56 protein-coding genes and 2 riboswitches (2 of these 58 only partly in view) are annotated in these 55,479 nt (G+C 62.7%); of the genes, 24 read left to right on the top strand and 32 right to left on the bottom strand.

The window, feature by feature from the left end; translation table 11 throughout:
• The 4 genes in view from ACNAOT_RS20465 to mnhG are tightly spaced (each overlapping or abutting the next) and all read left to right on the top strand, a layout consistent with a single transcriptional unit that may run on beyond the window.
• Nucleotides 1-698, top strand: the final stretch of a protein-coding gene (locus ACNAOT_RS20465) for a Na+/H+ antiporter subunit D (RefSeq protein WP_420179183.1). It extends 916 nt beyond the left edge of the window; the window shows 698 of its 1,614 coding nt (coding positions 917-1,614); the start codon falls outside the window, past its left edge; its stop codon occupies nt 696-698.
• Nucleotides 695-1,261 carry a Na+/H+ antiporter subunit E gene (locus ACNAOT_RS20460; protein WP_420179182.1) on the top strand — a complete coding sequence of 189 codons (567 nt, stop codon included), beginning with the start codon at nt 695-697 and terminating at the stop codon, nt 1,259-1,261. Before ACNAOT_RS20465 ends, ACNAOT_RS20460 begins: the two co-directional genes overlap by 4 nt.
• On the top strand, nt 1,258-1,536 hold the full coding sequence (locus ACNAOT_RS20455) for a monovalent cation/H+ antiporter complex subunit F (protein WP_017199493.1): 279 nt from the start codon (nt 1,258-1,260) through the stop codon (nt 1,534-1,536). The genes ACNAOT_RS20460 and ACNAOT_RS20455 overlap by 4 nt, the downstream gene beginning before the upstream one ends.
• Nucleotides 1,526-1,918 carry a monovalent cation/H(+) antiporter subunit G gene (gene mnhG, locus ACNAOT_RS20450; RefSeq protein ID WP_091469839.1) on the top strand — a complete coding sequence of 131 codons (393 nt, stop codon included), beginning with the start codon at nt 1,526-1,528 and terminating at the stop codon, nt 1,916-1,918. The genes ACNAOT_RS20455 and mnhG overlap by 11 nt, the downstream gene beginning before the upstream one ends.
• Before the next feature lie 71 nt (nt 1,919-1,989).
• Here mnhG and ACNAOT_RS20445 read toward each other — a convergent pair whose 3' ends face one another.
• Both ACNAOT_RS20445 and ACNAOT_RS20440 read right to left on the bottom strand, forming a co-directional pair.
• On the bottom strand, nt 1,990-2,250 hold the full coding sequence (locus ACNAOT_RS20445) for a DUF4235 domain-containing protein (RefSeq protein ID WP_017199491.1): 261 nt from the start codon (nt 2,248-2,250) through the stop codon (nt 1,990-1,992).
• A gap of 36 nt (nt 2,251-2,286) precedes the next feature.
• Nucleotides 2,287-2,976, bottom strand: coding sequence for an NUDIX hydrolase (locus tag ACNAOT_RS20440; RefSeq protein ID WP_420179181.1), 690 nt, complete (start codon nt 2,974-2,976; stop codon nt 2,287-2,289).
• 327 nt (nt 2,977-3,303) lie between these two features.
• Nucleotides 3,304-3,440: riboswitch (TPP riboswitch) on the top strand.
• Nucleotides 3,441-3,515: 75 nt separating this feature from the next.
• On the opposite strand from ACNAOT_RS20440, the gene ACNAOT_RS20435 reads away from it, so the two are divergent.
• The 3 genes from ACNAOT_RS20435 to ACNAOT_RS20425 are packed head-to-tail and all read left to right on the top strand — an operon-like array spanning nt 3,516 to nt 6,519.
• Nucleotides 3,516-4,136 carry an ECF transporter S component gene (locus tag ACNAOT_RS20435; RefSeq protein WP_017199489.1) on the top strand — a complete coding sequence of 207 codons (621 nt, stop codon included), beginning with the start codon at nt 3,516-3,518 and terminating at the stop codon, nt 4,134-4,136.
• On the top strand, nt 4,136-5,728 hold the full coding sequence (locus ACNAOT_RS20430) for an ABC transporter ATP-binding protein (protein ID WP_420179180.1): 1,593 nt from the start codon (nt 4,136-4,138) through the stop codon (nt 5,726-5,728). The genes ACNAOT_RS20435 and ACNAOT_RS20430 overlap by 1 nt, the downstream gene beginning before the upstream one ends.
• Nucleotides 5,725-6,519: an energy-coupling factor transporter transmembrane component T family protein gene (locus tag ACNAOT_RS20425; protein ID WP_420179179.1), complete on the top strand. Its 795-nt coding sequence runs from the start codon at nt 5,725-5,727 to the stop codon at nt 6,517-6,519. The genes ACNAOT_RS20430 and ACNAOT_RS20425 overlap by 4 nt, the downstream gene beginning before the upstream one ends.
• Here the strand turns inward: ACNAOT_RS20425 and ACNAOT_RS20420 are convergent.
• On the bottom strand, nt 6,516-7,115 hold the full coding sequence (locus ACNAOT_RS20420) for a GNAT family N-acetyltransferase (protein ID WP_420179178.1): 600 nt from the start codon (nt 7,113-7,115) through the stop codon (nt 6,516-6,518). The two genes, ACNAOT_RS20425 and ACNAOT_RS20420, sit on opposite strands and share 4 nt — an antisense overlap.
• 59 nt (nt 7,116-7,174) lie before the next feature.
• Nucleotides 7,175-9,295 (bottom strand): penicillin acylase family protein, encoded by a 2,121-nt coding sequence (locus ACNAOT_RS20415; protein ID WP_420179177.1) that lies wholly within the window; start codon nt 9,293-9,295, stop codon nt 7,175-7,177.
• Between the two features lie 101 nt (nt 9,296-9,396).
• Between ACNAOT_RS20415 and ACNAOT_RS20410 the strand changes: the two genes are divergently transcribed.
• Nucleotides 9,397-10,131, top strand: a complete 735-nt coding sequence (locus ACNAOT_RS20410; protein ID WP_420179176.1) for a siderophore-interacting protein — start codon at nt 9,397-9,399, stop codon at nt 10,129-10,131.
• Nucleotides 10,132-10,145: 14 nt separating this feature from the next.
• Here ACNAOT_RS20410 and ACNAOT_RS20405 read toward each other — a convergent pair whose 3' ends face one another.
• Nucleotides 10,146-10,625, bottom strand: coding sequence for a hypothetical protein (locus ACNAOT_RS20405; protein ID WP_420179175.1), 480 nt, complete (start codon nt 10,623-10,625; stop codon nt 10,146-10,148).
• Nucleotides 10,622-11,578, bottom strand: a complete 957-nt coding sequence (locus ACNAOT_RS20400; RefSeq protein WP_420179174.1) for a WXG100 family type VII secretion target — start codon at nt 11,576-11,578, stop codon at nt 10,622-10,624. Before ACNAOT_RS20400 ends, ACNAOT_RS20405 begins: the two co-directional genes overlap by 4 nt.
• Nucleotides 11,579-11,790: 212 nt before the next feature.
• Between ACNAOT_RS20400 and ACNAOT_RS20395 the strand changes: the two genes are divergently transcribed.
• Both ACNAOT_RS20395 and ACNAOT_RS20390 read left to right on the top strand, forming a co-directional pair.
• On the top strand, nt 11,791-13,314 hold the full coding sequence (locus ACNAOT_RS20395; RefSeq protein WP_091469865.1) for a UDP-N-acetylglucosamine 1-carboxyvinyltransferase: 1,524 nt from the start codon (nt 11,791-11,793) through the stop codon (nt 13,312-13,314).
• Between the two features lie 156 nt (nt 13,315-13,470).
• A complete protein-coding gene (locus tag ACNAOT_RS20390) occupies nt 13,471-14,667 on the top strand; it encodes a glutamate--cysteine ligase (protein ID WP_420179173.1) in 1,197 nt (398 codons plus the stop codon).
• On the opposite strand, the gene ACNAOT_RS20385 is transcribed toward ACNAOT_RS20390, so the two are convergent.
• From ACNAOT_RS20385 to ACNAOT_RS20365, 5 genes are all read right to left on the bottom strand, one after another.
• Nucleotides 14,654-15,274, bottom strand: coding sequence for a hypothetical protein (locus ACNAOT_RS20385; RefSeq protein WP_420179172.1), 621 nt, complete (start codon nt 15,272-15,274; stop codon nt 14,654-14,656). The genes ACNAOT_RS20390 and ACNAOT_RS20385 overlap by 14 nt on opposite strands.
• A 10-nt stretch (nt 15,275-15,284) precedes the next feature.
• Entirely contained in the window at nt 15,285-16,493 is a 1,209-nt protein-coding gene (locus tag ACNAOT_RS20380; protein ID WP_178995818.1) for an O-succinylhomoserine sulfhydrylase, read from the bottom strand.
• Nucleotides 16,494-16,904, bottom strand: a complete 411-nt coding sequence (locus tag ACNAOT_RS20375) for a rhodanese-like domain-containing protein (RefSeq protein ID WP_091469876.1) — start codon at nt 16,902-16,904, stop codon at nt 16,494-16,496.
• Entirely contained in the window at nt 16,901-17,167 is a 267-nt protein-coding gene (locus tag ACNAOT_RS20370) for a DUF1737 domain-containing protein (RefSeq protein ID WP_054808796.1), read from the bottom strand. Before ACNAOT_RS20370 ends, ACNAOT_RS20375 begins: the two co-directional genes overlap by 4 nt.
• Before the next feature lie 13 nt (nt 17,168-17,180).
• A riboswitch (SAM riboswitch) is annotated at nt 17,181-17,292 on the bottom strand.
• 83 nt (nt 17,293-17,375) lie between these two features.
• Nucleotides 17,376-19,079 carry a SulP family inorganic anion transporter gene (locus tag ACNAOT_RS20365; protein WP_420179171.1) on the bottom strand — a complete coding sequence of 568 codons (1,704 nt, stop codon included), beginning with the start codon at nt 19,077-19,079 and terminating at the stop codon, nt 17,376-17,378.
• Nucleotides 19,080-19,233: 154 nt separating this feature from the next.
• On the opposite strand from ACNAOT_RS20365, the gene ACNAOT_RS20360 reads away from it, so the two are divergent.
• From ACNAOT_RS20360 to ACNAOT_RS20350, 3 genes are read left to right on the top strand one after another with little or no spacing between them, the layout of a single operon-like run.
• Nucleotides 19,234-20,562 (top strand): NtaA/DmoA family FMN-dependent monooxygenase, encoded by a 1,329-nt coding sequence (locus ACNAOT_RS20360; protein WP_420179170.1) that lies wholly within the window; start codon nt 19,234-19,236, stop codon nt 20,560-20,562.
• A complete protein-coding gene (locus ACNAOT_RS20355; RefSeq protein WP_420179169.1) occupies nt 20,562-22,127 on the top strand; it encodes an aromatic amino acid ammonia-lyase in 1,566 nt (521 codons plus the stop codon). Before ACNAOT_RS20360 ends, ACNAOT_RS20355 begins: the two co-directional genes overlap by 1 nt.
• Nucleotides 22,121-23,194 (top strand): PLP-dependent cysteine synthase family protein, encoded by a 1,074-nt coding sequence (locus ACNAOT_RS20350; protein WP_420179168.1) that lies wholly within the window; start codon nt 22,121-22,123, stop codon nt 23,192-23,194. Before ACNAOT_RS20355 ends, ACNAOT_RS20350 begins: the two co-directional genes overlap by 7 nt.
• 177 nt (nt 23,195-23,371) lie before the next feature.
• On the opposite strand, the gene ACNAOT_RS20345 is transcribed toward ACNAOT_RS20350, so the two are convergent.
• Nucleotides 23,372-24,591, bottom strand: a protein-coding gene (locus ACNAOT_RS20345; RefSeq protein ID WP_420181171.1) for an IS3 family transposase whose coding sequence is annotated in 2 segments (ribosomal slippage) — nt 23,372-24,324 and nt 24,324-24,591 — 1,221 coding nt in all. Because the reading frame shifts where the segments join, the coding sequence is not laid out codon by codon here.
• Nucleotides 24,592-24,698: 107 nt separating this feature from the next.
• On the opposite strand from ACNAOT_RS20345, the gene ACNAOT_RS20340 reads away from it, so the two are divergent.
• Both ACNAOT_RS20340 and ACNAOT_RS20335 read left to right on the top strand, forming a co-directional pair.
• On the top strand, nt 24,699-24,842 hold the full coding sequence (locus tag ACNAOT_RS20340; protein ID WP_166660322.1) for a hypothetical protein: 144 nt from the start codon (nt 24,699-24,701) through the stop codon (nt 24,840-24,842).
• 9 nt (nt 24,843-24,851) lie between these two features.
• The gene (locus ACNAOT_RS20335; protein WP_178995830.1) at nt 24,852-25,334 is read left to right on the top strand and encodes a carboxymuconolactone decarboxylase family protein; all 483 of its coding nucleotides are present in this window, start codon (nt 24,852-24,854) and stop codon (nt 25,332-25,334) included.
• A gap of 503 nt (nt 25,335-25,837) precedes the next feature.
• Here ACNAOT_RS20335 and ACNAOT_RS20330 read toward each other — a convergent pair.
• Nucleotides 25,838-27,292, bottom strand: a complete 1,455-nt coding sequence (locus tag ACNAOT_RS20330; RefSeq protein ID WP_420179167.1) for an amino acid permease — start codon at nt 27,290-27,292, stop codon at nt 25,838-25,840.
• A 257-nt stretch (nt 27,293-27,549) separates the two neighbouring features.
• The gene (locus tag ACNAOT_RS20325; RefSeq protein WP_420179166.1) at nt 27,550-28,491 is read right to left on the bottom strand and encodes an aminodeoxychorismate lyase; all 942 of its coding nucleotides are present in this window, start codon (nt 28,489-28,491) and stop codon (nt 27,550-27,552) included.
• Nucleotides 28,492-28,649: 158 nt separating this feature from the next.
• Between ACNAOT_RS20325 and cls the strand changes: the two genes are divergently transcribed.
• Nucleotides 28,650-30,050, top strand: coding sequence for a cardiolipin synthase (gene cls, locus ACNAOT_RS20320; protein ID WP_243836856.1), 1,401 nt, complete (start codon nt 28,650-28,652; stop codon nt 30,048-30,050).
• A 22-nt stretch (nt 30,051-30,072) separates the two neighbouring features.
• Here cls and pabB read toward each other — a convergent pair whose 3' ends face one another.
• The 3 genes from pabB to ACNAOT_RS20305 all read right to left on the bottom strand — a co-directional run bounded on the left by pabB (nt 30,073) and on the right by ACNAOT_RS20305 (nt 33,376).
• Nucleotides 30,073-32,106, bottom strand: a complete 2,034-nt coding sequence (gene pabB / locus ACNAOT_RS20315; protein WP_420179165.1) for an aminodeoxychorismate synthase component I — start codon at nt 32,104-32,106, stop codon at nt 30,073-30,075.
• Entirely contained in the window at nt 32,103-32,663 is a 561-nt protein-coding gene (locus ACNAOT_RS20310) for a low molecular weight protein-tyrosine-phosphatase (protein ID WP_178995839.1), read from the bottom strand. The genes pabB and ACNAOT_RS20310 overlap by 4 nt, the downstream gene beginning before the upstream one ends.
• 107 nt (nt 32,664-32,770) lie before the next feature.
• Nucleotides 32,771-33,376 (bottom strand): TetR/AcrR family transcriptional regulator, encoded by a 606-nt coding sequence (locus tag ACNAOT_RS20305; protein ID WP_091469900.1) that lies wholly within the window; start codon nt 33,374-33,376, stop codon nt 32,771-32,773.
• Between the two features lie 99 nt (nt 33,377-33,475).
• On the opposite strand from ACNAOT_RS20305, the gene ACNAOT_RS20300 reads away from it, so the two are divergent.
• Nucleotides 33,476-33,796 carry a hypothetical protein gene (locus ACNAOT_RS20300; RefSeq protein ID WP_420179164.1) on the top strand — a complete coding sequence of 107 codons (321 nt, stop codon included), beginning with the start codon at nt 33,476-33,478 and terminating at the stop codon, nt 33,794-33,796.
• 70 nt (nt 33,797-33,866) lie between these two features.
• Here ACNAOT_RS20300 and ACNAOT_RS20295 read toward each other — a convergent pair whose 3' ends face one another.
• From ACNAOT_RS20295 to ACNAOT_RS20285, 3 genes are read right to left on the bottom strand one after another with little or no spacing between them, the layout of a single operon-like run.
• Complete coding sequence (locus tag ACNAOT_RS20295) at nt 33,867-34,823, bottom strand: ribokinase (RefSeq protein ID WP_420179163.1); 957 nt, start codon at nt 34,821-34,823, stop codon at nt 33,867-33,869.
• On the bottom strand, nt 34,820-36,265 hold the full coding sequence (locus tag ACNAOT_RS20290) for an MFS transporter (RefSeq protein WP_420179162.1): 1,446 nt from the start codon (nt 36,263-36,265) through the stop codon (nt 34,820-34,822). The genes ACNAOT_RS20295 and ACNAOT_RS20290 overlap by 4 nt, the downstream gene beginning before the upstream one ends.
• Nucleotides 36,265-37,305 (bottom strand): nucleoside hydrolase, encoded by a 1,041-nt coding sequence (locus ACNAOT_RS20285; protein ID WP_420179161.1) that lies wholly within the window; start codon nt 37,303-37,305, stop codon nt 36,265-36,267. Before ACNAOT_RS20285 ends, ACNAOT_RS20290 begins: the two co-directional genes overlap by 1 nt.
• A 185-nt stretch (nt 37,306-37,490) precedes the next feature.
• Here ACNAOT_RS20285 and ACNAOT_RS20280 point away from each other — a divergent pair, with 185 nt between their 5' ends.
• On the top strand, nt 37,491-38,534 hold the full coding sequence (locus ACNAOT_RS20280) for a LacI family DNA-binding transcriptional regulator (RefSeq protein ID WP_420179160.1): 1,044 nt from the start codon (nt 37,491-37,493) through the stop codon (nt 38,532-38,534).
• Between the two features lie 12 nt (nt 38,535-38,546).
• Here ACNAOT_RS20280 and ACNAOT_RS20275 read toward each other — a convergent pair whose 3' ends face one another.
• The gene (locus tag ACNAOT_RS20275; protein ID WP_420181205.1) at nt 38,547-38,903 is read right to left on the bottom strand and encodes a hypothetical protein; all 357 of its coding nucleotides are present in this window, start codon (nt 38,901-38,903) and stop codon (nt 38,547-38,549) included.
• Between the two features lie 73 nt (nt 38,904-38,976).
• Entirely contained in the window at nt 38,977-39,600 is a 624-nt protein-coding gene (locus ACNAOT_RS20270; RefSeq protein WP_420179159.1) for a LysE family transporter, read from the bottom strand.
• A gap of 171 nt (nt 39,601-39,771) precedes the next feature.
• Between ACNAOT_RS20270 and ACNAOT_RS20265 the strand changes: the two genes are divergently transcribed.
• The gene (locus ACNAOT_RS20265) at nt 39,772-40,845 is read left to right on the top strand and encodes a DNA polymerase IV (RefSeq protein WP_420179158.1); all 1,074 of its coding nucleotides are present in this window, start codon (nt 39,772-39,774) and stop codon (nt 40,843-40,845) included.
• A 28-nt stretch (nt 40,846-40,873) separates the two neighbouring features.
• Here ACNAOT_RS20265 and ACNAOT_RS20260 read toward each other — a convergent pair whose 3' ends face one another.
• The 5 genes from ACNAOT_RS20260 to ACNAOT_RS20240 all read right to left on the bottom strand — a co-directional run bounded on the left by ACNAOT_RS20260 (nt 40,874) and on the right by ACNAOT_RS20240 (nt 44,998).
• A complete protein-coding gene (locus ACNAOT_RS20260; RefSeq protein WP_420179157.1) occupies nt 40,874-41,857 on the bottom strand; it encodes an aldo/keto reductase in 984 nt (327 codons plus the stop codon).
• Between the two features lie 17 nt (nt 41,858-41,874).
• Nucleotides 41,875-43,053 (bottom strand): RNA polymerase sigma factor, encoded by a 1,179-nt coding sequence (locus tag ACNAOT_RS20255; protein WP_420179156.1) that lies wholly within the window; start codon nt 43,051-43,053, stop codon nt 41,875-41,877.
• A 45-nt stretch (nt 43,054-43,098) separates the two neighbouring features.
• Complete coding sequence (locus ACNAOT_RS20250) at nt 43,099-43,473, bottom strand: YciI family protein (RefSeq protein WP_420179155.1); 375 nt, start codon at nt 43,471-43,473, stop codon at nt 43,099-43,101.
• 100 nt (nt 43,474-43,573) lie between these two features.
• Nucleotides 43,574-44,389, bottom strand: a complete 816-nt coding sequence (locus tag ACNAOT_RS20245) for a methyltransferase domain-containing protein (RefSeq protein ID WP_091469920.1) — start codon at nt 44,387-44,389, stop codon at nt 43,574-43,576.
• 69 nt (nt 44,390-44,458) lie between these two features.
• Entirely contained in the window at nt 44,459-44,998 is a 540-nt protein-coding gene (locus ACNAOT_RS20240) for a MarR family winged helix-turn-helix transcriptional regulator (protein ID WP_364308988.1), read from the bottom strand.
• Nucleotides 44,999-45,164: 166 nt separating this feature from the next.
• Between ACNAOT_RS20240 and ACNAOT_RS20235 the strand changes: the two genes are divergently transcribed.
• Together ACNAOT_RS20235 and ACNAOT_RS20230 are read left to right on the top strand one after the other, a co-directional pair.
• Nucleotides 45,165-47,339: an MMPL family transporter gene (locus ACNAOT_RS20235; RefSeq protein ID WP_420179154.1), complete on the top strand. Its 2,175-nt coding sequence runs from the start codon at nt 45,165-45,167 to the stop codon at nt 47,337-47,339.
• 126 nt (nt 47,340-47,465) lie between these two features.
• On the top strand, nt 47,466-48,038 hold the full coding sequence (locus ACNAOT_RS20230; RefSeq protein WP_420179153.1) for a pyridoxamine 5'-phosphate oxidase family protein: 573 nt from the start codon (nt 47,466-47,468) through the stop codon (nt 48,036-48,038).
• 197 nt (nt 48,039-48,235) lie between these two features.
• Here ACNAOT_RS20230 and ACNAOT_RS20225 read toward each other — a convergent pair whose 3' ends face one another.
• The 3 genes from ACNAOT_RS20225 to ACNAOT_RS20215 form a co-directional block, all read right to left on the bottom strand.
• Nucleotides 48,236-48,880 (bottom strand): hypothetical protein, encoded by a 645-nt coding sequence (locus tag ACNAOT_RS20225; protein ID WP_420179152.1) that lies wholly within the window; start codon nt 48,878-48,880, stop codon nt 48,236-48,238.
• 30 nt (nt 48,881-48,910) lie between these two features.
• Nucleotides 48,911-49,696, bottom strand: coding sequence for a hypothetical protein (locus ACNAOT_RS20220; protein WP_420179151.1), 786 nt, complete (start codon nt 49,694-49,696; stop codon nt 48,911-48,913).
• An 85-nt stretch (nt 49,697-49,781) separates the two neighbouring features.
• Nucleotides 49,782-50,639, bottom strand: a complete 858-nt coding sequence (locus ACNAOT_RS20215) for a prephenate dehydratase (RefSeq protein ID WP_420181204.1) — start codon at nt 50,637-50,639, stop codon at nt 49,782-49,784.
• Between the two features lie 58 nt (nt 50,640-50,697).
• On the opposite strand from ACNAOT_RS20215, the gene ACNAOT_RS20210 reads away from it, so the two are divergent.
• Nucleotides 50,698-50,850, top strand: coding sequence for a hypothetical protein (locus ACNAOT_RS20210; RefSeq protein WP_420179150.1), 153 nt, complete (start codon nt 50,698-50,700; stop codon nt 50,848-50,850).
• A gap of 58 nt (nt 50,851-50,908) precedes the next feature.
• Here ACNAOT_RS20210 and ACNAOT_RS20205 read toward each other — a convergent pair whose 3' ends face one another.
• Complete coding sequence (locus ACNAOT_RS20205) at nt 50,909-52,321, bottom strand: aldehyde dehydrogenase family protein (RefSeq protein WP_420181203.1); 1,413 nt, start codon at nt 52,319-52,321, stop codon at nt 50,909-50,911.
• Between the two features lie 162 nt (nt 52,322-52,483).
• Between ACNAOT_RS20205 and ACNAOT_RS20200 the strand changes: the two genes are divergently transcribed.
• Entirely contained in the window at nt 52,484-53,137 is a 654-nt protein-coding gene (locus tag ACNAOT_RS20200; protein WP_420179149.1) for a LysE family translocator, read from the top strand.
• Between the two features lie 3 nt (nt 53,138-53,140).
• Here the strand turns inward: ACNAOT_RS20200 and ACNAOT_RS20195 are convergent, their stop codons facing one another.
• Nucleotides 53,141-53,731, bottom strand: a complete 591-nt coding sequence (locus ACNAOT_RS20195) for a TetR/AcrR family transcriptional regulator (protein WP_179017736.1) — start codon at nt 53,729-53,731, stop codon at nt 53,141-53,143.
• 122 nt (nt 53,732-53,853) lie between these two features.
• Here ACNAOT_RS20195 and ACNAOT_RS20190 point away from each other — a divergent pair, with 122 nt between their 5' ends.
• A protein-coding gene (locus ACNAOT_RS20190) for a primary-amine oxidase (RefSeq protein ID WP_420179148.1) crosses the window boundary here: on the top strand, nt 53,854-55,479 show its 5' portion. The gene runs 360 nt beyond the window's last position; 1,626 of the gene's 1,986 nt are visible here — the first part of the coding sequence; its start codon is at nt 53,854-53,856; the stop codon falls past the right edge of the window.

The following is a 55,479-nucleotide window of genomic DNA, read 5'->3' as shown; positions in this document are numbered from 1 at the left end:
CGCTTGTTAGTCACATCGGCTATATGGTGTTTGGCCTCGCCATGAGTTCCGTGGCCGGATTGGGTGCTGCGGTTTTCTACGTTGCGCACCACATCACCGTGCAGACCAGCCTGTTCCTGGTCACAGGTCTCATAGAGCGGCGTGGCGGCAGCTCGTCCATTGACCGTTTGGGTGGCCTTGCGAAGCTTTCGCCATTGCTTGCGTTGCTGTTCTTTGTTCCGGCCATGAACCTTGCGGGCATTCCGCCGTTCTCCGGCTTCCTCGGAAAGCTGGGGCTGCTGCAGGCCGGCGTGGAGTTGGGGACACCCTTGGCAATCGTGCTGGTGGTGGGTGGCGTTGTCACCAGCCTCCTGACGTTGCTGGCCATCGCCCGTGTCTGGAACAGGGCGTTTTGGCGCAAACCCGAGGACGCAGAGTACCCGGACCCTGTGCTGATGACCTCCGGCAATGTGGGCGTCCTGCCCCGCACCATGGTTGGCTCCACGGCGGGTCTGGTGGTGTTCGGAGTGGCGCTCACTGTATTCGCGGGGCCGCTCTTCAAAGTTGCTGACGGTTCCGCCGGGATCATGCTGGACCGCTCAGCTTACATCCACTCGGTCCTGGGCGATTCCGTTGAGGTGCCGCCGTTGGCACAAACAGACGAACCGCGTACGGGCGAAGCACCGTCAGCTGAGACACAGTCGGGTGATGCCAAGTGAGCCGCAAACCCATTTCCTTCCGCACGGAGTTGCCGCTCCTCGTCTGGTTGGTCATCGTGTGGGGCGCGCTGTGGCGGGACTTCAGCCCGGGCAACCTGTTGTTCGGTGCCCTGATCGCCGTGCTGGTGGCCAAACTGTTCTACCTCCCGCCCGTGGAGCTCAGTGGCAGGTTCAACATTCTGCGCGCTATTCCCTTCGCCCTGATGTTCCTCGGCAAAGTGGTGGCAGCGAGCTTCCTGGTTCTGTACCTGGCTGTAGCCAAAGGACCCACGGTGCGTAGCGCCGTCGTCGCCGTTCCGTTGCGGAGCCACTCAGACCTGATGGTGACAGCCACCGGGCACGTGATCTCGTTGATCCCGGGTTCACTGGTGGTGGAAGTGGACCGCTCAACGTCCACGCTGTACTTGCACGCGCTCAACATTTATGAGGAAGCGGACATCGACAAGATCCGCGAGGAAACCCAAGTCATTGAGGCGAGATTGATCCGCATCATGGGCACGCGCGAAGAAGTCGCATCCCTCAATGCAGAACAGCGCCCGGGAATGGAAGGGGCAACGCTATGAAGGAATTCGTTCTCGTGGCAACGGCTGTGATCCTTAGCCTCGCCGCGGCAGGGGCAATTGTCCGGATCGCTATCGGTCCGTCCTTGCTGGATAGGGTTCTGGCATCGGATGTCTTGCTGGCGATCCTGGGTGCCGCCCTGGCAATCGACATGGCAATGAACAAGCACCTGAACAACTTGATGCTGCTGGTGGCCCTCGCGGTGATCGGGTTCATTGGCTCGGTGACCGTGGCCCGGTTCGTAGCCGAACGGAGGGAGCAGAGCAATGAATCCTGATGCCACCGGCTTGGATTTTGTGATCGACGCCGTCACTGCACTGTTCCTGGTGGTGGGCGCACTGATGTCCCTCGGCGCTGCTATTGGCTTGTTGAGATTTCCGGACCTCATGAGCCGCATGCACGCGGCCACCAAGCCGCAGGTTTTGGGTCTATTCCTCATGCTGGCTGCGATCGGCCTCCAGATGCGGACCTGGTGGGTATGGCCAGTCCTTCTGGTGGCGTGGATTTTCCAGCTCCTGACGGCCCCGGTTTCCGCTCACATGGTGGGCCGCTCCGCCTACCGCACCAAGCACGGGCATCGCGAAATGCTCACCAAGGATGAACTTGAAGCGGTTGTGCAGCGGGCGGCCGCGGGGCAAGAGCCCGGGAGCCAGCGCTAGCAGCAGCGGAAACAACGAACGCCGGGACTACCCTCATGGGTGATCCCGGCGTTGTGTTGTGGTGAGGTTGCCTAGACGATGTCGTGGGTCTTGGCGAAGCGTGCAATGGCGCGCTGCGTGCCCCTGCTCGCCAGGACCTGGATGAGTGTGCTGACGAAGGCTGAAATCAGCGCGAAAGTCAGGGCGGAGCGAAGACTCGATTCCATGTCGTCGTTGCCCAAGGGTGGCTTGTTGCCCGTGGCCTTTTCCCACCCTTTGTTGACAAGTTTGGTACCTACGAAGCCTGCTCCGAGACTTACTCCGGCGCCGATCAGCTTGAAAAAGAGGTTCATGCTCCCAGCCTAACCGGCTCCAGCTCGTTCCAAGCGCTAGCGGCGGTTTTCCCGCTCCTTGAGGAACGCAGCCATGGAGCCGACAGGGGCCAGAACCGGGACAACATCGTGTTCGGCCGACCAAAGAGCATCCACGGTAGCGAACCCGGCGATTTCTTTGAGCAGGTAGTACGTGGGCGGCATCAGCTTCAGGGTGCCCGCGGCCTCCGCCGCAAGAATGTCCGCTACCGGCATCCACAGTGATTGCCAGGCTTCCGTGGTCTGGTGCCGCGGTTCGGCCCCCGGGGAGGGCTTGGCAACATAAAAGTAAGTGTCGAATCGCTTGGGCATGTCTGTCGGTGTGATCCAGTTGGCCCACGGGCGGAGGTCAGAGGCGTCGATGCTGAGCCCGGCTTCCTCCTTGACTTCACGGATTGCGGCGGAAAGCACCGTTCCGGCGTTCTTCGTGGCTTCGCCCGCGCCACTGCAGATGGAGCTCTGCTGCCAGTCCGCCGCGTGGCGTTGAAGCAGGTCCGAGGGGTAGTCCCAGCCGGACTCGTCCGCGGCATCCACCCGTCCACCGGGGAAGACCACCATGCCGGCGGCGAAGTCCATGGTGCTCACCCTGTGCTGGACAAAGGCTTCGAGTCCGCCCGGGGAGTCACGGAGGAGGATGATGCTCGCGGCCAGGCGCGGCTGGGGCACTTCTGGGGGAAGGGGGAAGTCTTGCTGGGGAAGGTCGGTCATGAAGGTGCCCCTTTGCCGCGGTGGATTCTGCTGGTTCATTCTCTCAGGTCTCGTTGTGGGGCCTGGTGCGCAGGGAATGGTGTGGGGTTAGCGTGCAGAGCAGGCCTCGCAACGCACCCCCGTCTTGTTGTGGGGCCTGGTGTGCAGGGAATGGTGTGGGGGAAGGGTGCAGAGTGGGCCTCGCAACGCACCCCCGGAAGCCCTCGCAACGCACCCCCGGGGAGCCCTGCAACGCACCACCACTGCCGATTGTGACCGCCTGCCGGCAACAGACCAACACCCGCCACAGACTCAGGTGTAAACTGAACCAGCCCATCAGGGCAGATTTAATAACGACAGGGGAGCGCCGCCGTCGGACTCTGCAGAGATGCAGGAGACGCGAGGGCGCTGAGAGTGCGGACAGCCGCAGACCCTCGAACCTGATCCGGTTAGTACCGGCGCAAGGGAGTCGAGCTTCTCAGAGTGTCCGGATCCGGGCGGCGCAGGCCAGCCGGATTCCGGGGAGCACTTTCCCCTCCTGTAACCTCAGGAGGCAGAAAATGACCACGGTAAACGTGAAGAAGACCAGTTATAACTGGCGTGTTGTAGACATCGTTGTGGCGGCCTTGATCGCCATCGCGGGCGGCGTGATCTTCTGGGCATGGTCCCAAGGCGCCGCACTAGTATCCATCCCCATGAACGCGACGTATCCGCCTCTCACCGGCCTGATTGCCGGCGGCTGGATGATCCCCGCGGTTCTGGGCATGCTCATTATCCGCAAGCCGGGTGCAGCCCTGTTCTGCGAAACTGTTGCCGCCACCGGTGAACTCATCATGGGTTCGCAGTACGGCACCACCGTGCTCATCTCCGGCGTTCTGCAGGGCCTGGGCGCGGAACTCATCTTTGCCGCCTTCCGGTACAAGAAGTTCAACCTGCCCACTGCCCTCCTCGCCGGTGCGGGCGCGGGCCTCTTCTGCGGCCTGAACGACTCCTTCCTCCCGTGGGGTTGGAACATCGCCTATGAAGCCGTCGACAAGCTGGCCTACATCACCTTCACCACAATTTCCGGCGCAATCATCGCGGGCGCACTCTCCTGGGTGGCGACACGCGGCCTGGCCAAGACCGGCGTGCTGAGTTCCTTCGCCTCGCGCAAGGCCGCTTCGGAGCCCGTCTTCAGCTGATGTCGGCCACGCAAAGCGGCACGGTGAGGCCTGCCGCCATCTCAGCCGAGGGCTGGGGTTGGCGGCATGCCGGCCGTGCCCAAGCTGCCATTCAGGGCCTCGACCTTCGGATCGAACCCGGGGAGCGCGTACTGCTGCTCGGACCTTCGGGTGCCGGCAAATCCACGCTCCTTCATGCCCTCGCCGGGGTGCTGGGGGATGAGGAAGATGACTCGGATGAGACCGGCTCCCTGCTGATCGACGGCGTGGCGCCCCGCGAGCAGCGTGGACGCGCGGGACTGATGCAGCAGGACCCCGAGACGCAGGTGGTTTTGTCGAGGGTTGGCGACGACGTTGCCTTCGGTGCAGAGAACCTTGCCGTGCCGCGGGACGAGATTTGGTCCCGTGTCCATGAAGCGCTCGACGACGTCGGGTTGCGTACCGCTGCCGGCGGAGGTCTGGCGTTGGATCACCCGACGGCGGCGCTCTCAGGCGGTCAGAAGCAGCGCCTTGCGCTTGCGGGCATTTTGGCGATGCGGCCCGGGCTGATCCTGTTGGACGAACCAACGGCCAACCTGGATCCTGCAGGGGTGCTGGAGGTTCGTGATGCTGTTGGGCGATGCCTGGACAAGACCGGCGCCACGCTGGTTGTGGTGGAACACCGCGTGTCCGTGTGGAAAGACCTGGTGGACAGGATTGTGGTCTTGCAGCCAGGGTCGGTCGCAGGGTCCAGCACGGCCGCAGGGACCGGGAATGCTGCCGGCGGCGTCCTCTTGGACGGCCCTCCCGACCAGGTCCTTTCCGAGGCCCGCACCCTGCTGATGTCGGCTGGCGTCTGGGTGCCGGGGTACGTTCCGGAAACCCGCACCCGCCATAAAGAACCAGACGCCGCGCAGCTTCTCCTCGCAGCCCAGGACCTTGCTGTTTCCCGACTAAAGCCACGGCGCAAAGGTTTCAAAACCATCCCGCCTGTTCCGGTGCAAACGGACATCAGTGCGCAGGTCCGGGCAGGCCAAGCCCTGACAATTACGGGTCCCAATGGTGCCGGAAAGTCCACGTTCGCGCTCACGTTGGCAGGCCTTTTGGCGCCCGTGGACGGCAAAGTGAGTGCCGCCGTCGAACTTTCCGAGGGTGCGGGCATTGATCCGTTCAAGTGGAAAGCAGACCAGCTGATTTCCCGCATCGGGACGGTGTTCCAGGAGCCGGAACATCAGTTCGTCACGGGCAAGGTCCTGGATGAGTTGATGTTTGGTCCGAAGCATCTGGGCCACGGCGAGGAGCGCGTGGACGAGTTGCTGGAACGGTTGCGGCTCACCCATCTCGTCGACGCCAATCCGTATACGTTATCCGGCGGGGAAAAGCGCCGGCTCTCGGTGGCCACGGTGCTGGCCGCGCACCCCAAAGTCCTTGTTCTGGACGAGCCAACGTTTGGCCAGGACGCGAATACCTGGGCCGAGCTGGCGTCGTTCCTTTCCGAGTTGCTGGACGCCGGAACCGCGGTGGTCTCCGTAACCCACGATCAGGAATTCAGTGCTGTACTCGGCGGAACCGAACTACGGCTCGGTCCGATACCGCAAGGCAGAGCAACGCATCAGGAAGCGGGTGCAGCGTGAGGGATGCGCTGAACATCCGCGGCAACCACGCCCTGCTGACTCGCGCCAACCCTTTGGCGAAGTTCGTGTCGGTCTTCCTGATTTCCCTGGTGCTGGCCTTGTCCATCGACTGGGTCTCTGCGTCGACGGCGCTCCTTGCGGAACTGGCTCTCTTCCCGCTTGCCGGCCTCACCATCAGGCTTTTGTGGCTGCGGGCCTGGCCCCTGATCATTGCGGCAGCGATCGGCGGCTGGAGCACTGCAATAGTGGCGGCGGACAGCGGCGCTGTACTGCTCGACGTCGGACTCTGGTCCATCAGCGAAGGTTCCTTGGAGCTGGGGCTCGGTTTCATGCTGCGCGGTTTGGCGATCGCGTTGCCGGCGATCCTGCTGATGACCTGCACCGACCCCACCGACCTGGCCGATGCGCTGGCGCAGAAGGCCAAGCTGCCGCACCGCTTTGTCCTCGGATCGTTAGCTGCGATGAGGCTTGTAGGGCTCATGGCGGAGGAATGGCAAACCATAGGAATGGCCCGCCGTGCCCGCGGAGTCGGTTCCCAAGGCAGCCCCTTACAGCGGTTGAAGGCCACGCTCGGCCAGAGTTTCGGTCTGTTGGTTCAGGCGGTTCGGCGGGCATCCCGACTGGCAGTGACCATGGAAGCGCGCGGCTTCGGCGGCGGGCCACGGACGTGGGCACGCGAATCCACGTACTCACTGCTGGACGCGTGGGTGGTCCTTGGCGGGTTGGTCATCGCAGCCGGTGCAGTGCTGGCGGCTGTGGGTGCGGGAACCTGGAGTTTCGTCTGGCGCTAGCGGGCCCGCTGCTCCTGGATCTCATCAAAGCCCGCCCGTGTCAGGAACCCTAGCTGGGCCTCCTTCTCCGCCAACTGAATGATGGGTCCCAGCTCGAAGCACGTCGCTTCCAGACGACGAAGGGCCTTGGCATTGCGGGAGTCCGGCTCCACCACAATCCGGTCCTTGCCCGGCAGGGAGAACATGTACTTGATCAACGACGTGCCCAGCCGCGGGGTGAAATGCGGAATGGGCCGAGTAGCCGGGGCCAGCAGCAGGTGCATGCCGATGTCTTCCTCGCGGGCGGGGTAGGCCTCGCCGACGGGATCGTGCAGCGGCTCGTACGTCTGGAAGAGGGCCAAAGGCTCCCCGTCCAGGATGGCCAGGAACGCGTGGTGGGTTTCCAGGGAGTCAAGGAACTCGTAGATCCCCAGGACTTCTTCGCGGGAGTTCTCCGTCATTCCCCAGAACTTTGCCCGGGGCTGGGTCACCCATTCGAAGATGAGGTCGATGTCCTCGATGGGAACCAACGGAACAATGCGGAGCACACCCCAGCCTTCCAGGTCTTCGGAGTAGACGGTGGTGCGGACGGAAAAGTCCTGGGTGGTGGTGGTCATGGTTTCCTTCTGGCTGTGGGGCGGGCTGTGGGTGGGACTGATGCGGGAACAGGAATGAGTCAGGGCGTGTCGTTGGTCAGAAGCGACCAATCAGTGACCACCGGGGCGAGTTCCCCGGCTGTCCAGAGCGGGAGCTGGTCGGCGAAGTGCATGTGACCGGGCACGCCGGAGGCGCCGAATGGCACGATCCAGCGGCTGTTCTGCCGATCGGCCAGGTCCCACACGTAGCGGGCCACGGGCCCGCGGAAGCTACGGTCATCGACGCCGGGGAGGCTCTCGGTGCACAGTACACACCCGGTATCCCCACTGAGGTCGGCAGTGGGTGCCGACGTTGCGAGCGGGCCAGGGAGGACATGCACCGGCAGGAGCTTGTGCCGGTCGCCCCAGGCAGCACCATTCAGCATGGATTCCTCCAACGCGGCGTCTTCGAGCGCCGCGGCAGCTTCCACTCCGACGCTGATGCCAAGCTCGGAGCCACGGACCAGCAGGGTCTCAAGGGCAAAACCGACGCGCGACGCCACTGACAACCACGGCCCGAACAATGGTGAGTAGCCTGTGGGCTCATTCAAGGGCGCAAGCGCGGAATGCCGCGCCAGGCGCTGGACCAGCGCACCACGCCACGCAGCGAAAACGGCGGCGCGATGGCTGCCGGCTTCCATGAGGCCATCCCAGTCCAACAGGAGGACCCGCAAATCCTTCGCCTCCTTGGAGAGATCCTGGACGTCCAGGCCGGAGAGCATCGAACGGAACAACGGCCACGGACCCAGTAGCGTGTCCGTGTGGATGGCCTGCATATTGTCTACGGACAAAGGCCCGGGAGCCAGTTCCAGCAATTCCCGGATGCGCCGGGCACGATGTGCAGGTGCAAACTCCATGGCCACTTGGTCACCGCCTCCTGCCGCGCGGTCATTCGCGCTCACGGCAAACTGCTGGACCTCGGTGCGAGGCAGGATCACGTACTGGCCCTCCCACTCATGACGGGCGGAGAAGGCCGGAGCGGGCAGGCGCCGGTTGGCCGGATTGCGCTGCGGGACCAGCCCGGCAACGAAGTGCCTCACAGACCCGTGAACGTCGGCGGCCACCACACTGTTAACGGGCTCAACCCAGGCATCGAAGGCAGCCTCCACCTCGGAGACGCTTTGGCTCCGTAGCAACGGCAGGAGGGCCTCGAACCCCAGCCGCCCCTGAACCCTGGCCGGGAAGCGCAAACTGAGGGCGCCGCCGTCGGGCGTTTCCGAGATGACCGGACCCCGATCGGTCTCGATAATCTCAACGGACACAGCCTCACCGTCGCGGACGCGGATGGTTTCGGAACTCACGACGGCGGGTTCCCAGCCTTCCGCTCCGCGCGCCTCGATGCGCTCACCCGTGAAGTCGCTGACCCGGCGCAACTCCTCGATGAAAAGGTCCTGGTAGTCGGCCATGGCGTTGGTGATGGCCCAAGCGGTGCTGCCCGTATGGGCAAAATGGGGGAGGCCGGGAACACCCGGGAACGCGAATCCGATCGCATCGAACTCCGGGCAGGCGAGCCGTATTTGCTGGTAGACGCCGGGCAGCTCCACGAGGCGGTGGGGGTCGCCGGCAATCAAGGGAAGCGCAGTGGCCGTCGTCGATCCATGCGCTGCCCAAGCGTTGCTGCCTGACCAAACCGGTGCTTCGATGCTGAACAAGCTCACGGCGTCGTCGCCGAGTGTCCGCGCGACGTGGGCCCGGAACAGCTTGTTGGGGAAGGTGGAAAACAGGATGTGGTGCACCAGGAACACGCCGAGCGGGGTCCACGGATTCCACGGCTCGGGGATGCTGCCGGATTCTTCGAACTCGGGCCCTCCGCGTCGGCCGTCTGACAGGGCCTGGTTGATGCCCGCCACGTATTGTCCGCACCAGCGCTGAGTGGCGGCGTCGAGGTTCTCAAAGCAGCGACGCGCGGTGTCATCCAGCCGGGCTTGCCGGGCGAACCGGTCCCAGACCACCACGTCTGCACCCAATACCTCAGCTGCGCGGCCCTCCGAGCGCCACCGTTCCAGCTCGATCTGCCACGAGCGGTCCGTGGCCGCATTCATACCCTGGAGAAAGGCGAGTTCATCGGTGGAATCCGCCCACAAGTGCGGGATTCCCCACTCATCGCGGTACGTTCCGGGGCCGCCTGCCGGGGCGGGTTGGTGCGTGGGGGCAGGCGTCATAATCTCTGGCCACTTTCGAGCTTAGGTTAGGCTTACTTTAGCTCAAGATAAATGGCTTTGGCCCCGTTCACAAATCGTGGACATTCGTGAAGGAGTGTTGCTTGAAGCGCAATTGGGAAGGCGTCGTCCTCAAAGTCATGGGCGCCAAGGACTTCACCCTGGAGGTCACGGGCCGGGACGAGATCACCCCGGACTTCCTCCGCGTGCACGTGCGTGACGGCGGACTACTGGAGCGCAGCGGCCTGCATCCCACCATGTGGATCCGGCTCTGGTTCAACGATTCCGGCAAGGCTCACCAGCGCGCCTACACGTTGGTCAACGCCTCCCCCGCGGATGGTACGTTCAGCATGGACTTCGCGATGCACGACGGCGTCGCAGCGGATTGGGCCCGTTCCGTGCAGCCCGGCGACACCATCGACGCCACTGTCCAAGGCAGTTCCTTCACCTTCCCGCATCCCGCTCCGCGCCGGATCTGGGTGGTGGGGGACCCTGCTTCCATCCCGGCAGTCAACTCGCTGATCGACGAGCGCCAGCGCGTTGCTGCGGGCGCGGCTCCAGTGACCGCTTGGCTGGAATACCAGCACGACGCCGACACCTCGCTTGAGGTGCGTACCTCCGATTCCGACGTCGTCACCTGGATTCCGCGCAAACGCGACGGCGCCGCTTTGGTGGAGGAAGTCTGCGGTGCACTAACAGCGGACACTGTTTCCGTTAGCGAAGACTTCTTCTGGATCGCATGCGAAGCCTCAAGCACGCGGGCAATCGTCAAGCACCTGCGGAAAGAACTCGGAGTGGACAAGCACCGGATTGATGCGCTCGGGTACTGGCGGGTCTAGTTCTTCTTCGCGGGTTACTCGCGCCAGTTGAGGAAGCCCTTCTTCCCCTCCGGCGGAGTGAGCACAACGTCGCGGCCGTACTTCTTCCTGGCGTCAGCCCCGGAGAATGCGTCCGGGACAATGCGGACCGCTTTAGTCACCTTGCCGTCTTTCAGGAAGACAAAGAGTGCCGGTGAAGCGGTATAGCGGCTCTCCTTGGTGAGGGGTTCGCCAAAAGCCTCCTCAATGTCCTTGGCCGGGGTTCCCGACGTGACAAAACCTGCTTGGTCCCAGTCGAAGTCCGTGGCGTCGGCCAGCTTGAGTGATGTGCCGTTCTTGGCGGACTCCAGGACTTGATCGTTGAGGTGATCGTTCGTTTCGGGCATGACGGATCCTCCGAGGGAACAGGATGCCAAGGCACAGGCCAGGACAAAGGTGAGCAAGGTGGTAACGGTGACGCGGAGCGCTGCAGTCTTGGGGCGGCGTCGTAAGTTGTTGGTGCATGGAAGAGTCACGATGTCGTCCTGGACTCGTCGTTGAACTCCGGATCCTCGCCAGGGGCGGGCTCGGCATTGCCTGCATCACCCGTCTGGTCAGCGGGGACCTCGTTTGAAGGGTGCGGCAATAGGTCAGGTCCCACCACCACGGTGTCTCCGTTGTTGACGGCGTCCTCGATCAAGTCTGCAAGCTCCTCAGCACTGGCGTCCGGATTGGCGATGGCCACGTTGCGCCCAACTTCATTGTTGTACAGATCCATGGCCTCGCGGGGAGCCGGATTCCCGGGGAGCTGTTCGTGAGCCGTGGCGTAATCCTCTGCCCAGTCCGCGCCGTACTCCTTCACCATGAGGGCATTCCAATAAGCGTGGCGGAAGGCATCGTTCTGGTCGTCGTTGCGATCTTCACTGGGGAAGCGCTCGTCGGCAACACTGAAGGCGTCGTCGTGGATGCCCTTGAAAGCGTTCAGCTCAAAGGGGCCCAGGCCATTCAGGAGTTCCGCTTCCTTCTCGGTCACCACCTTCTGGTCCACCACGAACCGCAGCGGATCCCAGTCGCCGGGCCAGTTGGTGGTTTCGGCGTCGCTGACTTGGTACTGGTCCAGGATTTCTTCTGGCGTGGGCTGGGTGGGGTCCGTGGCAGCCGCTGTCTTCGTTGTTGCGTCGTTACGCGGGTTGCTGGAGCTGCCTGAGCTGCCGCCGGCGCCCTCGGTGGACGCGCCTGCCTGCTCGTCGGCATTGGTGAGCACGGACTTGGACGCTTCTTCTATCCCGCGCGAGGTCCTTTCAAGCAGGGGGCGTAGGTGGCCCTGCCAGTCGGAAGCGAAACGCTTGGCATCCTGCCCCTGCCAGTAACCGCCCTGGGCGATCAAGGAGTCGAGCTCCCGGGCGCGGCTGGTAAGCAGCGATGCTCCGCTGGCGAGCGCTTTGGATAGTGCTTTGAGTTGATCGACGTCGGCGCCGTAGAAAGGCATATTTCCCCCTGAGCTTTCCCGTACATCCTTCGCTAACCCTCGTTAGGGCACAATGGGTAGCTCTGCCCTTGATGAAACTGAGGGATAGCGTTCACGAACAGCAAGCCGCCGGCGTCGTGCTTTATATCGCACAGAACGGGTACGGTGTGATGTATGCCGCTGATTCGTTGGTTTGCTCTTCACTTCTAGCTCATTTGTGATATTTTTTGGGTATGACGCAACCTACCGCCGAGAATGTAGGCCTCCTGCTCCGCGACGCCCGTGGTGAAAAAGGCTGGACGCAGGGGCAACTGGCTACTGAGCTGGGAACCAGCCAGAGCGCAATCGCCCGGATGGAACAGGGCAAACAGAATCTCAGCCTCCGGATGATCGAACGCCTTGAAGCCATTTTTGGGCGCTCCATCGTCAAAGTGGGCAAGCCGCAGATGACCCACCTCCGCGTGGAGGGTGGCAGGACCCTATCCGGCGAAGTGGACGTCAACAGCAGTAAGAATGCCGGTGTCGCCCTCTTGTGTGCCAGCCTGATCAACCGCGGAACCACCACTCTGCGCCGGCTGGCACGGATTGAGGAAGTCAACAGGATCGTCGAGGTATTGACGTCCATCGGTGTGGAATGCACGTGGCTCAACGGAAGCGACCTCCGTCTCCGCCGCCCCGAGGTCCTGGATCTTGAATCCATGGACGTTGACGCAGCCCGACGCACACGCAGCGTCATCATGCTGCTCGGTCCGCTTCTGGACGAAACCAGCGAATACCTGCTGCCCTACGCCGGTGGCTGCGATTTGGGTACGCGCACTGTGGAACCGCACATGCAGGCGCTTCGCCAGTTCGGCCTCGAGGTGGAAGCGAAGTCCGGTTTCTACTCCGTGACCGCACCTCCCGGTGACGAACTCCACCGTTCCTTCGTTCTGACCGAACGCGGCGACACCGTGACGGAGAATGCCATCATGGCGGCCGCCCACCGTGAGGGCACCACCATCATTCGGAACGCCAGCCCCAACTACATGGTGCAGGACCTCTGCTTCTATTTGCAGGGCCTGGGCGTGGACATCGACGGCGTCGGAACCACCACACTGAAGATCACCGGACGCTCAGCCATTGATGTAGACATTGAGTACTTCCCGTCTGAAGACCCCATCGAGGCAATGAGCCTCATCACCGCAGGCATCGTGACCAACTCCGAGGTCACCATCCGAAGGGTTCCCATCGAGTTCATGGAAATCGAGCTGGCCACCCTGGAGCAGATGGGCCAGAACCTCGAAATCTCCGGCGAGTACATGGCTCGCAACGGGCGTACCCGGCTGGTGGACGTGACTACCAAGCCCTCGGAGCTCCGCGCGCCGCAGGACAAGATCCACCCGATGCCGTTCCCGGGCCTGAACATCGACAACCTGCCGTTCTTTGCGGTGATTGCAGGCAATGCCGAGGGCCAGACCATGATCCACGACTGGGTCTACGAGAACCGTGCAATCTACTTGACGGAGCTCAACAAGCTGGGCGCCCAAGTGCAGCTTTTGGATCCGCACCGGATCTACGTCAATGGGCCTACCAAGTGGCGTGCCGCTGAAATCGGCTGCCCGCCGGCCCTGCGACCTGCGGCCTGCCTCCTTCTGGCAATGTTGGCGGCCCGGGGAACCTCCGAGCTTCGCAACATTTACGTGATCGAGCGCGGCTATGAGGACCTCGCCGAGCGCCTGAACACGATCGGTGCGAAGATCGAGTACTTCCAGGACTAGGGCCTGCTGGCCGGCCGCGCACCCTTTCTTCCTTTTCGGCGCGCCCGTTCCCGCCATATGCTCCAAGTAACTCTGGTGCGAATGGCGGGAACGGGTGCGAAAAGTCCCGGAAGCACAAGTCCTGTCCTCACCAGCCCTCCTGACGCAGAATGGAGCATGCGCACTTTCGGGGTTGAGGAAGAGCTGCTCATCGTCGATCCTGTGACGGGCGAGCCCCTGGCCCTCGCGGACGCGCTCCTTGCGGGCCACGCTGAACCCCGCACTGCCACGGGCCTCAGCCACGAGCTCAAACTGGAGCAGATCGAGACACAGACCCGCCCATGCCATAGTTACGGCGAGCTCCTGCAACAGATCCGCCGTGGCCGGGCCATGGCCAACGAAGCCGCACGGCAGCATGGAGCGCGGGTTGCCGCAATCGCCACGTCTCCCTTGGCCTCGAATACTCACACCACTCCGGACCCCCGGTATGCCGCGATGCTGGATCGCTTCGGCATCATTGCCACGGAGCAGCTGACGTGCGGATTCCACGTGCACACATCAGTGGAGTCGCCCGAGGAAGGCGTGGTGGTTTTGGACCACATCCGGGACAAACTCGCCGTCCTGACAGCCCTAACCGCCAACTCGCCTTACTGGCGGGGGCTTCCCACTGGTTTCGACAGCTACCGCACCCAGGCTTGGAACCGCTGGCCGACGTCCGGCCCTTCCTCCGTCTTTGGCTCCCTTACTGCTTATCGACGCATCGTGAAGCGCCTCCTGGAAACGGGCGTGATCATGGATGAAGGCATGATCTACTTTGACGCCCGCATCTCCAGGAACCACCCCACTGTTGAGGTCCGCGTGGCCGACGTCTGCCTCCGCGCTGAGGACGCGGCCCTCATGGCGGTGCTGGTGCGGGCTTTGGTGGAGACGGCCTCCTTGGAAATGCTCGACGGCGTGGAACCCACCGCGGTGCCCACGGCACTCCTGCGGATGGCGAGTTGGCAGGCCAGCAATTCGGGTCTACGCGGAGATCTCCTGGACTTCGGTGACTTCCTACCTCAGCCAGCGGCGGACGTCGTGTGGGCATTGGTTGATTACCTGAGCCCGGTCCTGGACGACCAAAACGAGTTGGAACTCGTCAAAGCCGGGATTTCGGACTTACTGGCGCGGGGCAATGGTGCCCACGAACAACTGGAAGCCGCAGAACGCTACAACAAAAGGCAGCGCGACGGGCAAACCCAGACGGGAAGTCCGCCCACCAACGAAGCCCTGGCCGCCGTCGTCGCACATGCTGCGAAGGTGACGGTGCGCGGCACTGCCGCCGATGCCCATAAGGAACCCTCGCCCATGCTGACCCGGGTCAGGCGGCCCTAGGCTTGTCGGCTGCCGGCTCTTCCCAGGCCATCAGGTAGGCTCCGACGGTCCCCTCCACGAGGTAGAAAAAGAGCGGTGGGATGTCCTTCTTGGCCAGAAGGACGGCTCCGTAGATGGGTGCGGCGGCCGCAGCCGTGACCCCGATCCACCGTTTGGCAGGTAAAGAAAGAAGGCTCCCGCCGAGCGCAGCCAACGCCACAACATGCAGCCCGGAATACAACAGGAACGGAGCGCTGGAACCGCGGCGGTAGGCGAACCCTTCAATGTCGGAAGCCCGCCGGGCAACGCTGGAGACGAAGAACGGTGCACCGGCCAGCAGCGCGGCCGCAGCGGCGTAGGCCCACTTCTTCGCCCTCGTGCGCGGAGCTCCCATAGCTGGAATGGCACGGGCGAACGCCGCGAATCCTATGGGCACTGCGACGGTCCCGGCCGCAGTAATGTGCTGACCTGTGATCCAGCCGCGCTGGCCGGCTTGCAGCATGCGGAGGCGTTCGGCGTCATCGGGGGTGATGTAGACACGTGAGACCGGCGAAATCCCGACGAACCACACCGCCGTGCCGGCAACGATCACGGATCCGGCACGGCGATAGGGATGGTTCCCGCTCATGGCAGCAAGGTTAGACCTGTTTGAGTGCCTTCTCCAGATCCAGGATGAGGTCGTCCACGTCTTCAAGCCCGACAGACAGGCGAACCACACCATCGGAGAGCCCGATGGCCGCACGGCCCTCAGGCCCCATGGCCCGGTGGGTGGTGGTTGCCGGGTGCGTGATGAGGGACTTGGAATCGCCAAGGTTGTTGGAGATATCGATGACACGGAGGCCATCGAGCAAGGCAAACGCAGCGTCTTTGGCTGTACGCCCGGCCGAAGGAAGCAGCTCGAACGTCAGCACAGTACCGCCGGCCTTCATCTGCTTCGCAGCGAGCTCGTACTGAGGGTGGGACTTCAACAGCGGGTACTTGACCCAGCTGATGGCGGGTTGCTGCTCGAGCCACTCTGCGATCTTCAGAGCAGAAGCCGAGCTGTGATTCACTCGCAGTCCCATAGTCTCCAAGCCCTTGGTCAGCACCCAGGCATTGAACGCCGACAATGACGGGCCGGTGTGTCGCATGAGCTGCTTGACCGGACCATCGATGAATTCCTTGGTGCCTAGGATCGCGCCGCCAAGGACTCGTCCCTGGCCATCAATGTGCTTGGTCCCGGAGTACACGATCACGTCTGCACCCAGCTCACCACAGCGTTGCAGCAGGGGAGTGGCAAAGACATTGTCGACGACGACAGTCGCCCCGGCGGCATGGGCCAGTTCGCTGACGGCAGCGATATCGACGATCTCCTGCATGGGGTTGGACGGTGACTCGAAGAACACCGCAGTGGTGGGCTCGGACAGGGCTTCGCGCCACTGCTCAAGGTCGGGTCCGTCAACAAAGACCGTCTCCACGCCCCACCGGGGAAGGATCTCGTTGAGGATCACGAAGCAGGAGCCGAACAGCGAGCGGGCAGCAACCACACGGTCACCGGCAGCCAGCAAGGCACCCAGGGCGGTGAAGACTGCAGACATGCCGGACGCCGTCGCGAAGCACGCCTCGGTTCCTTCGAGCAGCCGCAGCCGCTCCTGGAACGTGGCCACGGACGGGTTGCCGTAACGGGAGTAGACGAATCGTTCGTCCTCGCCGGTGAAGGCACGTTCGGCGGCGGCAGCGGATTCGTAGACGAAACCGGAGTTCAGGAAAACGGGTTCGGACGTTTCCTGGAAATTGGTGCGGTCAAGGCCACCGCGGACGGCCTGGGTGTCAGGGCTCCAGCCGGCGGCGTCGGGATTAAAAGTCACTTACTCGGTCCCCAGATTCGTCGGCAGGCCACGGTTCTTCCAACCATTGACGGTGCGCTCACCGTAGCGGTCCGGTTCGCCTTCGAAGCCCTCCAGGACGTTGTAGGCAGTGAAGCCGGCCTGGGTTGCGGCGATGGCCGCCGAGATGGAGCGTTGCCCGGAACGGCATAGGAAAACGAGCTCAACGCCGTCGTCCTCGGGAGCCTGTTGCTGAAGGTCTTCAATAAAGCGGGAGTTCGGAATTCCGCCGGCCAAGTTCCACTGGATGAACAGGGGGTCGTTCTCGGTAGCTTTGGTGTCAGGGATTCCAATGTGGGCCCATTCGCCCTCGGTCCGGACGTCAACCAGGATGGCACCGTCTTGAAGTTTGGCCCACGCGTCGTGCGGGGTCAGGTCACCTGCGTAGCTCATGCGTGGCCCTCGAACGCTTCTTCGTCGTCGTAGTTCTCCAACTGGTCAACGGCATTGGCCACTGCGGCATCCGCTGTGGCGATCGCGGTCGGCAGGACAACGGCTTGGGCAACGATGACGTCCGTGCCGTTGAACGTAGCTGCCGGGCTCCCGTGGAGGACGTAACCTTCGGCGAGGGCATTGTGGATGCGCTCGCAGAAGTCGCGGGTGTCCGGGCCTGTCACCAGGCGGTAGGAGAGTTTTTCTTCAGTGGGTTCAGGCATAGCTGGTGCTCCTCAGTCACGCTTGCAGTACGAATTGTCGATACGCCGAGTAGTCACCTGAGGCACCCCGCCGGAGAGAGGGTTGCCGACCAGCAAGTCAGGGCTTTGCGCTGGTACTCATTACTCAAGAAAAACGTAACATCCACGGGCATCCGGCCGCACTTGCGAGTGGTGGGGCGGCCGTCATGTTGCGTAATCGGCGGCCGTTTCACTCTTCGTCCCTGAGCGTGCGGACGGCGGCGCCGACTGTAGGAAAGAAGTGGTCCGGCGTGAAACGTGCTGCCGTTCCGAGGCGGATCAGCTTGTCCTTCACCGGTCCTTTGAGTTCGGCGAACACCAGATCCACGCCATGACGGGCCAACCATTCATCCAGCGTGACGAGGTCGTCCAGGGCCGTGGTGTCGATGCCTGTGATGGGTTCCGCCGCCAGGATGACGTGGGAGATATCATCCGAAGCTTCGTCCAGTTGTTCCCGGACAAAGCTTGCAAGAACCTGCCCGTTGCCGAAGAACAGCGGTGCATCGAAACGGAGGATCAGGAGCCCGGGGATGCGTGCGCCGTTGGGGTGTCGTTCAAGATCGTGGTACCCCGGGAGCCCTTCTTCGGCACCGAGTTCTGTTCGGTATGGATCCCAGGCCCGCCGCACGAAGTCCAAGAGCGCCAATGCTATGGCCACCACGATTCCCTGGAGCACACCTACTGTAAGGACGCCGAGGAACGCAGCCAACATCACCACCACGGATTCGCTCCGGCTCAGGCTCAACAGGCGCCGGACGCCGGCCGGGTCCGCCAGGGCTATCGCTGCGGCAATCACGACGGCGGCCAAGGTGGCGGACGGAAGGTACTCGGTCACCCCTGGAGCCAGCAGCATGAAAGCAAGCACCAGCACCGAACCCACCACGCCGGTCATCTGGGACTTGGCACCAGCGTCCACAGCCACAGGGGTCCTCGATGTACTGCCGGAGATGGGGAATCCGCCCAGCAGGCCCGTGGCAGCATTGGCTGCCCCAAGTGCTGCCATTTCCCTGTTGCCGGAAACCTTCTTGCCTTCCTTGGCTGCCAATGTTTGGGACAGGACGCCGGTGTCCGCGAAGGCCATGAGGGCGATCCCTGCCGCAGCGGGAAGCAGGGTGAGTGCGTCCGCCCAGCCAATGCCGCCGAGCGCGGGCATCGGGAGGCCCTGCGGCAGGACTCCGGTGACCTTGACGTCGTCGTTGAGGCTCCAAACGGCCGTTGCGACGCACGAGCCGACCACCGCCAGCAGCACACCCGGCACTTTCCACTTCAGCAGCCGGGGAATCCAGATCAGCGCCAGCGAACCCACGCCCAGCAGCAGCGCGGTGATGTTGACCTCGCCACCCAGCACCCCGGTGGTGACCTTCGCAAGCTTTTGCCAGATGTCGCCGTCGGCCTCTATCCCCAGGAATGCCGGCAGCTGCGAAAGGGCCACCAGCAAAGCGATCCCGTTCAGGTATCCGAGCCTGATGGGTTTGGAGAGCAGTCCAGTGATGGTCCCGAGTTTGAGGGCCGACCCGGCCAGCATGATCACCCCAATTAACACGGCCAGGAGTCCGGCGAGCGCTACCGACTTTTCGCTGCTACCCGCTGCCAGCGGCACGATTGCCGCGGCAATCATGGGGGCGAGGGAAGAATCGGGGCCGAGGACCAGGATGCGGGAAGGCCCCACAAACGCGTAAACCAGCAGCGGGACCACAGTGGCATAGAGACCGGTGACCGGTGGAAGGCCGGCCGCCTGCGCATAGGCCATACCGGCGGGTACCAGCAGGGCGAAGAGGGCAGCACCTGCCACGACGTCGTGCCGGAGCCATTCGCGTTTGTAGCCCTTGAGCGCCCAGACGCCCGAAAGCCGGTCCTTGGCGGACTTGGCGGAAGAACGGGTGGGTGAACTCATACAGCGATCATTCCCGACCCATGCTGTTTTCGAAACAATGCGACGGCCGTATGTGGAAAATCCGGACCGTCATCAGTCCCGCCCAAATGTGACGCCCCGGGAGCATAATTGACGCAGTACGACCCCCTGTAACTTCGCATGAAATCAGGTCGCGGTGAACGGACAGAGCAGTTCTACACTCAAGCCCATGCTGCACTTTGGATGGTTCGTGGGACACGGTTTTGGTGTCCAGGGCTGGGGGACTCCCGGCTACAGCCTGGGCTATGACTGGAAGAAACCCGCCCTGTACCAGGAGGCTGTCCGGGCCTTTGAACAATCCGGGTTGGACCTGTTCATCATCGAGGATTCCCTCACCGTCCCGGATACTTACGGCGGCACGGCCGAGGTCTCCCTGGCGCACGCGTCGTTCGCTCCGAAGCATGATCCGCTGGCGCTGGTCCCGTACCTTCTCTCAGCCACGGAGCATTTAGGGATCGTCCCGACGGTCAGCGCTTCCTTCTACCCGCCCTTCACTGCCGCCCGGCTCCTGGCCACGCTGCAACACTTCTCAGAAGGGCAGCTCGGCTGGAACGTAGTCACGTCCGGCAGCGACCTCGCCGCCCAGAATTATGGGCTGGACCAGCAGATCGAACACGACCTCCGGTACGGGAAAGCGGAGGAATTCGTCGACGTCGTCAGGCGGCTCTGGCGGAGTTGGGAACCTGGCGCTGTGCTTGAGGACGTTGAGGCGGGGGTGTTCGCGGATCACAGCAAAGTGCACCCTATCAACCATGAGGGCGACTTTTTCAAGGTCAGGGGTCCGCTGAACACTGCGCCTTTGCCGGAAGAACCCGTCCTGGTGCAAGCTGGTGCGTCGCCGCGGGGTAAGGCCTTCGCCGGTGGGCATGCCGACGTGGCCATTGCCTTGGCACGCGGCGTTGACGGGATGAAGTCCTACCGGGATTCCATCCGCGCGGAAGCTGCAAAAGCAGGCCGCAATCCCGACGACATCAAGGTTCTTTTCGTCCTGAAGCCCACCATTGTTGGTTCCACGGCAGAAGCAGAGGAGTTGCGGGCACAGAGGCGTGAACTCACCCAACGCGACATCGACAGCCAACTCAACTCCATCTCCTACCTTTCAGTGATCGACTTCAAACAGTTCGACCTCGACGCTCCGCTGCCCGAATTGAGCACCAACAGCAACCAAGGAACGCTGGAGCATTTCGCCAAGGCGGCCCCTCCGGGCTCCACACTGAGACAGATCCTGCAGGCCCGCAGCGGAGGAGCGGGTGATTCCATCATTGGTACGGTTGGCGAAATCGCCGACTACCTGGAGTCGACAGGGTCTGAAGTGGGTGGCGACGGTTTCCTCTTCTCCGGCTTCGTGGACCCTGTGACCGTGCACGGTGTACTGGACAAACTCACCCCTGAACTGCGGCGCCGTGGCCTGTTGAGGAAGAGCTACGGCAACGGTGGTTTCCGGCAAAATCTCTTGGACTTCTGATGGTGTCGACTGAACCGCGAACCCTCCTGATCGGTGCGGCTCCGGTGCTGGCATCGGACATGGCGCTGGCCGCCGAAGATCCCTCGTTTGACGTGGAACTCAACCAGGAAGCGCTGACTTTGATGCGTAAGTCGAGGGAACTAGTGGAGCTCACCGCGACCTCCGGGAAGCGTGTGTACGGGCTCAACACACTGCTAGGGTCAGGCCGGGATACGGCTGTGGAGGAGAAGTCGCTCCTGGCGTATCAGGTGCAGGTGGTCAGGTATCACAACAGCGGTGTGGGCACGTATCTTGACCGTGCTGCTGCCCGTGCCGTCATCCTTGCCAGGCTTATCGGTTTCAGCCGCGGTGGTTCCGGCGTGCGACCCGAAACAGCAGTCTTCTACGCCGAATTGCTCAACCGCGGAGTCTTCCCCGCCATCCCCCGGGAAGGCTCAGTGGGCTCGTCAGACCTGACCCAACTTGCCGCCGTCGCCGCCGTTGCCTTGGGCGAGGGCGAAGCGTTCGACGCGGATGGCACGCTGATCCCCGGCGCCAAAGCGCTCGCCGACGCCGGTCTCCAGCCACTTGTTCTCGCGCCGGGTGAGGCCTTGGCCCTGGTCAGTGCCAATGCGTACTCGGTGGGTGTAGGAACTCTCGCCTTGGTGCGGTTGCGGCACCTGGCCGAACTGGCCGACGTCGCACTTTCCCTCTCACTCGAGACGATCGCAAGGTACGACGGCGGCGGGAACCTCAGCCCGTTCTCGCTGGCAATCCAGGCGGCCAAGGCGGTGGACGGGCAGCGGGAGTCGGCTGCCGCTGTTCGCCGCCTTCTGAGCGGTGGGTGGCTGGAGGATGTTCGTCCCGAAGTTTCGGTGCAGGATGCGTTATCGTTCCGGGCCGCGCCCCAGACGCACGGGGCATTTCGATCCCTGGTGAAGCAGCTCGGTACTGCGTTGGAAGTAGAGCTTAACGGCCGCGGCGATAATCCCCTGGTCGATCTCGACTCCGGGCAGATGGTGTCCGGCGGGAACTTCCAACCGATGCAACTGACTCTCGCCTTCGAGGGCCTGCGGCTGGCTTTGGCCCACGTTGGGATTTCCAGTGAACGCCGCATCGCCAAGTTGTACCCACCACAACGGGCTATCCGGGCCCGCCACCTGCAGGCGGCATCCTCCGGGGAAGGTCTGGCCCAAGAAGAACTTCCCGGGCTGCTCTGGTACTCGGCCGCAGGACTGTTGGCCGAACTCAAGTTCCTCGCCGCACCGGCGACGCTCGGGGCGCCGACGCTTTCTGCCGACGTCGAGGACCATTCGACGCTTGCCCCGCTTGCCCTGCAGCAGCTCGAAAAGTCGTTGGAGGCTGCCGAAAAGCTCTTGGTTATCGAGGCGTTGACGGCGTCGTACCTGCTGCTTGAAGCGGGAGCCGCGCAGCCGCTCGGAAAGGGGACGGGCGCCGTCGTGGGAAGACTGGCCGATGTGCTTGCCGACCGGCCGTCGGCTCCTGACTTGGTGGCGCGTGCGCGTCTGGAGTTGCGGGATGCCGTAGCCAGGGAATTTTCGGAGACAGGGGAGGAACCGTGGTGAGTACAGCGATCCGCAAACATGGTGTGCACGCGGCCGTCCCGATTCCGGACGGGCTGGACGCCTCAGTCCTGGACAAAGTTGGCAACACACCGCTGGTGAAGCTGGAATCACTGGGTCACGGCCTGGGCAGCACCATCCACATCAAGCTCGAGTCCGAAAACCCTGGTGGCTCCATCAAGGACCGCACCGCGCTGAGTATGGTTCGGGCGGCGGAAAGGTCTGGCGAGCTGCAACCGGGCGCCACGATTGTGGAAAGCACGTCGGGCAACACCGGGATCGGGCTCGCCCTCATCGGACACCTGACCGGACACCCGGTGGTGGTGGTTACGGGCGACACGATCTCCGAGGAGAAGCTTGCCGCGCTGCACAACTACGGCGCCCGAGTGATCCTCACGGACTGGAACGCGCCGTCGGAATCGCCGGAGAACGCACGCGCCGTGGCAGCGCGGATTACCGCCGAGACGCCCGGCGCGTGGCGGCCCATGCAGTTCGACAACCCTGCCAATCCGGCCGCGCACTATGAAACCACCGGGCCCGAGATCTGGGAACAGACAGGTGGCCTGGTGACCCACTTCGTAGCGGGGATAGGCACCGGCGGGACCATCAGCGGGAACGGCCGGTTCTTGAAGGAACGCGTGGCTGCCTCACGACCCGGCGGGCACGTGGAAGTTGTTGGTGCCGACCCCTACGGCTCCGCCTACAGCGGCGGCCATCCCGGCGAGATCCTGGTGGACGGCGTGGGCAACTCCTGGCCCGAAGCTGAATGGCCCAAGGCTTTCGACCGCGCCATCGTGGACCGTTTCCTGCGGATCCCCAACGACGAGGTTTACACCACCGTCCACAGGCTTCTGGATGAAGAAGGACTCGCGCTGGGTCCGTCTTCCGGGCTCGCTGTTGCCGCGGCTGTGCGGGTGGCTCGAGCAGCACCTCACGGTTCGGTGGTGGTGGCCATAGCGCCCGACGCCGGCACGAACTACTTGAGCAAGGCCTTCAACCCGGTGTGGCTGGCGGAGCACGGCATACGGCTCGCTGCCGACACCCCAGGCGCCCGCGACGCCCGCGAGTAAGCCCTCTCTCACATCCCTCGGGTTTGGGGTGGGCCCTCTCTCACATCCCTCGGGTTTGGGGTGGGCCCTCTCTCACATCCCTCGGGTTTGGGGTGGGCGCTCTCTCACATCCCTCGGGTTTGGCATAGGGGCTTGCGGTCGTCAAGTTTTTGAGACAGGTTTCGTTGTCGTTGTTGGTTAGGCGGCCAGGGGTTTCCGGGTGCTGGTTTTGTAGGCGGTGTGGGCGGTTAGTGGTGCTGTGCCGCCGGCTCGTTTGTTGGGTCGGCGGCGGTTGTACCAGCCTTCGATGTATTCCATCACTCCGGTTCGGGCAGCGAGCCGGGAACCGTAGCGTTGGTGGTGGTAGAACTCGGTTTTCAGGTGCGAGAAGAAGTTCTCCGCGACTGCGTTATCCCAGCACACCCCGATCTTGCCCATGGACTGGGTGACGCTGTTGCTGCCGCACCAGTTCTGGAATTCGTCGGAGGTGTACTGGGTTCCCCGGTCGGAGTGGAAGATGATCGAGGATCCGCTGAGGTGTCCGTGGTTCCGGGCCATCTGCAGTGCGGCGGTGCACAGGCTCGCGCGCATGTGGGCGGCCATGGCCCAGCCGATGACCATGCCGGAAAACAGGTCGATGACGGTGGCTAGGTAGAGCCAGCCCTCACCGGTGCGCAGGTACGTGATGTCACCTACCAGACGGGTCCCGGGCACTGATGAGGTGAAGTCCCGTTTGCCCTCTGAGTCGAGCATGTGGTTCTCAATATGTGCTGTCCTGGCCTGCGGGTCCTGAACAGTGGTGGTTTTCCAGGCTTGGGTGCGCACCGCCCGCAACCCGTTCGCCCGCATGATCGAACCGACGGTCGGGGCCGAGACCTTCACGCCCTTCTCATTGAGAATCAGAGTCAGCTGGTCCCGCCCGGCACGGCCTTCCTCATCTGTGTACAAGCTGGTGACAGCGGTGACCAGTTCCTGATGCCGGACCGCCCGCGGTGATGGCGCCGAGGGTTTGCGCCACCGGTAATACGAGGCCCGGGATACCTTTAGAGCCCGACACAGCCACACCACGGAATGGTTGGCCTTCTCCGCTTCGATGAATTCGTAGAAGTCCTCTACTTTTGCTTCGCGGCAAAGAAGGCGCTGACTTTTCCCAAGAACTCAACCTCAGCCTTCAACCGCGCGTTCTCGGCCAAAGCCTTCTGATGCTCTTCCCATTCCACGGGCCCACGATCGGGCACCGGGACCAGTGCCGGACCACCAGGGGAACGCTGACGGGCCCGCGCGAGCCAGTTGCCCAACGTGCTTTCCTTCACCCCGATCTCCTCAGCTACCTGTTTCACCGACCGATCAGTGGACAAAACCAGCTGCACTGCTTCCTCGCGGAACGCAGCGTCATATTTTCTTCTGGGCGTGGTCATCTGAAGCGAATCTCCCATCAAGCTGTCTCAGAAAACCATACGACCGCAGCTGCTAGCATCTGAAACCCTGGTCGGCACCGGCCGGGCCGGTAATTGGGGGGCTTTCTTTGTTTTCAGCTTTTGGCATTCTCTACGTCTTGGTGACAGTGGGCGTTGCAGCTTTGGTGATCTACGCCCTGGTGCTGGCGATCATCTTCCTTCGCCTCCGCATTCAGGAGCTGAAGCGGGGACAGGAACCCCCGTTGCGTTAGGCTCCAACCATGCCTGAACAGGAAACAAAACCACGTCTGGCCGGCTATCTGGACAAGCAGCAGCCGGATCTTTACGCGACCCTAAGCCACTATTCCCAGCAGCTCGTGGACGAAGCTGACCGGCTTGGCATCCCGCGCCGCACCCTTGAGCTCATCAACTACTTGTGCTCGCAGATCAACGGCTGCGCCTTTTGCCTTGACCTTCATCACCGGCGCGCCCTCAAATACGGCGAGACGGAACAGCGGCTGTCCCTCGTGGCCGTTTACAAGGAAGTTCAGCTGTTTGAACCCGCTGAGGTGGTGGCGATGGAGATGGCTGAGCAGATCACCCGTATGAGCTCGTCGAGGCCCAGCCCCGAGCTTTTTGAACAGGCACGTCAGCACTACAGTGACGAGCAGATCAGCGTCCTCTGCATGGCGGCAATAGGGATCAACGCCTTCAACCGTCTGTCTATCTTGAGCGAGCACCCGGTACGCGCAGCCAAGAAATAGATCCCATCGCTAGCCGAGTGTGTTGCCACCACCTACTTTGGCGTCCAACAGGGCTGTGACACACCCCTTGGCGGGCGTGTCGGAGCCGTCCAGGATTCAATGTGGGTGGTGAAGGTACGAGGTGTGGGTCGTGACCCTGTTGAAACGAGATCAGCCCTTGGGCAACCGGCAAGGGTTGCCCCGGGGGGCTGATTGACTTCCAAAGAAGGTCAGGAGGGCGCGAAGGTAAGCGCGGGCAGGCAGGGCGAGGGCCGCCGTCGTAAGTTCTCAGAGGATCCAACCAGGGCGTGCTGCCACCACTTACTTTGGCGTCCAACAGGGCTGTGACACACCCCTTGGCGGGCGTGTCGGAGCCAACCAGGATTCAATGTGGGTGGTGGCGGCACGAGGCGTGGGGTCGTGACCCCCGTTGTCATTGAATCAGCCCCCTGGGCAACCGGGAAGGGCTGCCCAAGGGCTGATTGACTTCCAAAGAAGGTCAGGAAGCCACGGACCACAAAGTCCTAAGCGTCCACAGTCTTCTTGAGCGACCGGCGCCGTCCGTATTTGAAGTAGAAGATGGCGTAGCAGGCACCCACGAACGGAACGCCGAACAGGAGTGCAGCTACTTGGTTGGGGTCGAACGCGATGCCGATCAGCGATACCAGGCAGAGCGCGAACGCGAGGATCGGTACCAGCGGAAACAACGGAGCCCTGTACGGAAGCGTGCTGAGGTCTCCACCGTTCTTGATGAACGTCCGGCGGTAGATGAAGTGTGAAGCGACGATGGACATCCAAACGCCAACGGTCGCGAAACCGGCCACGGAAACGAGCACCAAGTAGACAGTGGCCGGGGCAACAACGCTGCTGATCAGCGAAGCCAGGCCACCCAGCGTACTGACGCAGAGGGCCACCATGGGGATCCCGCGCTTGGTCAGTTTACGGAAGGCCTTGGGGGCGTGGCCTTCGTCGGCCAGCGAGAAAAGCATGCGTGCACAGGAGAAAAGCCCGCAGTTGCCCGCGGAAAGCAGTGCCGTGATGATCACGAAGTTCATGATGTCCGCGGCGTATGGGATGCCGAGCATGGAGAAGACGGTGACAAACGGGCTCTCGTCCACGCTGACTTGTTCGTAGGGAATGGTGGCGGCGATGACCACGATCGCACCAACAAAGAAGATCATGAGTCGTATGACGGTGGTCCGCATTGCCTTGGGGATGTTCGCCCCGGGGTTTGCAGTTTCTCCAGCGGCAACGCCGATCAGCTCGGAGCCCGAGAAAGCGTAGAAGACCGCCAGGCACGTGACGAAGACGCCGGTGAATCCGTTCGGGAAGAGGCCGTCCGGCGTGCTGAAGTTCTCGCCAAAGGACGGATACTCGCCAGCGGCCAGAGGGTGGAAGCCAGCCAATGCGGCTCCGCCCAGAATGATCAGGCCGACGACGGCGGCAACCTTGATCAGCGCGAACCAGAACTCCGATTCGCCAAAGACGCGCGATGAAATGGCATTGAGGGTGAACAGGACCGTGGCGAAGACGAAGCACCAGATCCAGACGTCGACGCCAGGGAACCAGCGTTGCATGAGTAAGCCCGCTGCGGTGAACTCGGAACCTAGAGCCACAGCCCAGCAGAGCCAGTACAACCAGGCCGTGGCAAAGCCAGTAGCCGGGCCGATGGTGCGGGCGGCATAAATGTGGAAGGCACCTGAGACGGGGAACGCAACAGCGAGCTCCCCGAGGCATGCCATCACCAGGTAGACCACCACGGCGCCAATGAGGAAGGCAATCACGGCGCCCAAGGGGCCGGCGGTGGAGATGGTGTATCCGGAACTAACGAACAGGCCAGAGCCGATGACGCCACCCATGGCGATCATCACCAGGTGCCGGGCCTCCATGGACCGGCGAAGTCCTGTCTGTGAGGCGCCAGTCTGGGACTGTGCCTCGGTTGCCGATGCTTCGGCTTCTGTGGGGGAGCTGAGTCCCATATTCCCTCCGGGAAGTTAGCCAGCAAAGTCTGAAGTAGTCGTACTAGTGGGACGTGATCCAACTAACACGAGAACAAGATTCATCACATGACGAATGATCATTTCAAGGAGGATAAGAAACGTGATTGAACGCACTGGGCGCTCATGGTCGAGCCCAAGAGTTTCTAATCATTGAGTCATGCGAGCAATTACTCTACTTGTGACCTGCTAGGTTCTAGCGGGGCTTCATCAGCGAAAAGCCTTGGAAGCCCAGCGATTTACTCGATGCCTGCGAACAGCTCATTGAGCTCGGCTGTGAGCTGCTTCCGAACAGGCGGTGTGCCGATTTCCTTGCCGTTGATGTGGTTCACAGGGGCAATTAAACGGATGCTGGAGATAAGCCATACGGCGTCGGCATCAAACAGGTCCTGCGGCACAAGCGGCCCATAGCCGAGCTCCCAGCCGGCAGCTTTTGCCGCTGCGAACAGTGCGCCCTGCGAGGTGCCGGGCAGGATTCCGCTGTCATGCTGCGGCGTGATGAGGCGGCGTATGGTCTTTACGGAACCTTCGCCGTCGTCGACTGTTTCAAGGTGAGCCAGCAAAACAGTGGAGGTTGGGCCCTCCAGCACGCGGCCATCCGTGGAGGTGAAGATGGCATCATCTGCGCCCTGCTTATGCGCAAAGCGCAGCGCAGCCATGTTTACTGCATAAGAGAGCGTCTTGGCACCCAGCAACAGCCACGGCGCCCGTTCGCCGGCTTCGGTGTCGAAGCCACGGTCCAAAAGTACGACGTCGATGCCCGTCTCGCGTTGTCGGCGACTGCCCGCAGGTGAGGGCGAAGCCTGCACCCAGCATGTGGGGCTGGCTGCACCTTCGACACCGCGGGTCACGATCAGCTTGACCACAACCTCGTCCTCCTCCGGCGTGGGAGCCGGGTGGACATCGCGGAACTCGTTGATGGCGGTGTCGATCGCCTTGCGCCAGGCATCCTGCTCCGGAAGTACCAGGTCCAAGGCTGCGGCGGAACTGCTCAGCCGGTTCAGGTGGGCCTGGACCTTGCGGGGCCGTCCCTGAACAGCGAGGAGTGATTCGAACACTCCGTCGCCGCGGGTCGCGCCAAGGTCGGTAGCCATGAGCTGTGGCTGGCTTGAATCGGCAATGCGTCCGTTTTCGAAGGCGGGGTCAAGGAAAACCAGGACCGTGGGAGCAGGTGAAGTCATGGTCCCAGCTTAGTGCGGGGCCGTGGCGCACGACTTTGCCGGATAGGCTGTGGTCACTGTTGTTCTTGGACCGTGGGGGTTTGCAGGTGCTCTTTCCTTTTCCGTTTGGCCAGGAGTGGACCTGGTTGTTAGGCGCGTGGGCCATCGCGGAAGTGATCATGCGCATCGTCCTTTTGGGCATCATTCCCGGTAACCGGCGTCCCACCACCGCCATGGCCTGGCTTTTGGCTGTGTTCCTCATCCCATCCGTAGGGTTCGTCCTCTTCCTCCTTTTTGGCAATTTCAAACTGTCCAAGCGCCGGCGTGAACAGCAGGAAGAAGTGAATCGGCGCGTGCGTGCCGTCACTTCCGACCTTGCAGATCCAGTGAGTGTCTATTCAGGCCCGGAATGGGTGAAGTCGGCGGGTGAGCTGAACCACCGTCTTGGTTCGCTGCCAATGGTGGACGGCAACAAGGTTGAACTGATTCCCGGTTACGAGGAGTCGATCAAAGCCATGGCCGAGGCGGTTCGGAGCGCGAAGGACTACGTCAACGCGGAGTTCTACATCATGAGCAGCGATTCCGTCACCGATGAGCTTCTGACTGAGCTGGAGAAGGCGACCGAGCGCGGTGTCACGGTGAGGCTCCTTTTCGACCACATTGGAACGCTTCGGGTAAAGGGATACCGCCGCCTGATCCGAAGACTGAAGGCAAGCAAGATCCAGTGGAAGCGGATGCTCCCGCTTTTGCCCATTCACGGTCAGTGGCGGCGCCCGGACCTGAGGAACCACCGCAAGATCATGGTGATCGACGGACTGGTCGCTTTCACCGGCTCTCAGAACTTGATCGAGCCTTCCTACAACAACCCAAAGCACCACAAGGTGGGACGCAAATGGGTTGAGCTTATGTCCCGGCTTGAGGGACCGATCGTCGCTACCTTGAATGTCGTCTTCGCAACGGACTGGCTCAGCGAAACCGACGAGTCCCTGGAAGACCAACTGCGGCTGCCAACACAGCCTCCGCCTGGTCGCGTTACAGCCCAGGTAGTGCCGAGTGGCCCAGGTTTCGCCACTGAAAACAACCTCCGCTTGTTCAACACCCTGATCTATTCGGCGCAGCACACGATCTCCATCTGCAGCCCCTACTTTGTCCCTGATGATTCCCTGCTGTATGCGATCACCACAGCAGCGCAGCGAGGTGTCGCCGTGGAGCTTTTCGTGTCGGAAAAGGGGGACCAGTTCCTGGTTCACCACGCCCAGCGTTCATACTACGAAGCCCTCTTGGATGCAGGGGTTCGCATCTATTTGTACCGGGCGCCGTATGTCCTCCACGCCAAGCACTTCACCATCGATGACGAAGTGGCCGTTCTTGGTTCCAGCAATATGGACATGCGCTCCTTCTCCCTGAACATGGAGGTCTCGGTGATGCTCCTCGGCGCCGAAACCGTGAACCTCATGCGGGCCGTGGAGTCCACGTATCGCGAGGTGTCCCGTGAGCTTATGTTGGAAGACTGGATGGATAGACCCCCGCTGGCGAAGTATGTGGATAACGTAGCCAGATTGACTGCGACGCTCCAGTAGCCCTCAACTGTGGACTAGCGGCTCAGCCCGGGAATTCAGCGCCAAGCGTGGACAGCACGCCGAATGCCTTAGTCCGGATTTCCTCGTACTCATCGTCCGCAACGGAATCCGCGGTGATAGCTCCACCCACGCCGAGTGACAGGGTTCGCCCGCCAGCGCTATCGGGATTGACCACCAGAGTGCGAATCACCACGGCAAGGTCCGTGGCCGCGTTCAAGGAGAAGTAGCCGATGGCGCCGGAGTAGATGCCCCGAGGCCCGGATTCGAGTTGGTCGAGGATGTCCATGGTGCTGATCTTCGGCGCACCTGTCATGGACCCGGCCGGGAAGGCTGCTGCCAAGGCTTCCGCCCGCGGAGCCCCCGGACGAAGGTGCGCGTCTATGGTGCTCACCATTTGGTGGACCGTTGCGTAGCTCTCGATCGCGCACAGCCGGCTGACGGTCACCGAACCCGGGATGGCGAAATGGCTGAGGTCGTTGCGCAGCAGGTCCACGATCATGATGTTCTCCGCACGGTCCTTCAGCGACGTCTCAAGATCGTGCCGCAAAGCAGCGTCCTCGGAGGGGTCGGAGGACCGGCCGCGTGTCCCCTTGATCGGCTCCGCACGCATGCCGCCGTCGGACAATATGCGGAGGAATCGCTCGGGCGAGGTACTCGCGACCACCAGTTCGCCGAACCGAAGGTAGCTGGCGAACGGTGCCGGGTTCCGGCGTCGAAGGCTGAGGTAACCCGCCCAAGGATCCAAGTTGCCAGCGGGGGCTTCCAACGTAGTGGTCAGGCAGATCTCGTAGGAGTTTCCTTCGCTGATTTCGTGCTGGGAGTCCGCGATCTTGCGCTTGTAATCCGTGGCGGAGTCGCGGCTGACGAATTCGGGAACCGGGCCGGATGACACAGAAACGGCGACGTCAAGAGCGGCGACAGCAGCCTCGACGGCGGCGCGGGCCTCCCGGAACCATTCCTCGGCGTCGGGAGCGTCCAAGGCAAGCAGCCAGACAGTTTGTTCGCGATGGTCCAGCACCACAGCCCGACCGGCAAAGAGCAGGGCCGCGTCCGGGGTGTCGGAGGGAACGTCATTGCCGCCGGTTTCGCGCTTGAGTTCGTAGCCGAGGTAGCCGAGCCAGCCAAGAGTGAACTGGCCGTCGTAACCGCGGGGTGCGCGGACGGCGCGGCGGCCCCAGACAGAATCGAGCCAGCGGAAGAACGGCCCGGAGGTGCTCACGGTGGCGGAACCGGCGGTCACTTGGGTAGTCCCGGACCGGTGAAGCACCGACTGGCCGAAGGTGCCGCCGTCGTCTGCCAAGATGCTGAAGCGGCTGCGGGCGGCCGCTTGTGAACGGCCGGCGACCGCGGAGGCATTGGAAGAATCCAGCCACACCGCGTTTTTGGACTTGCCGTACAAGGAAGCGAAGAGAAGCGCTGCGTCGGGCGTCATCTCGAGGCGCTCGGAGCGCAATTGCAGTCCTCGGCGGGCGCTGAGTTCCGGCGACAAAATGGCGGCAACCGGAGGCAGATACATGAGGGCACGCAGTACATCATCCGGTGCGCTGCCGTCCGCAAGGTTCTGCACGCGAACGTCGGCGGCGCCGATCACCGCATCGGCTGAAAGCCACTCGTCCTCTTGGGCTGCCCAGCTGTCCCAGTAAGGTTCGTAGGTGCTTCCGTCACGGGTCAAAGCCCGACGACGGCGATCGTCACCTGGGGATTCCACCCACACCACGGCATCCAGCATGGGACGGGCTGCATCCGCTGCCGCTCCTACGCCTTCCACAATGACTATCTCGGCGGGCAGCGTGACGTTCAGGCCGCCGTCGTAATGCTTCTCCCAATCCCAACTGGTCCATTCCGCCGCCTGGCCCTCGCTCAGCGGCTTCAGGACCGTGCCGACGTACCGCTCGATGCCCGGCATGAGACCGTTCCAGCCCGGGTAGATGTCCTCGAGATGGAACAGCGAAACCTTGTGGTGCTGCCGCAACCGGGCCGCCAGTTCAACGGCCAGCGTGGTTTTTCCTGCGCCGGACCTGCCGTCAACAGCGATGATCACAGGTGCAGGGGTCATGTCATAGAGGTTACCTGCTGGTGGTCCTGGCCTGCCGCGGACTGCGCGGAGCTGATGGCTGCCTTGACATACTGCACGATCCCGGGGATGGCGGCCTTGATGAGCGTCCACGTGTTATCGAAGTCCGCGTGCCCGCCGTACCAAGGGTCTTCGATGCCCAGGTCCAGGGAACTGCGGCCCGCCATGTGCGGATCGAAGCTGCGGAGCATCCGAACTTTTTCGAGTGAGGAGTGATCCGGCGCGCCTTCCTGGAGCCATCCGAAATGGTCAACGTCCAGTGCGAGGATCAGGTCACGTTCGGCGTACCATTCCCGCCGCCACTCGCGCGCAACGTGGTCCTCCGACGTGAGGTGCTGTGCGGTCAGGACGCGTGCGGCACGGGGGTCTATGGGGTGTCCAACCTCGTACCCTGTAGTGCCCGCGGAGTCCACCACTACAAGCCGGCCGAGCCCTTCCGCTTCGAAGGCTTCGGTAAGCATGAGCGCTGCCATGGGCGAGCGGCAGATGTTTCCAGTGCAGACCGTGATGATGCGGTATGGGCTCGTCGTTGAGTACATGCAGCAAGCATGATTCATGGCGCCCCCTCTTGGCTAGGGGGAACTTCACAAGTGAGTCACTTTTCCTGTCAAAGCTGTCACGCCGGCGCTTCCAGCAGGTGCTTGCGCTAGGCGGGAGTGGCTTCCCGTGCTTCGGCGGCCAGCGCTGCGGCGGCCAGGTAAACGGTGCGTACGACGGCGGCGCGTCGCCTTTCGGCCCTGCCCGGATAGTCCCCGGCCATGAGTCCGTCGAGCGCAGGGAGCACGGGGGCGGCGTCGCACAAACTCACGATGGTGATGAGGAGGTCCCCGGCGTCTTCCTTGGAAATGCCAGGGAGGGCGGCGATAGTGCTATTGACCTTGGAGGCGCAGTTGGCCATCCGCTTGGGCAGTCCGACAACCTCCGCGCCCCGTTCGAGCCCTTCCCAAAACAGGAGGCGTGGTGCCGTGGCATCCTTCTGGTGGTGGTCGAAGAGCCGGCCGGCGTAGTCTGCCATTGCTTCGGGACCGCTGCCCTCGATGGGAACTTCATCCATGAGTGAGCTCAGGGCGGTGACGATTACGGCGTCGAAAAGCGCATTCTTGTTGCCGAAGTATTGGTAGATCCGCTCCTTGTTGACACCCGCCTCTGCCGCAATGCGGTCAATGCGTGCACCGGCCAGTCCACGCGCGCAAAACTCGGACGTTGCTGCTTCGAGCAGCAGCCCTTTAGTTCGCTCTGTGTCCCACGCCATAAGGTCATATTACCAGTTTCCAACTAGATGGTTGTAATTGTGGGCGAGCGGGGTTATTGTGATCCCAAGCCAAAAGCAACCGTTTAGTTGGAGAATGCCATGACCACACAAACAACCTCCGAGATCACAACCGAGCCCACAACGCCGGCACCCCGCCCTCACATGCCGTCCGTGCACGTTCGCGCGGTTATTACGTGGCTGGCCATCTTCCCGCTCGTGTCCATCGGCATGCTGCTCCTGGGGCCCGTCATGGACTCGTGGCACCCCGTCTTGCGCGCACTGATGCTAACGGCCCTTGTGGTTCCCGCGGCTGTTTACGTTGTGGTGCCCAGGCTCATGGCCGGCCACGGCGCCCTGAGCCGCAAGGCCGTAGAGCGCGCTGCCCAACGCGCTGCCCGCAAATCCGCTTCACCCAAGTAGGTCGCAATTGAGCGCGTTTTGGAGGTTCAAAACGCGCTCAATTGCGACCCAGTTGGGTGCAACGCCGGGACTAAGCGTTCCGCAGCCGCTCGACGTCGGCGATGGTCGGGTATGCGGCCTGCGTTCCCTTCTTCGTTGCAGCCAACGCGGCCGCCACTGAGGCAAAGGATGCAGCATCCGCCAAGGAATCACCAGCGGCCAAACGTGCAGCGACAGCACCAGTGAAGGCATCGCCGGCGCCCGTAGTGTCAACCGCAGAAACACGCGTCGGGGCAATGCGCATGATCTGGTCTTCAGTGCCACGCGCCAACGAATCCAGGACCACGGAACCATGTGCGCCGAGAGTGACCAGAACCCGCTGCAAACCCCGGTCCGCAAACTGGCTCCGGACCGGCTCCCACGCCTCCACGCCAGCCTCGGCGTCGGGTACGTCGGCTTCTGCGCCGAGGAACAGTGACGCCTCGTGCGCATTCACCAGCAGCACGTCGCTCAACCTGGCCAAACTCTCCGGCACCTCGGCGTAAGGCGAGAGGTTCAATAGAACTGTTGCGCCGGCGTCGTGCCCTGTTTGGGCGGCGGCGATGACCGTATCGGTCCCCACCTCCAGGCAGAGGCACACCACAGCCGCGTCCTCGAAGCCCTCGGGCGTAACGTCCGACGGCCTCAGGGTGCCATTGGCGCCGGCCGAGATGATGATGCTGTTCTCGCCGCTGGCATCCACGGAAATGACTGCGACACCGGTGGCGACGTCGGAGCGTCGGACCCGCGAAACGTCCACGCCGGCGTTGGCTGTCGATTCAAGGAGCATGGTGCCGTTGGAGTCGTCACCCACAGCGCCGATCAGGGTTACATGCCCGCCGAGCTTGCTGGCAGCCACCGCCTGGTTGGCACTCTTGCCGCCGGGGTTCACTGCGAAACCGTTGCCGTGGACTGTCTCGCCGGGTTGGGGGAGGCGGTCGCAGTAGATGGTGAGGTCTGCGTTGAGGGAGCCGACGACGACGATTCCCGCCTTGGGTGCGCTGGTCATGCGGCCACCTTTTCGTTCTCGGTCACTTCTGCGTCCACGGGCTTCGGAATGAGCAACGACGCGGCGAAGGCAGCGAACGTGATGGCGAGGCCCACCACCACAACGGTCAGATAAGAAGCCTTGTCGTCATTGAGCGAAGACGTGGCCACCAGGACCGCAGGAAGGACAAGGAAGCTCAGGCCCGCGCCGAGGTTGAACGCGCCGGCATTCATGCCAGGCAGGAAGCCCGGGTTGCCCTGGGGTGAGAGAACCACGCCCAATCCGTTCAGCATGATGTTGACCGTACCTGCGTACATGATGCCCAGCAAGGCCGTGCCCACGATCATCATGGGCAGGTTGTTGAGTCCGAAGAACGCGATGATGGCCAGTGCCACGAGGCTGCCGACAAGGCCGATGCGCAGGACCTTGGTGTAGCCGAGGACAGGCGCCAGGCGGCCGCTGATGGGGCCGAACAGCCAGCCAAGCAGTGCATAGGGGGTCAGGATGATGAGCGACATCTCGGTGGGGCCAACGCCGAAACCGGGATCAGCTGCCTGAACATAGGCCGGGACTATGCCGTTGATGACCGCGAAGATGCCCGTCATGGTGAGGGTGGTGGTCAGCAGCGGAGCCCACGTGGAGCGCTGGCGCAGGTGCACTGTTTCCACCATGGGCTGCTTGGCGCGCTTTTCCACACTCCAAAACGCAAAGAACGCGACGGCGGCAATCACCGTGAGCACGATCGCGAGGGTCAGGGTGCCGGCGTCGAAGGCCGTGGCCAGTTTTGCGCCCTCGTTCAGTGCGGTCAGCAGGGCACCGACGGCGATGACAATGAAGAACACGCCCAGCCAGTCCATGGTGGTGCCGGCGGCGGGCTTGCTTTCGCCTGCGAGGACGGCGATCAGGACGGTAGCTACCAAAGCGAGTGCAACCATCAACCAGAAGATGCTGCGGAAGCCGAAGTTCTCAGCGAAGTATCCGCCTACGAATGAGTCGACGCCGGCCACGCCGCCGTTGACTGCGGTGATGAGGCCCATGAGGGTGCCGTACTTGCGCGGATTGGAGACCGCGGAGCGGAGCATGATCAGGCAGAGCGGAACAGTTGGGCCGCTGACGCCCTGGATGATGCGGCCCACGAACAGCCACGTGACGTCGGGCGCCATTGCTGCGATGACCGAGCCGACAGCCATCAGGAGCATCATCCCAACGAGGATCTTCTTACGGCCAACGATGTCGCTGAGGCGCGGGAGGAAGAGGGAGAAGAGGGCTGCGGCGGTGAAGAACCAGGTCTGGGACAGGCCGATGGTGGCTTGGTCCGTGTTGAGTTCGTTGCCCATGGTGACCAGTGCGGGGCTGAGCATGGACGCATTGAGCTGGAAGGCCACGCAGGCGGCCAGCAACGCAACCATGAGGGCGGTGACGTTGCCGCGGGTGGATTTGGATTCTGTTGAGGGGGAGGACATTATTTGGCTTCCCCTGCCAGGATTGCCTCGGCCGTGGCGTTGACTGCAGCGGTGGCGTCAGCGCCGACGTCGTGCGTTGGTTCGCCGATCCGTTCAATAGCATCGGTGACCAAATCCCAGAACTTCTTGTGATCCAGGTCCACGGCAACGGAGGTGTGGCAGTCATCCGGGGCGGGTGCGCGGAAGTCTGCAACGGTCATACCGAGGGTGAGTTTGCCCTGCAGTTCGATGTCTACGGGGACCTTGCGGGTGGTCATGACGGTGGGGTCGATGACGTAGGCGACTGCACAGGGGTCGTGGACCGGCGGGAAATCGAAGCCTTGGGCATCCTTGTAGGTCTTCTGGAAGAAGTCCATGAGTTCCATGACGAACTTGGCCGGCTTGGTGCCAATTTTTGCGATGCGGTCCACTACCTCGTCCGTGGCCAGCGCCTGGTGCGTGAGGTCCAGGCCGACCATTACCAAGGGCCACTCTTCATTGAAGACAATGTGCGCGGCTTCGGGGTCGATGATGATGTTGAACTCAGCCACGGCGCTCCAGTTGCCCACGTGGTAACCGCCGCCCATGAGGACAACTTCCTTCACGCGCTCCACGATGCGCGGCTCCTTGCGGGCGGCCATTGCAATGTTGGTGAGGCCCGCGGTGGGGACCAGGGTGACCGTGCCCGGCTCATGTGCCATGACGGTTTCAATGATGAGGTCGACGGCGTGGCGCGGGTCCAGCTCGATAGCGGACTCGGGCTGCTCCGGGCCGTCCATGCCGGAATCGCCGTGGATGCTGGGGGCCGTTTCGATGGTGCGCACCAAGGGGCGGTCGCAGCCTGCAGCAAAGGGGACGCCCGTGATGCCGGCAATGGTGGCTACGGAAAGGGCGTTTCGGGTGACTTTTTCCAGAGTCTGGTTTCCCACCACGGTGGTCACCGCCAGCAGTTCGATGTCCGGGTTGCCGTGCGCCAGCAGCAATGCCACTGCGTCGTCATGGCCAGGGTCGCAGTCAAGAATGATTTTCTTGCGTGCCGGTGTCACGGTGTTGGGTTCCACGGTTCTCTCCACGTCATTGGGGCCTGCCTGGTAGTTGCCCGGGGCAGGGCGCTAAGCATTCAGGGGAATTTTGGCACTGCTTTGCGGGGTACGTCAAACGCTTAACGCTCTGCATTTGCTCGCTACGTCAAGCGCTTGATGCCTTCTCGCAGGTCAGAGCGGTTTATGAACGCTACGATCGATGCATGGAATCCCTGGATCGGCGCCGCGGCCGCGCGCCCCGCTCACCTCGCGTGACGGCTGCGATGGTGGCCGCCCGGGCAGGCGTTTCGACGGCGACCGTGTCACTGGTGGCGAACGGAAAAACGCAAGGGCGGGTATCCGAGGACAACATTTCCCGCGTCCGTTCTGCCATCGCCGAACTCGGCTATGTGGTGGACAGCATTGGCAGTTCCCTTGCGCGCGGTGTCAGCTCGATTGTCATCCTGGTGACGCCGGACGTTTCCAACCCCTTCTTTGCCAACGTCATCGCCGGTGTTCGGGAATCACTGGGTTCCGAATACCAGCTGCTGCTCTCCGTGACCGACGCCGGAGAATCACCGCAGGCCGATGACGTCCGCAAACTTCTGGCACTCCGCCCTGCCGGCTTGCTGGTAGGTGCCCCCAGTGCGGAGTTCCTGGAGGAACTGTCACCCGCGGGGCCGCTGGTGCTGCTGGACGCGCCGGGCCTTGAGTCCTACGCGCCTTCCGTGAATCTCGATGTCGCCCAAGGCGCCCGCGAGCTGGCCCGGCACTTGGCCGCTTCAGGACACACCCGGGCCGCCTACGTGGACGGCGTGACGGGTACAACCACCTTCCAATTGCGGCGCGAAGCCTTCCTGGCAGAGGCTGCCTCCTGTGGACTTTCCGTGGCTGACGGGCACGTCATCAGCACCCCGATCGACGTCGGTGCTGCCGCCGCCGCGTTCGCCGCTGCCTGGCCGGAGTGGCAACGCGAGGGGGTCACCGCCGTCGTCTGCGGTACCGATACGCATGCCTACGGCGTGCTGCAGGAAGCCCGCGTTGAAGGTGTGCGCATCCCTGAGGAGCTGGCGGTGGCAGGCTTCGATGACCTGCCCTACTCGGCCACCAGCAACCCCAGCCTCACCAGCGTCCACCTGCCTGCGACGCCCTTGGGACGCAAAGCGGGGGAGCAGCTGCGGGGGTTGATGGAAGGCCTGCCGCTGGAGGAATCGCATGTGACGCTCGAGAGCTCGCTGGTGGTGCGGGGATCTACGTCTTTTCGCTAAGGGGCAGCGTTTCTAGCGAGGAGATAGGGGGCGAAGCTGGTCCTCCGTGACGGGCAGCGAAACCGTGAAGTAGATCTGGGGAGCTGTCATGTCGCCCCAGTCCTCTTTCTTCACTCGAACCACGGACGGCGTCACTTCCGCTATCCGCACGCGCAACCAACCGCCGTCGTCGAGCCGTAACTCGTGAGGGTCGGCGAGGTAACTCAGCCCGAGATCGTCAAGAGTTTCCTCGGCGCTCAACCAGTCCACAACGTCGGTCCGGGGACGGCCCAGCAAATCCACGGCAACAAACCCGTCATCGATGGGCTTCATCCAACCCACGTGCTCGCCGTCGTCCGCGCGTCGGTGTTCGATCCAGTCCGGCTCCATGCCCATGACGGTAGCACCAGGGTCGGCAGGGTTGCCTCGCTTCCGGGTTGCCTCGCTGGGGCAGGTTTGCCGACTAGTGAATGACTGCGAGCAGGATGCCCACGAGTACGAACAGGCAGCCGAAGACGCGGTTGAGTACTTTCTGGCCGCGTTGGTCGTGGGTAAATCGCTGGAAGGACCTCGCCGCCAAAGCGAAGAAGAACCACATCACCAGGATGTCGATGACCAGGACGGTGACTGTCAGCACGGCATATTGCTGGAGAAGCGGCTGGTCCGGCCTGATGAACTGCGGCATGAACGCCAGGAAGAACACGATGGCTTTCGGGTTCAGCAGGTTCACCCAGATGCCGCGCTGGAACATGGACAGGGCTGACTCGTTCTTTTGGCTGTCGACCTTTTCCTCGTCCAAATCCGGCTTGCGCAGGAACTGCCTGATCCCGAGGTACACCAGATACGCGGCGCCAGCATAGCGAATGACATTGAAGATGACGGGTGAGTTGGAAACAAGGACGCCCACGCCCAGGGCAACGATGACGATATGGATGACCAAGGCCACCTGCTGCCCGAGAATGCCCCAGATGGAGCGTCGGAAGCCGGAATTGAGCGAGTTGCTCATGGTGAAGATGGCGCCGGCGCCGGGAGTGAAACTGATCAGGGTGCCGGCACCAACCAGGGCCAGCCAAAGTGAAAACTGCACACCTCAGCTTATGCCCGGTAGGTGGGTGGTTTGGTCGCGCGCCGTCACCACCTACTTTGGTGGCCTACGAGGCGGAATGCACCCGGAGTTGGTTGATTCTCGCGCTCCCGCAGCTCAAAGAAGGTGGTGAAGGTACAGCCACCGCCCCGGGCCATAGGGCAAACTGGTGCCGTGAGCGGAATCCCGTGGGTACTGCACGTAGACCTCGACCAGTTCATTGCGGCTGTCGAGGTCCTTCGCCGGCCTGAGCTCGCGGGGAAACCGATCATTGTGGGTGGTCGGGGAGATCCTACGGAACGGGCCGTGGTATCCACGGCATCCTACGAAGCAAGGGCCTTCGGCGTCGGCTCCGGGATGCCTCTGAGGATCGCAGCCCGTAAGGTGCCGGACGCCATCATCCTGCCGGTGGATCAAGAGGCCTACCTGGCGGCTTCGGACGTGGTGATGACCACCCTGCGCGCACAGCCCGGTGCCACGGTTCAAGTGCTGGGCTGGGACGAGGCTTTCGTTGGCGTCGAAACTGAGGACCCGGAAGCCTATGCCAAGCAGATCCAAGCCGCCGTCCTGGAGCAATCCCGGCTGCACTGCAGCGTGGGCATCGGCGACACTTTGGTCCGTGCAAAGAATGCGACGGATTTTGGCAAACCTGCCGGCATCTACAGGCTGACAAAGGACAACTGGCTCGACGTCATGGGCGAAAAGCCCACCAAGGAGCTGTGGGGTGTCGGGAGCAAAGTGTCGCAAAGGCTGGCGAAACACCACATCACCACGGTGGCTGAGCTTGCCGCGTGCGATCCCCAGGATCTCGTCCCCGAATTCGGCCCCAAGATGGGACCTTGGTACGCCCAGTTGGGACGCGGGGAAGGTTCCAGCGAGGTGGATGACACCCCGTGGGTCGCCCGCGGGCACAGCCGGGAGACCACGTATCAGCAGGATCTCACCGACCACTCACAAATCGAGGACGCCGTGAAGGAGTTGACGGCGCAGGTCCTGGGAGACGTCGCAGCGGAGGGACGCCCGGTGATCGGGCTGACCCTGAAAGTCCGCTACGCACCGTTCTTCACCAAGACCTACGCCAGGAAGATCCCCGAGACTTTTGACAGGGATGAAGTCCTCACGCAGGCCTTGGACCTCACCGCCAAAATGGAGCCGGACCGTCCCATCCGGCTCCTCGGATTGCGCGCCGAAATGTCCATGCCCGAGGAAGCCCGAAAGGGACATACGCCGACGCGCAGCGGCTGGTGAAAGCCAACGCCCGACGGCGGCCCGGCAGCTACCAGCGCGGGTGGATCGCTTCGCGGAAGTAGCGGTCATAGATATCCCGGACTCCGTCAGCCAGCCCTGCCCCGACGGATTGCATCCCACCGGCCTCGGCATTTGCGGCTGCCTGCGAAGCGGATCGTGCTCCGGGAATGACCGAGGTGACACCGTCCTGGGCGATGACCCAGGCGAGAGCCGCTTGTGCGGTGCTGGCGCCGTCGGGCACTAAGCCGCTGAACTTCTGGGCGGCTCTGACACCGGTTGCGAAATCGACGCCGGAGAACGTCTCGCCGACGTCGAACGAAGAACCGTCGCGGTTGTAATTGCGGTGGTCGTCCTCAGGGAACTCGGTGTCCGGCGTGTACTTCCCGGACAGCAAACCAGAGGCAAGCGGCACCCTGGCAATAATGCCAACGCCTGCTTCCTTCGCTGCGGGCAGCACCTCGTCGAGGGGCTTCAGACGGAAAGCATTGAGGATGATCTGCACGGAGGCGGTGTTCCCGCGCTTGATGGCCTCAAGGGCCTCATCCGTGCGCTCGACGCTGACGCCGTAGTTGCGGATGGTGCCTTCGCTGACCAAAGTGTCCAGGGCGTCGTAGACTTCGTCGCTGCTGTAGACGGACGTGGGAGGGCAGTGCAATTGGACGAGGTCCAGGGTGTCCTGCTGCAGGTTGCGCCGCGAACGGTCGGTCCACGTCCGGAAGTTCTCCAAGGTGTAGTTCCCGTGGACCTGATCCACACGGCGGCCCATTTTGGTGGCAACAGTGAGGTCCAGGTCCGGATGTGCCTGGAGGAAGCGTCCGATGAACTGCTCGCTGCGGCCGTCTCCGTACACATCGGCTGTGTCGAAGAAGTTGACGCCGCCTTCCACCGAGGCTTCCAGGACGGCAAAGGCGTCCTCTTCGGTGACGGAACCCCAGTCGGCTCCGAGTTGCCACGTTCCCAGTCCGACAGTTGAGACGGACCTGCCGGTCTTGCCAAGTATGCGCTGTTCCATGGTTTCGACTATATGGGTTATTGCTCGTCCATCCGCGCTACTTTTCCCATCAAGTACTTTCGTTCAGGCAGGCTTCCGGTCTTCTTGGCGGCGGAAAGGTACGCGGCGCGGGCCTCCACATAGGAGCCCGACATCTCCAGTAAATGGCCCCTGACAGCGTCCAAGCGGTGCGTCCGGCCAAGCGCGCCATCCAACCCGGCCAGCAGCTCAAGCCCGGCGCCGGGTCCATGCACCATGGCCACAGCTACGGCCCGGTTCAGCGTGACCACGGGACTGGGTGCCACTGCTTCTAGGACTGTGTACAGGGCGAGGATCTGCGGCCAGTCAGTCTCCTCATCGGTGGTGGCCTCCGCGTGCACAGCGGCGATGGCGGCCTGAAGTTGATACGGCCCGGGGGCCCCGCGTCCCAGGACGGAGGACAGCAGTGCGATGCCCTCTTCAATCTGCGTCTGGTTCCAGAGCCGTCGGTCCTGTTCCGCCAACGGGACGGGTGTTCCGTCTGGCAGCGCACGCGCCGTGCGTCGGGAATCGGTCAGCAGCATCAACGCCAGCAGGCCCACGGCCTCCGGTTCACGCGGTGCGACGGCCACCAGCAGGCGCGCAACCCGGATGGCTTCAGTGGTCAGCTTCTCGCGCTGAAGCGACGGACCCGAGCTTGCCGCGTAGCCCTCGTTGAAAATCAGGTACAGCACGTGAAGTACGACGCCGAGCCTTGCCTTGCGCTCGGAAGCCGGCGGCATGCTGAACGTGGCTCCCGCCTTCTGGATCCCCTGTTTCGCGCGGCTGATGCGTTGTCCCATGGTCGCTTCGGGGACCAGGAAGGCCGAGGCAATTTCCGCCGTCGTGAGTCCACCGACGGCCCGGAGCGTTAAGGCGAGTTGCGACGGTGCCGATAGCGCCGGGTGGCAGCAGAGGAACATCAGCGTGAGGGTGTCATCGGCTTCTGATACGGAGCTGTAGGAGAAATCAACGTTCATGCCCGCGGCTCGGTCCTCGCGGGCCCGGCGGGCGCTTTCGCTGCGCCACATATCCACCAGCCGGCGGGATGCGACCGCCATCAACCATGCCCTGGGATTGTCGGGCAGCCCGGAGGGCCACTGAAGGGCGGCCTCAAGGAGTGCTTCCTGGACGGCATCCTCGCAAGCGTCGAACTGTCCATGCGTCCGGGCCAGCACGCCGAGGACCTGCGGCGCCAACGTGCGCAGCAGGTCCTCCAGTCGCGTATCCCGCGGGGAACCCAGTTAGACCTCCGGCGAAGCTTCCTGCGGCGGAGCTTCCTGAACTGCGCGAAGCTCAACCACCTGCGCGTACTTCACGATGCTTGAACAGATCTCAACGGCACGTTCCTCGCTGGCCACGTCAACCACCCAGTAGCCCACCAGCGACTCCTTCGACTCTGCGTACGGGCCGTCCGTGGTGATGACGCCGCCCGGGGTCTGCTTGACGAGCTTCGCGGTGCTGCCGTCGGCCAGTCCGGCGTTGAACACCATTTCGCCGGACTCCGTCAGGTCCTTGTCGATCTGGATCATGAACCCGATCATTTCCTGGATCCAAGCCGGGTCGGCGGTCTCCATCATGCCCTCGGCCGATCCGAACATCATGATCATGTATTTCATCTCAAACTCCTTGTGAGGAGCGCCCTGTGTGGGTGCTTTCACTCATGGGTCGGAACTGCGGCGGGCTTTTCTACATGGTTGGGCGAATTTTTTGTGGCGACTACGCCCGGGCTATGACCTCACCATTCGGAATGAGGAAGAAGCCGTCATCGGTTGCTCCCCAGCGGTGCCAGCCCGCGGCGATCCTTGCGAGGTCGGCCTCGTTGGCGAATCCATACTCCAGGGCTTGCTCGGCGAACGCGGAGTGCAGCACGCGTTCGCTCCAGACCCTTGATTGCCACGCGCGCTGCTGGGCGGTGGCGTAAAGCCAGTTGCTGCTGGTCGGTGCGACCTGGGTGAAACCTGCTTGCTGGGCCCACGAAACCAGGCGACGGCCGGCGTCGGGTTCTGCTCCATTGCGTCGGGCGATCTTTTGGTAGAGCTCCATCCAGTCGTCCAATTCGGGGACTTCGGGGTACCAGCTCATGCCGTGGAAATCGGCGTCGCGGACGGCAACAATGGCGCCGGGTTTGGCCACCCGGCGCATCTCGCGGAGGGCGGCGACGGGGTCGGTCAGGTGCTGGAGGACTTGGTGGGCGTGGACGAGGTCGAAGGATTCGTCCTCGAAGTCGAGGTCGTAAATGTTGCCGGTCTGAAAGGTCACGTTGTCCACGCCGCGGTCGGTTGCCAGCTCTGTGGCTTGCGCGACGATATCCGCTGACCGGTCCAAACCGATTACCTGGGCAGGGGCAACCAGCCCCGCGAAGTCGCAGGTGATACTGCCTGGTCCGCATCCGACGTCGAGCACTGATGTTCCGGGGGTGAGATGGGGGATCACGAACGCGGCCGAGTTCTCGACCGTCCGTGAGGCGTGGGCCCGGACAACCGACTCGTGGTGCCCGTGGGTATAGACATCTTCAGGCTGCTGCGCGTTCATAGGGAAACGCTACCCAACTGGGTCGCATTTGTGCGCGTTTTGGGCGGTCAAAACGCGCACAAATGCGACTCAGTTGGGTTCGGGTTGGGTGGCTTCCTCACGCGCTGCCAAGGTGGCTTCCACCATGTCCGTCATGAACCGGGTGACAAGCTCCAGTTCCTCGGGGCTGTAAGCGGCCATGGCCTTGCCCATGCGGATAGCCAGCGGCATGAACATGGCGCTGCCATCCCGGTACGCCTTGGGCGTCATCTGCAACTGGACTTGCCGCCGGTCGGTGCCAAGACGTTCGCGTACTACGTGCCCCGATGCATGCAGGCGATCAACCAACGCAGTGGTGGCGGGGGAGCTGAGCCGGAGTTCGGCGCGGAGAACACCAGGCGTGACCACTTTCCCCGCCGCCGTGTGGCGCATGATGACGGCGAGTGCGTTCAAGTCCGTGCGGTGCATGTCGTTCCGCCCGCCTGCGGCGTCCACGTAGTGGTTGGCTTCGAGGGTGAAGTCCTGGAGGAGCCGCACAAGTTCCTGGGGAGCGGCGGTCTCGGGACGGTTCGTATCCTGGCCCGTTTCCGGGCGGCTCGCCTCAGGGCGCGGGACTGTTGAGTCCGACATGTCCGCCCTCCTGCCAGCGTCGTCTCGTATTTACTGCCTTCCGGATATTACTCCCAGCCGTAGGGGATTCTGGCATTCGCTTCTCGGCGCTCTTGGAATAGTTCCATCATAGAGATAATCTATGATGGAATAAAGCCCCTGAAGCATCCCCAGAGAAGAAGGACTCATGAACTCGCAGAAAGTACCGTTCTGGCTGCGCTGGCTGGTGCCCGTGGTGCTGGTCATAACGTGGCTCGGCATCGCAGGCATTGGAGGCCCCACCTTTGGGCGACTGGAGGAGGTCTCCTCAAACGACCAGGCATCATTCCTTCCCGCCGGTGCAGAAGCCACGGAAGCTGGCGACTGGCAGGCCAAGTTCCGGGACTCCGAAGAGATTCCGGCCGTGGTCATCGTGGAGAACGACACTGCCTTCACCCCGGCTCAGCTGGGCGAAGCAGCCCAACTGAAAGCCGACATTGAGGCACTTAAGCTGGGGAGCGCCGTCGTCGGGCCTATTCCGTCCGAAGACGGCAAAGCCGTCCAGTTCATTGTTCCCATGGCGTCCTCCGATGAGCTGCGGGAGAAAGTCCAGGAGCTGCGCGACGTCGTGCAGCCCGGTGCCCCGGACGGAATGCAGGCGTTCGTCACTGGGCCCGCCGGCCTGACCGCCGACCTCGTCAACGCGTTCGGCGGGATCGACGGCATTTTGCTGTTGGTTGCCCTGGGTGCCGTGTTCGTGATCCTGCTGCTGGTTTACCGCTCCGTGGTGCTGCCGCTGGCGGTGCTGTTCACCTCGGTCTTCGCCTTGTGCGCCGCGATTCTGCTGGTGTTCGGCATGGCCAAGCTCGGCTGGATCCAACTGAACGGCCAGAGCCAAGGCATCCTTTCAATTCTTGTGATTGGTGCGGCCACCGACTACGCGCTGCTGTATGTTGCGAGGTTCCGTGAAGCCCTGACCCACACCACTAACCGCACGCAGGCGGTCATCACGGCTTGGAAGGCATCGTTCGAACCAATTCTTGCCTCTGGTGCCACTGTGATCATCGCACTGCTCTGCCTGCTCTTCTCGGACCTGAACTCCAACAAGGCCCTGGGTCCTGTGGCGGCTGCCGGTATCCTCTGCTCCCTGTTCGCCGCGCTCACACTTCTGCCCGCGTTGATGGCTTTGCTTGGGCGGGCCGCCTTCTGGCCCTTCCGGCCCAAGCTGCTGCCCGACGACGAACGCGAACCTGAGATTGTCACCGGACTTGAGGGGCAAAAGGGTCTGTGGCGCGCCACGGGTCGGCTGGTCTCCAAGCGGCCGCGCGTTGTGTGGGTGGCTTCGGTCCTGCTGCTCCTTGCCGCTTCGACCGGCTTGATGCAGTTGAAGGCCAACGGGGTTCCGCAAACGGACGTCATTCTTTCCGCATCCGACGCCGTCGACGGCCAGGAAGCGCTGGCGCGCCACTTCGACGCCGGCAGCGGCAGCCCCGCCGTCGTGGTCGCTTCCGAAGGTGCTGCGCAGCAGGTGCTGGAGAAGGTCAAGGCGGCCGACGGTGTGGGCGACGCGTACCTATTGGCCGACGGTAATGTCCCGATCACGGGCGCCCCCGGCACTCCTGCTGACCCGGCTGTCCGCGATGGCAGGGTTCTGATCAACGCCACGTTGAACTCGGCTGCAGATTCGATTGAAGCAGAAGAAGCGGTGAAGTCGCTGCGGGTGGCTGTTAAGGACGCCGACGCCGACGCTTTGGTGGGTGGCGTGACTGCCACCGCGCTGGATACCAACACCACTGCCCAACGCGATCTGGTGGTCATCATTCCCATTGTGTTGGTGGTCATCCTCTTCATCCTGATGCTGCTGCTGCGATCCGTGGTGGCGCCAGTGCTGCTGGTGCTCTCCGTGGTGCTTTCGTACGGTGCCGCGATGGGTGTCTCAGCGTGGGTCTTCAATGGAGTCTTCGGATTCTCCGGCGCCGACGCTACCGTGCCGCTTTTCGGCTTCGTGTTCCTGGTGGCCCTTGGCGTGGATTACAACATCTTCCTGATGAGCCGTGTCCGTGAAGAGTCGTTGAAGCATGGGACACGTCCGGGAATCCTGCGGGGATTGGCTGTTACCGGCGGTGTCATTACCTCTGCCGGTGTGGTCCTGGCCGCTACGTTTGCGGCCCTTGGTGTCATCCCCATCATGTTCCTGGTCCAGCTCGCGTTTATTGTGGCGTTCGGTGTGCTGCTGGATACGGTGCTGGTCCGCTCCCTGCTGGTTCCCGCGCTTGCCTACGACATCGGCAGCAAGATCTGGTGGCCGGGGAAGCTGGCACGTGAGTCTTCGTCGGCGCCGGTCGCTCCTCGCGAGGAGGAAGAGGCACCGGTGGGGCGGTGAGTTCGGCCTGCTCGGCCCTCAGCTGGTGAGGGCCGGGCGGCGCTCCAGCACCATGGCGTCGCGCCATCAATTCCGAGCACTGAGACGGGTTTGGACCACGCTCTTGCCCATGGCAGCGTGTTCCCCATGGGCAAGGTCTACGGGGCAATCGATGAGCGATTGAGCAAGTTTATTGAACAACAGGTGGTCTTCTTCGTTGCGACCGCTCCGCTGTCCAGCGACGGGCACGTCAATGTATCTCCCCGCGGGCTTCCGGGCACGTTCGCTGTCCTTGACTCGCATACGTTTGCTTGGCTTGATGTCACTGGCAGCGGGAGCGAGACGATAGCCCATTTGCGGGAGAACGGTCGGATTACCGTCATGTTCTGCGCCTTTGACGGGCGCCCGAACATCGTCCGACTCCACGGGACAGGGCGCGTCGTCACCCGCTATGACCCTGACTTCGAATCTCTTGCCCAGCGCTTCGATGACAAACCCGGTGCGAGGGCCGTCATTGTTGTTGACGTCCACCGTGTTTCGGATTCATGCGGGTGGGGTGTTCCCTTGATGAGCTTTGAAGGTCACCGCGATTTGTTAGGTCCGTACTTTGAACGCAAGGGCACTGACGGCAGCGCCGACTACCGGATCACCAAGAACCGCACGAGCATTGATGGCCTTGCCGCCTACGACTTTGACCCTGCTGAACCGGCGGACGCCTAACACCCGGTCAGCGGTGCTCAGCGGTTACCTCGTTCTGCGTATGCTCCTGCTTCAGCCTGTCCTGTGAGCGCCGTATGGTTCGTCGTTTTCGTTTCGGTTCAGCCTGACCGTTGAAGGGCGGGCGAGGTTGGCCTAGTCGCGGGCCGCTCCAATAGCGTCCGCCCAGGAGAACCCCGGCCAGGGTGCCGTAAGCCCACCTACGGGAGAGCTGATTGACCATTGATGCTGGTCAGGAAAGCCAAGAGGCAGAATTCGGCGGCAGGTATGACCAGGAGCAGCACGTTCCTGGTCAGAAATGATGGTGGGAAGCGGAAGAAGGCCCAGCCACAGACTAAGGAGCCCACCAGAACGGCGGCGACCGGCGCCGTCGGCGTTTCGAAAGCGAGGTGTGCCAGGCCGCATCCCAAGACGAAGACAATGCAGGCAGCATTGATCAGCGCGATGTCCCGGCCGCCGGTGTAGCCCTGAACTTCCCCATTGTTGTCGTCACGTATTTGTCTTGCGTCGGGTCCTGAACGCTTGCCCGACCAGGGGTATCCGCTGGCGATTATGCCAGCCCAAAAACCCAAGAATCCTGAGCCACCAACGGGGATCCCCAGAGCATCCTGAGCCTGAGGCAAAGGAATCGAAATCATGAACAACGCGCAGTGCATCACGAAGAAAGCACGGCCGGATCGCTGGACCACGCGGTACAGGAAGAACGTGTAAGCGGCCCCCGCGGCGAAGAACGGAGATGCCCCAAGCAGGGTGCTGTGGGCCATCCATATAAAGGCGGCCACGATGCCCAGGATTATCCCGCCGAATAACAACATCCGGCCGGACCATTGGTTCAACTTCTTCACTTCAGTACTACCCCCGGACAAGGATAAGTCCTACAGTGTTTGCTTCTGCTTGGACCGCGGCTTCCGTTTCCGTTTTCGCCGACGCTTGGCTTGTACGTTGAACGGTGGCCTGGGTTCGCCGATCTTGGGCCCACTCCAGTACCGCCCACCTAACAAGATGCCGGCGAGGGTGCCATACGCCCACGCAAACGGTAGGGCCTGCTGGCCGGTATTGCCGCCCACGAAAATCAGCAGAAAGAACTCGACGGGTATGACCAGAAGGAGCATGTTCCTGGCCTGAAGCGATGGCGGGAAGCGGAACAAAGCCCAGCCCGCAACCAGGGCACCAGTTAGCACGGCAGCGACTGGCGCCGTCGGAGATTGAAGGGCGAGGTGGGCGACGCCGATTCCCATCAGGACGATGGCGCAGGCAGCGTTGATCAACGCAATGTGCCAGCCCCCTGTGAAACCCTCGCTGTTGCGTTCACGCTTCTGAGCAACTTCGGAACCGGAGCGCTTTCCTGACCACTTGTATCCACCGGCAACTGCTCCTGCGATGACCCCCAAGGACCATGACGCAGCTGCCGGAACGTCCAGACCATCCTCGACGGCGAGTAAGGAGTATAGGACGAGGACCATAGCGAAGTGCATGACCATGGACGCCCGGGCCGAGCGCCACACAACCCGGAAAAGGAAGAACGCGTAGACGGCTGCCAGAACAAAGAATAAAGATGCCGCAAGCAATACGCTGTGGGCGATCCATACAAAGACTGCCGCAATGACCGCGATCAACCCGCCGTAGAAAATTTGCGCCGACCACTGGTTCAACTTCTTCACTTCGCCATTACCCCCGCGTGTAACCCTAGTTCAAGGGCTCGTGCATGGCCGCTCCGGCCCGTAGCTGGCTCGGCCAGCAGCGTCTTCAGGCGGTGACGGTGTTCCTCTCGCGGTAACCGTCTGCGGCATAAACGCCGAGCACCCGGACCTCCGTGGTGAAGAACTCCAGTTCCTCCAACGCCCGGCGGAGTCGAGCGTCCTCAGGATGCCCTTCGACGTCGGAAAGGAACATCGTGGCAGCAAACTCGTCGCCCACCATGTAGCTTTCCAGTCGCGTCATGTTGAGGCCATTGGTCGCAAAGCCGCCTAGGGCCTTGTAAAGGGCAGAGGGAACGTTGCGGACGCGGAATACGAAACTGGTGATCGCAGGACCGGGCAATTCTTCCTTGCTGGGAAGCTCGCGTTCACGGGCCAGAACAACAAAGCGCGTGGTGTTGGTGGGGTCATCCTCCACTCCCGAGGCCAGGACTTCAAGGCCGTACAGTTCAGCGGCGAGCGGCGGTGCGAGGGACAGCTTGCGGGGATCGTTCCAGTCCCTGACTTCCCGGGCTGAGCCCGCGGTGTCACCGGCGATGACAGGTTTGAGGCCGGCCTCCCGAATGATCCGGCGGCATTGACCGAGTGCGTGGATGTGGCTGTGGACCTCCGTGGCGCCCTCGATGGTGCTTCCCGGAATGCCCAAAAGGTCGAAACGAATGGGCAGGAAATACTCGCCCACGATCTGCAGCTTCGACTGGGGGAGGAGGACATGGATGTCAGCCACACGTCCGGCGATGGAGTTCTCAATCGGAATCATGGCCAGATCGACTTCGCCAGTGGATACCAGTTCAAAGGCGTCCTCAAAGCTGGCGCACGGAACGCTTTCGAGTTCGGGAAACATTTCCTTGCACGCGAGATCCGAATTGGCTCCGGGCTCACCTTGGTACGCAATCTTCTGGGCCATGATGCTCATGGTTACACGCTGAGCGCCCGGCCTCCCAACCGCGTCCACCCTGTGACTGGTGGGAGTCCTTGCCGTTGGCGCAGCCATTTTCGCCCGGTTCGAGCACTCCCTGGACGCCGTCGGCATAGCCGCATCCGGCGTGATCATCCTGGCGACAGCGCTGGCCTTACGCCCGGGAAACTCAACTGAGTCGCAGAAGATGCCGTTCTGAGGGCTCAAAACGGCATCTTCTGCGACTTAGTTGGGCCAGCACACCCGGGGAGGGATGATTAGCCGTTGATGACCTGCGGGACACCGAGAGCCTTCAGGCCCTCGGCGCCGAACTCCAAGCCGTAGCCGGACTGCTTCGCGCCACCGAACGGAATACGCGGATCAACTGCGCCGTGCTTGTTGATCCACACCGTGCCGGCCTGGATGCGGGAGGCGACTTCGCGTGCTGCACCCAAGTCAGAGGACCAGACTGAGGCGCCCAGCCCGACGTCGAGCGCGTTCGCCTTGGCGACTGCCTCGTCAACCGTGCTGTATTTGATGATCGGCAGGGCGGGCCCGAACTGTTCTTCGCTTACCAGCGGGTTGTCATTGTCGATGTCGGCCACCAACGTGGTGGGGTAAAAGTTGCCGGGCTGCTCGTGATCGGGGTTGCCACCCAGCAGCACACGGGCACCGGAATCCTTGGCGGCTTCCACCAGCCGGGCCACGATGTCGTACTGCTGCCGGTTCTGCAGCGGGCCCAGGACGTTGTTCTCATCCAAGCCGTTGCCCATGGGCATCGCAGCAGCGACAGCAACAAGCTCTGAACACACAGCCTCGTACTGGGACTCGTGCACGTACAGACGCTTCAGGGCAGCGCAGGTCTGGCCGGTGTTGATAAAGGCACCCCAGAAAAGACCCTCGGCGATTGCCTTGGGATCCGAATCGGGGAGAACAATGCCGGCGTCGTTACCGCCGAGTTCCAGGGTGAGCCGCTTGACGGTATCGGCCGAGGAACGAATGATCGCCTTGCCCGTGGCGGTGGAGCCGGTGAACATGACCTTGCCGATCGCATCGTGTGCGGCCAGGGCTTCGCCGACGTCGCGGCCGCCGGAGACCACAGACAGCAAGCCATCGGGCAGTTCCTGGTTGATGATTGAGGCGAGTGCCAGCACGGAGAGCGGGGTGTACTCGGAGGGCTTGACCACCACGGCGTTACCCATGCGCAAGGCGGGCGCGATCTGCCAGACGGTGATCATCATCGGCCAGTTCCACGGGCCAATGGCACCCACGACGCCGATGGGCCGGTAGTGCAGTTCGGCGCGGGTTTCGCCATCGTCCACCACGGTTTCAGGATCCAACGGCGTGGCGGCGGTGGCCCGGAGCCAGGCGGCGCACGCGCCAACTTCGAAGCGCGCGTTGGGGCCGTTCAGCGGCTTGCCTTGCTCGCGGGAGAGCAGCTGGGCGAGTTCTTCGGCGGAACGTTCGACGGCGTCGGCGGCCTTCATGAGCGCGGCGGACCGGGCGTCGTGGCCCAAGGCAGCCCACGCGGGCTGGGCGGCAGCGGCACCCGCGACGGCGGCTTCGAGGTCTTCGACGGTGTGAACAGGGGCTTCGCCGACAGCTTCACCCGTTGCCGGATCAAGGATGGTGCGGCTGTTCAGGCCGGGGGCCGGGGTGATCGAGGCCAGGAGGGCGTCGTAAGTCTCCATTGGTACTCCGCTCGGGTAGTGAGTCTGGGCGGCCAGTGAGGCGCGCGGCGATGTTTCCAGTGTGGTCGGCGTCACGCGCATGAGCCTTGTCTATGCACGAACAGCCCTTGACGCGAAGCGAACGCTTTCGCCGCAGGCCGGGAGACCCTCATAATCGAGCTTGTGACTCTTGCTTCCCTCGTAGCTTTTGCTGGCCTCTGCTTGGTCCTGTCCGTAACACCCGGGCCGGACACTTTCCTGGTCCTGCGTATCGCGTTGAACCGTCCCAGTGCAGGAATTGCTGCGGCTGCAGGGTCTGCGATTGGCGCGATTGCCTGGGCTGCATTGGTGGGCGTCGGTCTCGCAGCCATTCTCGAGCAGTCCGCGGAACTGTTCCGCTGGGTCAAGATCGCCGGCGGCCTGTACTTGCTGTATTTGGGCATCTCATCGTTCATAAAGTCCCGCAAGGCAGCAAAGGCGGCTAAGTCCGCGGAAGCTGGCGGCACGGCGGAGAACGCGCCCCTCCCGTACAGCCGACTCTCTGCCCTGGGCGCCGGGGCGCTGTCCACACTGCTCAACCCCAAGGTCGGCCTGTTCTACCTGGCCGTGGTTCCGCAGTTCATCCCGCACGGCGGCGACACCATGGGCACGTCCCTGATCTTGGGCGTCGTCGTTGCCGGCATCGCTTTCGCGTATCTTTCGATGATCGCCGTCGTCGCGTTCAAGGCGATGCGGTGGCTCAAGCGCCCCAAGGTGGGTACCGTCGTCGAGCGTGTCAGCAGCGGTGTAATCGCCGGGCTGGGCGTGGGCGTTGTGGCGTCCGGCGCCACCAGCTAGGAGCTAACCAGCCAGCAAGGCCAGATAGTTATCCAGTTGCCCCGCGAGGTCCTGCGAGAAATGCTCTGCGGGAGACAACGCCACAACAATCTGCGCGCCCAGCATCATGTTGAGCAGGTGATCGGCGACGGCGGCGTCCCCTATGGGGGCTTTGATCTCACCTGCCGCCCGGGCTGCTGCGCAATGACCGGTGATGGTGGTGTGCCACTGGCTCATGGACTCGCTGTGAAGTGAAGCCATGTCCGCGTCATTGAGTGCCTTCTGCCAGAACGGAATCACGATGCGGGCTTCATTGACGCGTTCCTCATCCAGTGGCAGTACTTCTGCGCAGAACGCCCGGAGGGCCGCTACGCCGGAGAGTCCCTCGGTCATGGCGGCGATGCGCTGGTTAGTGCGGTTGAACACGTGCCCGAACGCCGACGTCAGGAGCAGGTCCTTGGTGGGGAAGTAGGGCTTCAGGGCGCCGTTGGCGAAACCCGCTTCTTCCGCGATTTCCCGCATGGTGGCGCCTTCCATGCCCAGCCTCGCGATGATGCGCCAGGTTGCGTCTACCAGTTCGAGGCGTCGTTGATCGTGGTCCACAATCTTTGGCACTGAAGGGGCTCCCGGAAAACAAATGGCGGACAGGTCTTGTGACCCATCTTACGTTTTGGTTATTCTCTACACCTATAGAAAATAAATCTTGACCCATCATAGGTCCCGGACAAGAGGCAGCCATGACGCCCACAGCAACTGAGACAGCAACTGAAGCCGTCGCCCATGAGGAAACGCAGTACGCCCTGGCAACGGGCGCCGAAATTTCCCAGGTGCGGGCGGTCCTGCAGACCGCCGGCCACCTTGGCGCCGAAAAGCGAATCGCCTACTTGGGGCTGGTGGACCCGACTCGCAACCAGTCAGTGCAGGATCGCCGTTTCCGTGTCTTCATTCACGACATCTCCGGGGGAGCCCCCAGCGACGTCCTCGTCTCCGTGACACGCGGAGAAATCCTGAAAGCCATCGAGCTGGATACCAAGGTCTCCGGCGAACTCCCCGTGCTGGAAGAGGAATTCGAGGTTGTGGAGACTCTCCTCGCAACCGATGAGCGTTGGCTCGCTGCGCTTGCCGCCCGCGATCTGGACGTAGAAAAAGTCCGCGTCGCACCCCTGTCGGCAGGTGTCTTCGAGTACGACGACGAGAAAGGTCGCCGCATCCTGCGCGGCCTCGCCTTTGTGCAGGATTTCCCTGAGGACAGCGCGTGGGCGCATCCCGTGGACGGGTTGGTGGCTTACGTGGATGTGGTCAACAAGGAAGTTACACAGGTCATCGACCTCGGCGTCATGCCAATCCCGGCAGAGCACGGAAACTACACCGATCCTAAACTGACCGGTCCGCTCCGCGAAACCCAGAAGCCCATCAGCATCACCCAGCCGGAGGGCCCAAGTTTCACGGTCACCGGCGGCAACCATGTTGAGTGGGAAAAGTGGAGTGTAGACGTGGGCTTCGACGTCCGCGAAGGAGTTGTCCTCCACAACCTTGCCTTCAAGGACGGCGACCAAAAGCGTCCCATCATCAACCGCGCCTCGATCGCAGAAATGGTGGTTCCCTACGGCGATCCTTCACCCATCCGGTCATGGCAGAACTACTTCGACACCGGCGAGTACCTGGTGGGCCAGTACGCCAACTCCCTGGAACTGGGCTGCGACTGCCTGGGCGACATCACCTACCTCAGCCCTGTCATCAGCGACGCTTTCGGCAACCCCCGCGAGATACGCAATGGCATTTGCATGCACGAGGAAGACTGGGGCATCCTTTCCAAGCACTCAGACCTCTGGACCGGGATCAACTACACCCGCCGCAACCGCCGCCTGGTGATCTCTTTCTTCACCACCATCGGCAACTACGACTACGGCTTCTACTGGTACCTCTACCTGGACGGCACCATCGAGTTCGAGGCCAAAGCCACCGGGATTGTCTTCACCAGCGCTTTCCCGGAAGGCGGCTCGGACAACATTTCCCAACTCGCACCGGGACTCGGCGCACCCTTCCACCAACACCTCTTCAGCGCCCGCCTGGACATGGCCATTGACGGCTTCACCAACCGCGTGGAAGAAGAAGATGTGGTCCGCCAGACCATGGGCGAAGGCAACGAGCGGGGCAATGCGTTCTCCCGCAAGCGCACAGTCCTGACAAAAGAGTCCGAGGCCGTCCGCGAAGCCGACGCCCGCGCTGGCAGGACGTGGATCATTTCCAACCCTGAATCCCGGAATCGTCTCGGCGAGCCAGTGGGCTACAAGCTCCACGCCGAGAACCAGCCCACACTGCTTGCCGACCCCGGCTCGTCCATCGCCAAGCGCGCGGCTTTC

It is taken from the genome of Paenarthrobacter sp. TA1.8 (assembly GCF_048595705.1).
GTDB lineage: Bacteria > Actinomycetota > Actinomycetes > Actinomycetales > Micrococcaceae > Arthrobacter > Arthrobacter nitroguajacolicus.
Note: the sequence above shows the minus strand (reverse complement) of the source record. Positions and strands in the feature narration are given on the sequence as shown.

Coding starts and splice junctions, on each gene's coding strand:
- ACNAOT_RS20420 (WP_420179178.1), bottom strand. CDS start 7,115: ATGACCACCACCACCCAGGACTTTTCCGTCCGCACCACCGTCTACTCC.
- ACNAOT_RS20385 (WP_420179172.1), bottom strand. CDS start 15,274: ATGAGCGGGAACCATCCCTATCGCCGTGCCGGATCCGTGATCGTTGCC.
- ACNAOT_RS20295 (WP_420179163.1), bottom strand. CDS start 34,823: ATGACCAGCGCACCCAAGGCGGGAATCGTCGTCGTCGGCTCCCTCAAC.
- ACNAOT_RS20395 (WP_091469865.1), top strand. CDS start 11,791: ATGACGCAACCTACCGCCGAGAATGTAGGCCTCCTGCTCCGCGACGCC.
- ACNAOT_RS20375 (WP_091469876.1), bottom strand. CDS start 16,904: ATGAGCTACGCAGGTGACCTGACCCCGCACGACGCGTGGGCCAAACTT.
- ACNAOT_RS20310 (WP_178995839.1), bottom strand. CDS start 32,663: ATGTACTCAACGACGAGCCCATACCGCATCATCACGGTCTGCACTGGA.
- ACNAOT_RS20290 (WP_420179162.1), bottom strand. CDS start 36,265: ATGTCCTCCCCCTCAACAGAATCCAAATCCACCCGCGGCAACGTCACC.
- ACNAOT_RS20455 (WP_017199493.1), top strand. CDS start 1,258: ATGAAGGAATTCGTTCTCGTGGCAACGGCTGTGATCCTTAGCCTCGCC.
- ACNAOT_RS20325 (WP_420179166.1), bottom strand. CDS start 28,491: ATGACTTCACCTGCTCCCACGGTCCTGGTTTTCCTTGACCCCGCCTTC.
- ACNAOT_RS20400 (WP_420179174.1), bottom strand. CDS start 11,578: ATGCCTTTCTACGGCGCCGACGTCGATCAACTCAAAGCACTATCCAAA.
- ACNAOT_RS20250 (WP_420179155.1), bottom strand. CDS start 43,473: ATGAAATACATGATCATGATGTTCGGATCGGCCGAGGGCATGATGGAG.
- ACNAOT_RS20355 (WP_420179169.1), top strand. CDS start 20,562: ATGGTGTCGACTGAACCGCGAACCCTCCTGATCGGTGCGGCTCCGGTG.
- ACNAOT_RS20390 (WP_420179173.1), top strand. CDS start 13,471: ATGCGCACTTTCGGGGTTGAGGAAGAGCTGCTCATCGTCGATCCTGTG.
- ACNAOT_RS20275 (WP_420181205.1), bottom strand. CDS start 38,903: ATGGAGCCGGACTGGATCGAACACCGACGCGCGGACGACGGCGAGCAC.
- ACNAOT_RS20280 (WP_420179160.1), top strand. CDS start 37,491: ATGGAATCCCTGGATCGGCGCCGCGGCCGCGCGCCCCGCTCACCTCGC.
- ACNAOT_RS20335 (WP_178995830.1), top strand. CDS start 24,852: ATGCCTGAACAGGAAACAAAACCACGTCTGGCCGGCTATCTGGACAAG.
- ACNAOT_RS20240 (WP_364308988.1), bottom strand. CDS start 44,998: ATGTCGGACTCAACAGTCCCGCGCCCTGAGGCGAGCCGCCCGGAAACG.
- ACNAOT_RS20260 (WP_420179157.1), bottom strand. CDS start 41,857: ATGGAACAGCGCATACTTGGCAAGACCGGCAGGTCCGTCTCAACTGTC.
- ACNAOT_RS20205 (WP_420181203.1), bottom strand. CDS start 52,321: ATGGAGACTTACGACGCCCTCCTGGCCTCGATCACCCCGGCCCCCGGC.
- mnhG (WP_091469839.1), top strand. CDS start 1,526: ATGAATCCTGATGCCACCGGCTTGGATTTTGTGATCGACGCCGTCACT.
- ACNAOT_RS20435 (WP_017199489.1), top strand. CDS start 3,516: ATGACCACGGTAAACGTGAAGAAGACCAGTTATAACTGGCGTGTTGTA.
- cls (WP_243836856.1), top strand. CDS start 28,650: ATGCGCATCGTCCTTTTGGGCATCATTCCCGGTAACCGGCGTCCCACC.
- ACNAOT_RS20230 (WP_420179153.1), top strand. CDS start 47,466: ATGGGCAAGGTCTACGGGGCAATCGATGAGCGATTGAGCAAGTTTATT.
- ACNAOT_RS20235 (WP_420179154.1), top strand. CDS start 45,165: ATGAACTCGCAGAAAGTACCGTTCTGGCTGCGCTGGCTGGTGCCCGTG.
- ACNAOT_RS20370 (WP_054808796.1), bottom strand. CDS start 17,167: ATGCCTGAACCCACTGAAGAAAAACTCTCCTACCGCCTGGTGACAGGC.
- pabB (WP_420179165.1), bottom strand. CDS start 32,106: ATGACCCCTGCACCTGTGATCATCGCTGTTGACGGCAGGTCCGGCGCA.
- ACNAOT_RS20445 (WP_017199491.1), bottom strand. CDS start 2,250: ATGAACCTCTTTTTCAAGCTGATCGGCGCCGGAGTAAGTCTCGGAGCA.
- ACNAOT_RS20440 (WP_420179181.1), bottom strand. CDS start 2,976: ATGACCGACCTTCCCCAGCAAGACTTCCCCCTTCCCCCAGAAGTGCCC.
- ACNAOT_RS20245 (WP_091469920.1), bottom strand. CDS start 44,389: ATGAACGCGCAGCAGCCTGAAGATGTCTATACCCACGGGCACCACGAG.
- ACNAOT_RS20305 (WP_091469900.1), bottom strand. CDS start 33,376: ATGGCGTGGGACACAGAGCGAACTAAAGGGCTGCTGCTCGAAGCAGCA.
- ACNAOT_RS20430 (WP_420179180.1), top strand. CDS start 4,136: ATGTCGGCCACGCAAAGCGGCACGGTGAGGCCTGCCGCCATCTCAGCC.
- ACNAOT_RS20365 (WP_420179171.1), bottom strand. CDS start 19,079: ATGAGTTCACCCACCCGTTCTTCCGCCAAGTCCGCCAAGGACCGGCTT.
- ACNAOT_RS20330 (WP_420179167.1), bottom strand. CDS start 27,292: ATGGGACTCAGCTCCCCCACAGAAGCCGAAGCATCGGCAACCGAGGCA.
- ACNAOT_RS20215 (WP_420181204.1), bottom strand. CDS start 50,639: ATGGCCCAGAAGATTGCGTACCAAGGTGAGCCCGGAGCCAATTCGGAT.
- ACNAOT_RS20300 (WP_420179164.1), top strand. CDS start 33,476: ATGACCACACAAACAACCTCCGAGATCACAACCGAGCCCACAACGCCG.
- ACNAOT_RS20415 (WP_420179177.1), bottom strand. CDS start 9,295: ATGACGCCTGCCCCCACGCACCAACCCGCCCCGGCAGGCGGCCCCGGA.